This window comes from Umezakia ovalisporum Ak1311, from assembly GCF_029891685.1.
In the GTDB taxonomy this organism is placed as follows: domain Bacteria; phylum Cyanobacteriota; class Cyanobacteriia; order Cyanobacteriales; family Nostocaceae; genus Umezakia; species Umezakia ovalisporum.
Map to the genome: position 1 here is coordinate 1 of NZ_JANQDJ010000051.1, position 57671 is coordinate 57671.

The following is a 57671-nucleotide window of genomic DNA, read 5'->3' on the forward strand; positions in this document are numbered from 1 at the left end:
CTACCTTCAAGCTTGTATGTGTCAACAAATCAGTTATGTTCATTGGATGGAAGATATTATGAGATGTTGACATTTTCACCTTTGATAGGACTACTATATCTAACTATGTAAAGTTTTGTAACGACATTCAACATTTCTGGGCCATTGCGGATCAAGAGCCTTTGATTCTTGGCAGTGAGGCTGACCCTGGTGTAGCCCCCTTAGCCCAAACTGTTGTGTTTGTTTTTACTTGTACTGCTATTTGGGTAGGGCTAGCTAGTTCGTTGCAAGAAATTGTCAAAGAAAAAGATATTTATTTAAGAGAAAGATTGGTAAATTTAAGCTTTTTTGCCTATTTAAGCGCAAAGGTTTTGGTTCTTTCTGGAATAGCCTGTTTACAAACTACAATTATGGTCACTGCTATTCTCATGAGTTTTGCAGTGCCAAAGTCGTTGACAATTCCTTGGTTTTGGGGAGTATCCATTACCAGCTTTTTGACTTTACTTTCTTGTTTATGTCTTGGGCTAACGGTTTCTGCAAGCGTTAAAAATAGCACTCAGGCTAATAGTGCTTTAGTAATGTTGCTCTTACCACAAATCATTTTATCTGGAGTATTATTTCAAACTCAAGGAATCAGCAAATACCTGTCCTGGCTAACCATTAGTCGGTGGTCCGTAGGAGCCTACGGGTCTTTAGTTAATATCAATGCTTTAGTACCGGAGCCTACCCTACTGCCCAAAGGTACAACAATAGCACCACCATTTGTCATCACGGATGTCTATGACCCCAGTTGGTATAATCTTAGCCTCAATTGGGGATTACTACTTTTGCATAGCTTTGTTTATGTGATAGTGACGCTAATCATCCAAAAAAGGAAAGATATTATCTGAGAGAGTTGTATTATTTCTGGAGAATTTTGAAGAATTTATGAAGAATTGAACACCCTGTCGCGACAAAAAAAACTACTGTTTCAGTTTAGCGTCTGGTGGGAAAGTGTAAGTATCCACCAGATAACTAGTAGAAACCTAGGGTCAAGGTGCTGCAACAAGCAGAGTTACTGTGTAGGGATTGGGCGGTGTGACGGGGCGATGGCTAAAATGTTCCCAGAAAGTGGGAACTTCTTCAATCTCACGAATATTAAGAAAAATCTCGGTAATGGATAGCTTGTAAGGCGAGGGAACTAGATTTAATCAATTAAAGGGGGTAAAGATGTGATGAAGATTACGGCTGACAACTTATTAAACAACCTCTCAGAATTGGTAATGTGGAGTTAATTAGTCAAAATAGCGATCGCGCGGTAGTTGATGCTCAACTATGGTATGAAATGAAAAATGGCAAAGTTGCGGAAGATAATAAAGCCAGAATTTCTCTGATGTGGAGTGATGAGCCTAACAGTTTGTTATTCGTCCCTAAGTCATCCCCTAATTATCAAAACCATCTTTGAATCAATATTTACTCATCCAAGACCATGAATAAACTCACTTTGGGATTAACATTATTACTCACCTACGGCTGTAGTCAACCAATATTAAATTCTTCCTTATCTATCCCACCTGTGGACTCATCCCCCGGTTGTCCAGAGAAACCCATCATCAACCTAGACCAGCAAACCGTAGAAGAGATTAACCTAGATCAGTCATTAGTTAAATCTGGTCGTGTGACTAGTACTAAATCTGTAGGTTATAGATTTGATGCAAAATCCGGTCAAACACTCAGTTACAGCACTAATGATGATGTGTGTATTGTGATTTATACCCCAGATAATCAAATTATTGACAGTGGGGAATTAACCATCAGCGGAAAACATATTCTGGAAGTTTCCGCACCCCAGGGGATAAGAGCATTTAACCTATCAATGTCCTTAACCACTCCTCAACCCATAAGTAATGAACCTATTGCTGTCAATCCTCCCCCCACACCCACACCTACCCCTGTACAAACTGAACAACCAACACCCCAACCCCCCAGGGTTGCACCTCAGAGAGTGAGTCAACCAGTACATAATATTTCTCAAGAGGAAGCATTACCATCTGCAAATAACCAATCTGCTATAGAAGGAGTTGTTAACAGTTTTTATTCAGAATTAAATAGAGGTAATTACCAAAACTCCTGGAACAAATTATCATACAAATTACAAAATAATCAACAAGACCATCCAGATGGTTATAATTCCTATATACAATGGTGGACTAAGGTTTCCCGTGTAGAACCGAGAATAATTAAATCAGAATTTAATGATAATTATGGCACAGTAAATGTGAGATCCAAATTATATTTAAATTCCGGTAAAGTGATTAATGCGGTTGTACAATACAATTTAGTATGGAATCCTGACTATGAAAAATGGGAAATTAATAAAATTAGACTGATTAGCTGATTTTACTCCACATCAACACCAGGTTTTCATGTCAGAAACAACACTCAAAGATGTAGAACAGGTGCAAACGGCCTTGAGTCAAGCTGACTTAGATTACGATGTTGAATTAGAAAACGGAAAAATCTCCCTTGTGGGTCCATCAGATATTTTTTCTAGTGAAATTAGTAGCCGTTTAATTGGGTTTCTATTTGCTTGGGTGAATCCCCAGCCCTGGGGTAGGCTATTTGACTCTCCTGGGGGTTTCATTTTACCAGGTAGCAACCTCACAGCCCCTGATGTATCTTTTGTGCGCCCTGCACGTCCGGGTCAAAATCTCCCTTATTTTGGCGAAATTGTCCCCGATTTAGTATTAGAAATTAAATCCCAAGGTGATAGAGTCAAGGCCTTAGTGGATAAAATCTTCAATTTAATTAAATTAGAGGCGGTTGTTGGTATTTTAATTGACCCTGATACAGCCACAGTCACCGTTTACCATGGTAAAAATCAGCCGATGATTTTTACCACCGGTGACACCCTAACTATACCAGAACTGTTTCCCCGTTGGGAGTTACCCATTGCTGAATTATGTCCCCCGGTTTTTGATCAAGAGGATGAAAATTAATGACATCTCCCCAGTAGGGGCTAAAACCTAGGATTGGGTAAAACTAACCCCAATGCCATCGCGAAGCGCCGCTGCAAGCAGATCGCCTCACCAATAAGGTCTTGAAGGACTGCCCAGCTTTCCATTCAATTAATGTCCCCAGCGAGTGGGAACGGGCAAACCCATTCTAGAGGACAGCATCGTTGCTAATAATGCTGTTTCCATTCAATTAATGTCCCCAGCGAGTGGGAACGGGCCCACTACTGTAGAAGAAGCTAAATCTGTTATGGCAGTTTCCATTCAATTAATGTCCCCAGCGAGTGGGAACTGCATGGAAGAACGTGACGTTAAGATCGCACAATTAGAGTTTCCATTCAATTAATGTCCCCAGCGAGTGGGAACTAAAAAGCACTGTTGACTACTTAGTAAGCAGTATCAATAGTGTTTCCATTCAATTAATGTCCCCAGCGAGTGGGAACTTTACTTCCCAAATCTCATGAAGTTACTAAGCTTCAGATACCTGAGAGTTTCCATTCAATTAATGTCCCCAGCGAGTGGGAACTAAAGCCTTTAGGAGGCATTATGTACCACGAGATTGTGTTTCCATTCAATTAATGTCCCCAGCGAGTGGGAACTTCAGATATTAACGATCTCCTGGAAATGGGGGATTCGTTTCCATTCAATTAATGTCCCCAGCGAGTGGGAACACAGGAACTGATAACTTAGTAAAAATAATGGGGATGGTTTCCATTCAATTAATGTCCCCAGCGAGTGGGAACTTTATCCCACAATTGACACAGTAGAGAGTCTATGCATAAAGGTTTCCATTCAATTAATGTCCCCAGCGAGTGGGAACAGTACCCTCATAGGTACGAGTACTTGGTAAAAGTCATAGTTTCCATTCAATTAATGTCCCCAGCGAGTGGGAACCCCTCTCTGAGTGGGCAGTATGGGAAACCATTTTGTCCCCAGAGTTTCCATTCAATTAATGTCCCCAGCGAGTGGGAACGTGATAGAAGCTGAGAAGGGGTTCGTAGTCTCTTTTGTTTCCATTCAATTAATGTCCCCAGCGAGTGGGAACTTTAATGAAGAAAGATTCTCAAACAATCTTGAAGAACGTTTCCATTCAATTAATGTCCCCAGCGAGTGGGAACGTAGAGCTTCACAAGGAGGCTGAAAACCTCCGAAGTTTCCATTCAATTAATGTCCCCAGCGAGTGGGAACTAGGAAATAATAAGGAGTTCAATACTCTTTTCCGTTTCCATTCAATTAATGTCCCCAGCGAGTGGGAACTATCCATGAACTCCCCCGTGCTTTCTTCATCTAAGGACCTAGGGGTGTTTCCATTCAATTAATGTCCCCAGCGAGTGGGAACAAAAGATGATTAAGTATAAGCTGAGGGGAAGCCCAAGTTTCCATTCAATTAATGTCCCCAGCGAGTGGGAACGTGAAATACCCTAGGGCAGCGATCGCCCTAACCGGGGAGTTTCCATTCAATTAATGTCCCCAGCGAGTGGGAACATAGATTAACCGCCGCACAACCCACCACACAGCCTGTTTCCATTCAATTAATGTCCCCAGCGAGTGGGAACCGAGCATTGCACCAAGAAATATAAAGAGGATCCTGTGTTTCCATTCAATTAATGTCCCCAGCGAGTGGGAACTGTCAAAGACAATAACCAGCTCTATATTGAAAAAGGTTTCCATTCAATTAATGTCCCCAGCGAGTGGGAACTCCCCCATTTTAAACCCTTACCTGGCAATAAGTCTAGATAGACTTTCCGAAGTTCAGGAAAGTTAACCGCTGAAATAGACTTTACCATGGAAGTAAAACTCCTGAAACCCTTACCCAGCAAGCGACCGAAGTTCAAAACAGAAAAATAACTATTCCAGGTATTTTATTTGAACCTCGGAAATAATTCACTAATGCATCGTGGGAGCCACAGTACTAACACCTAGGTCATGGCCTAGATAATTAATGAACTTACCAAAAAATCTACCTACCATCCTTCTTGACAGTCTCCATATTTACAGACACCCTCCTGATTTTGTGTAAATCTCCACCGGGGGTTAGGGCTACTTTTTTTAAAATATTTCTAGCCTTGTTAGCATCTCTGTTTATGGACTTATCGACATTTTAGTTTCTAACAGATAAAACTTTGATTAAAGTTCATTCATCCAACTATTTATGTATTCTCAATATCGTCAAGCACAAACCCTGCTGTGGAAGCTAAATCCTTTGATTCAGAGGTCAAATTCTGCTCTAGTTTGTTCTGTTTTGTCTCTCACCCTTGGCTTAGGGGTTACAAGCATAACCTTAGTAAGCATCACCCCCACCAGAGTTGTGGCTCAAATACCATCCATAGGTAATGAGAGATTTTTAACAGAAAACACTAAGTCCGAAGTTAAATTTTTATTTGTTAACCCAAGTACCGGAAACAACACCTTGGGTGATGGTAGTCAAAGCGCTCCTTTGCAAACCATAACTCAAGCTTTGCGGCTAGCCTCTCCTAATACGGTGATTATCCTTTCCCCAGGTACTTATAGCGCTGAAACTGGGGAAATTTTCCCCCTACACCTCAAACCTGGTGTTGCTATTCAAGGAGATATTACCAACAAAGGACAGAGAATTAAAATTCAAGGGGGTGGTGAATTTCTTAGTCGCAGCTTTGGCGGTCAAAACGTCACCATCATCGGCGCAGATAAAGCTGAGTTAAGGGGAGTAACAGTGACAAATTCCCGTCCCCGTGGTTATGGTTTGTGGATTGAACGGGGGAATCCAGTGATTACCCACAATACATTTATTGGCAGTACTCAAGATGGAATTTCCCTAAATGGTAACAGTGCCCCCATGATTAGCCAAAATTATTTTCATCTCAACGGAGCAAACGGCATCACTATTGGCGGTAATTCCCAACCTCAAGTACGGGAAAATATTTTTAATCAAACAGGATTTGGAATCAATATCATCCAAAATGCTGCTCCTGTGGTGGTGGGTAATCAAATTCAAAATAATCGCTGCGGCATTGTGGTGCAAGCCAATGCTCGGCCAACTTTACGCAATAATTTAATTCAGGGTAACAAACAAGATGGTTTAGTAGTCATCGCCCAATCAATGCCCAATTTAGGTACTATTGCTGAACCAGGAGGTAATGAATTTCGCAATAATGGTCATCATGATATCAACGCCGGCGCTAGTGAGCAGATCATTCCTGCTGCCGGTAACAATCTCGCCCAAAATCGCATTATGGGCAAAGTAAATCTCCAGGCTCAAACAGCACCCATAGCTCAAAATCTTCAGCCCAAAAATGTAGCAAATCCCATATCCCCTCCCACACAACCACACCGGGGTAATGACTCACAGATCAATTATGTGAAAATTGATCCGAATGTTGTGGAATTTACCGCTCCTCAGCCACCACTTCCAAAGCCATTGGCCACTGGCTTTGCAGAACCTCCGTTTGCTGAATCACCCTTGTTACCAGTTCCCAATACCAATACTATCCCCAATCAAACCACTGCATATAATAGGGTGCAGTATACAGTGCAGTCAGGTGTACGTTACCGTGTAGTAGTCAATGCAGTAACAGATAAGCAACGAGAGTTAGTGCGAGATTTAGTACCAGGTGCATTTTATACTATCCACCAGGGTCGCAGAGTCATACAAGTGGGAGTTTTTAGCGATCGCAATAACGCCAATGAAATGTTCACATTACTTAACAATCGGGGTTTAAATACCAGAATTGAACAGTTAAATTAATTCTTAACCTTCTCATGTGCTGTGGTGTAAGGCTGACACTCCCCCGTTACAGTGCAAAGCAGTGTAGCGGGACATTTTTGCTTTTTGGAAACACGCTTTTTGGTATAAGTACCAACTAGTTTTACCGTTTCTCCATTCCCTAAAGTCTGACCACTGTAAGGGTAATCCCCTTGCTCCATTCAGATAGAATCTGATGGTTACTAAAAATTTAGTGAGAGCATTAGTGAGGGAAAATTAGCAAATCAACAGCTAGTTAATTTCCTCGTTACCGAACCAAAATCCCCACATATAAAAATGTTAGGTGGGGACTTGCAGCAATGTCGTTGTGGGGTTTCCCAGTGTAATGGAGTACACAAGAATTTATTCCCTCTTCCCTCTTCCCCCATTACCACATTTAAATTTATGAATATGAGTTACGAATACGAGTTATGAATATGAATATTGTAAAACGTTGAATTCTTCGGTATGAATGCATTATTCCTTGCCATCGGACATTGCCTTCAGTTTTGATGTAAATGAATCAGACTCATGGCTGATTGCTGGGCTAAACTGCCCGATGGGTGGATGATTGGCAGAGAATGGTAGTACTTTTGTCTTATGGTGGGATTTTGGTAATGGGGAATCTCTCTGCAAACAGTTTTGAGGGTCTAGCCTCAACTGAATACCAGAAGCCGTAGTCTTGAGAGTGGAAGACCCTAATATGCTTTCCACTTCCTTCCCTTCTTGTTCTGGATTTATGGCTTGTGGGGTTGCAAGTTGATTTTCTCCATAATTATTACCTACCTCAGCAGGTAAAGAATTGGGTGTAACTGGTTGTTCAATGGTTGACGGCTCCTCTGGAATTTTTGGTTTGATAGTAGGTAGAATTGGTGGCTCCAGTTCTGTTAAGCTTTGGGGAAATTTGCTACAAATCAAACGTTCAAACTCCATATTGAAATGATAAGTAGCTTGGCCTCGACGCTGCCAAAACGTGAGGATTTGCTGCACTGAAATTGCTTTGTAACGGCCTTGATAAAGAGCCTCAATCACTGCCAAGTGCAGCCAGCTTACAGGGTATTGAGTGTACCAACGGTTAACTAGCTCACTGGCGTTATAGCCACTCAGGTCAAAACTATAATGAGTTAACAAAGCAGTTGCTAATTCAGCAGGGGTTTGTGAGGCTGTGGTCAACATGGGGCTATCAGCTTCAGATGAATTGTATAAATTGTCTACCCATCCCTTATGGCCCATTGCGTTTTGAACTATAGGATTAGTTACCAAGAGTTTTCATTCTGATAAATAATGTCTTTCATTTTACTTGGTCAATTGCTCAATGTCTAAATAATATAGGTTGAATTAATTGTGGGTGTTCGTTGGATAGCAACCAATGCCTGATAAACCATTGCTGCTACTTCCCCACGTGTTGCTTCCCGCATCGGTACAAGTTGCTTGGGGTTTGGATAATTGACAATAATTTTTTTGTGTGTGGCAATTAAAACTGCTTGACGAGCATAATCGGGAATTGTATGACCATCAGTATAAGTGAGTAAAAAACTGTTATTAACTGTTGCCAATTTTAATCCATTTACTAAGGAGACAATTACTTGTAATCTTTGGACATTTTGATCCGGGCGGAAAGTGCCATCGCTAAACCCACTAATAAAACCACCTCTACTGGCGATTTGTAAAGCTGGATAAGCCCAAAAATCTGGAGATACATCTGTAAAATCTATTGCCGGGCGTTTAGGCGTGGGTTTAAACGCCAGCGCTACTAAGGCCGCATATTGGGCTCGAGTCATCAGTTGATTAGGCTGGTAGGTACCATCAGCAAAACCATTAATTAAATTCATACTAGCCAAGGCCCGAATAAAGGGTTCTGCCCAATGTCCGTTAATATCCGTAAACCCCGGTAGATTTACATCGGGGCTAACAATATAGGGGGAAATAATCGCTTTTTCCTCACCAATGGCTATCAATCCTTGATAAATTAATGCTGCCACTTCACCACGGGTAATATATGCTAAAGGTCTTAGTTGTTCTCTGTGGGGATAGTTAACCACTAACAATTCTTGGGTAGCAGTTGCTACAGCATTGGTAGCATAACTGGGAATTTGAGGGCGATCGCGGTACATATTTAACACTTGGGCATTGCCACCAGTTAGTTTTAAGCCATTAACCATAGATACTATGGCCTCTACTTTGGTCAAATTTTGTCCCGGTCTAAAAGTCCCATCGGGAAAACCACGAATAAAACCCATTTCAGTAGTTTGGAAAACTGCTGATGCAGCCCAAAAGCTGGGGTACACATCTGTAAATTTACTATCTAGATTTATTCTCGGTAATTGAAAAGTTTGAGCAATGATTGCCGCATACTGAGCCCGAGTTATAGGGGCATCCGGGGCAAAAGTGCCGTCGGGAAAACCAGTAATTGCACCTCTACCCACCAATGCTTCGACAAAATCCGCCGCCCAATGTCCAGCTAAGTCAGAAAAAATACTGCTGCTACCGGAAATACTACGAAGATTATCTTCTAGGACAGCTATAAAATCTACCCATCCCTTAACTTGGGTGGGATTCAACTGATTACCTGCGGAAATAATTGGCTGTGGTGTGGTGTTCTGTAAATCGAAGGAGCCATTATGATCGAAAGTGTTGCCAGCTATGTCTTGCTTATTACCCAAATCAGGGATGGCATTACCATTAACTAACATCCCGCCGTGGCTATTTTTGCTGATTACGTTATGACGCAGCACAGGTTTAGCATTGCGAGAAAGAGCGATGGCTGAACGGTTATCTGATATTATGTTATCTGCTATCAAAGGAGCAGCATCATCAGTAACAGCTATACCCAAATAATTTTTTTGAAATACATTTTGCAGCACTTCTCCTTTACTATGACGGGCCATCATCAAGCCACTGGCGGCATTTTCTCTAAACACATTATCTACAATGGCGGGTTTAGCAGTCCCAGTAACAAATATACCTTCTCGACCACAGTTGACAAAAGTATTATTAGCCACATTTGCTTCCGCCGATTCTATCCAAACACCAGTACCTTTAGGCACGGGATTAGTGACGGTCACACCTAAGAGATTGGCATTACCTTGTAAAACTAAAGTAATTTGTTGTAAACCAAAGCTAACACTTTGATAATTACCACTTCCGTAAATCACAATTTCAACACCTTTGTTATCTTCATTACCTACCACTGTCACCCCAGCAGCAATAACCAAGGGAAAAACCTCGCCACTGGCAACACTATATTTCCCTGATGTCAACTGAACAATTACGGGTGTTTTGGTAACCTTTAAAGCACGGGTGATACTTTGAAACGGATTTAACCGAGAACCATTATTCTCATCATTCCCCTGGAGAGGATTGACATAAAGTCTAGTAACGAAGGTAGAGTTGACCATTGATGATAAAGATGCAGTTTAAATTGTCACAGTCATGAATAATAACTTATACCAATTTTCTATCAACTTGCACCTACAGCACCTTGGAACAATCTCAAGTACAGATATGAATAATACAACCTTTGTGGAGTGGGTATTTTCCCAGCCCTTGTAACTAAGCACTCTTCTAATATATGCCCATATCCACTTAATCTCAACGAGTTTAGGTGGATTCTTGTATAGCTTTGGCTACATTATCAAGGAGCTTTTTATTTTTGCGACTGCGAGAACCATATAGCCTTGCAGAAAACACTGTGATTAACTCCATCATATCGGTTACCAACTCTTGCTCGAAGGTAATTTCATCAGTTGATTTATTGATAATGACTACCTCGGTTTCAAACTCCTCACACATGGCAAAAACAATTTCAGAACCCAATCTTAACAGTCTGTCTTTATGAGTTAAAACTAATCTTCCCACATCACCTTCCATGATGCGTTTTAGCAGTTTTTGAAGACCTTTTTTTTGGTAATTTAACCCAGAACCTAAATCAAATATGGTTTCAAATTGCCAACCGTTAGCACTGCTAAAAGCTTCTAGTAGCTGTACCTGTCTAGCTAAATCATCTTTTTGGTCGCTGTTAGACACACGTGCATAATTAATAGTTACCCGGTCTTCTAGATTATTAAAATCTCGTGGTGTTATGGGTTTTATCTCTGCAAGGTAAAACCTTCTGTGACCGCTAGGACTACGTTCATATCTGAGTTTCCCCGCGTCAGCCCACCTTCTTACCGTTTTAACTGATACACCCAGCTCCTTGGCTGCATCACCTATTGAAATAGTCATTCGAGAGCGTTCCACAATTTGATACCCATGAAAACTACTCTCAATATATAAACCTTGCGTTAATTTTGTCCAGTTATGGGTATAAATTACCCAAGGGTTAAAAGCCCCCGGATGTATCCGGGGGATTGTTCAGTTAAGAATTCAATTTTTTCTCCACCAACTCATTAGTTAGCTTGGGATCGGCTCGTTTGTCAGTTTTTTTCAAAACTTGTCCCACAAAAAAGCCTAAAAGCTTTGTATTACCATTACGATACTTTTCTAGTTCTTTAGGGTTAGCAGCCATGGCTTCATCAATGATGGGTTCTAGTAAACTAGGATCTGTAATTAACTCTTGACCTGCAAAAGCTTTTTCCGGAGACATACCATCAAGTAAATCTGGCAATTTTTGTTTAGCTTGAGCATTACTAATTGTGCCAGATTCAATGCGAGTAATTACTTCAGCTAAATTAGCAGGACTGAGAGCAATTTGAGTAATACTGAGCTTTTGCTTGTTGAGATATGCAGCTATGTCTTGAGTAATCCAGTTAGCAGCAGCTTTAGCATTGGCACCAGCTGCAATGGCATTTTCAAAAAAATCAGCTACGGCGGGGTCTTCTGTCAACACTCGTGTATCATAAACCGACAGCCCCAATTCACTTTCATAACGATGACGTTTTTGGGCGGGTAATTCAGGAAGTTCCCCTTTCCATTGCTCTAATTGCTTCTTAGACACCTCAATGGGTGCTAAATCTGGTTCTGGAAAGTAGCGGTAATCGCTAGAACCTTCTTTAGTCCGCATACTAATTGTACGTTGAGCACCCTCTTCCCATAAACGAGTTTCTTGGATAATGGGCTCCCCTGCTTCTATAGCCGCAATTTGTCGTTCAATTTCATAATCAATAGCCCGGTGAATAGCGCTAAAGGAGTTCATATTTTTAATTTCCACCTTAACGCCAAACTTTTCAGTTCCCACCGGACGCACAGAGATGTTTACATCACACCGTAGAGAACCTTCTTGCATATTGCCATCACTGACACCGAGATAGCGGACAATGCGACGCAATTCTTCCGCATATTCAGCAGCTTCTGCACCAGAACGCAAATCAGGTTCCGAGACAATTTCCACCAAGGGCACCCCTGCCCGATTATAGTCCACTAAAGAATAGCTAGAACCAGAGAGGCGATCGCTTCCTCCGTGTACAAGTTTCCCCGCATCTTCTTCCATGTGCAAACGAGTCACACCAATGGGTTTACGAATCAAGTTCCCCTGTGCATCTGCAAATTCGATTTCTAACCAACCATGTTCCGCAATAGGTAAGTCGTATTGAGAAATTTGGTAATTTTTGGGTAGATCAGGATAAAAATACTGTTTACGGTCAAATTTGCTATATTCAGCTATTTGGCAGTTCAAAGCCAAACCTGTTTTTACAGCATATTCCAGAACTTTTTCATTCAGCACTGGTAAAACCCCAGGTAATCCCATACACACAGGGTCGATATTAGTATTAGGATCAGCACCAAAAGCTGTGGAGCTACTAGAAAAAATCTTAGTGTTGGTACTCAGTTGACAATGGGTTTCTAAACCAATAATCGCTTCGTATTCAGTTTTTACATTCGCAACAGCAGTCATACTATAATATTACTAGTCATACCGTATATTATTAGTTTAGCTATAAATCTCTATTTTCCTCAACTTATGTCCTGGTAAGAAGAGCTTTTTTATTTAATATCTTACAGTTAATGATCATCCTAAAAAATCAGTTTATTTATTAAATAAACATCATGAGAAAATCATTAAAAGTTGTTGATATTTTAGCTGAAACATTTGAGCAAATATTTGCTGAATAATTAATCCCAATCCCAACTTTCTAGATACCATAAAACAAAGACGCAGAAAAAACTCTCTGCGTCCTACTATCTCCGGGTGAAACAACCTAAACCATTTTAGAAGTCTGCACTGTAGATTGAGGCTGGGGTTGAAACATAAACAAGGAGTAAACCACATCCCGGCGGATGTTCACCATCATATCCAAGAACAATTCATAACCCTCACTCTTATACTCAATCAAAGGATCCTTTTGTCCATAACCACGCAAACCCACAGATTCACGTAAAGCATCCATTTGTTGGAGGTGTTCCCGCCACAAAGTATCAATACGCTGCAAAATAAAGAACCTTTCAGCTTGTCGCATCAGTCCTGGTTGAACCTTGTCAATTTGCGCTTCTTTGAGGTCGTAGGCAATTCGTACTTGTTCGTGGAGAAAAACCTTAATTTCCGTAACAGTCATCTCCTCTAATTGACTTGGTTCCATATCTGCTAGGAGATAAACGAACTCCTTGACCTTGTTCACCAGTTTTTCTAACTCCCACTCTTCCGAAGGTAAATCTGGATTGATGTAAAAATCAACGATTTCATCCATGGTTTTTTCGGCGTACTTGATCACCTGTTCTTTCAAGTCCTGACCTTCTAACACCCGGCGACGTTCAGCGTAGATAGCGCGACGTTGATTATTCATTACTTCGTCATACTCAAACACCTGTTTACGGATGTCGTAGTAGTAGGTTTCGACCTTTTTCTGTGCCCCTTCCAAACTGCGAGTCAGCATTCCAGATTCAATAGGCATATCTTCCTCCACCTGAAAAGCATTCATTAACCCAGCGACGCGATCGCCTCCAAAAATTCGCAGCAAGTTATCCTCCAAACTAAGGAAGAACCTTGTGGAACCAGGGTCACCTTGTCGTCCTGCACGTCCCCGCAATTGGTTATCAATCCGCCGTGACTCGTGGCGTTCCGTACCAATTACGTGCAAACCCCCCAATTCAACCACTTCATTGTGTTCTCTTTCCGTGAAGTGTTCGTACTCCTGCTTAACTCGGTTGTAAGCTTCCCGTAACCTTTGAATGACAGCATCGTTAGTAGGAGCCTTTTCAGCTGCAATAGCCACTTTGTCTTCTGCCTCTAACTCCAGTAAGCTACGTTCACCATATTCCCGTACAGCCACTTCCACAGCATCTTTTAATAACTGTTCCGTTGCTTTTGTCAATTGGGTGGGGAAAATTTCTGGTGAAGCCCTCCAAGTTTTCACCTTTTTGCCAGGTACAAAACCTTGACCACCACCGTGTCCAGATGGCAAGCCAGCAGGTCTTTGCACCCCAAAGACATCTTCATCTTCTGGACTGACAATTCGAGGCATAAAGTATTCCCGCAACTTCAGACGTGCCATATATTCAGAGTTACCACCAAGGATAATATCTGTACCCCGTCCAGCCATGTTAGTTGCAATAGTCACAGCCCCTTTGCGTCCTGCCTGAGCAACGATTTCCGCCTCCCGTTCCACATTTTCTGGTCGCGCATTGAGCAGTTCGTGGGGAACCTCCATTTGCTTTAACAATTGGCTGAGATATTCAGATTTTTCTACACTAGTGGTTCCCACCAAGACTGGCCTGCCCAGTTGATGCATTTGGGCACATTCCCCCGCGATAGCCCGCCATTTACCAGCCTCTGTTTTAAACACCATATCTGCTAAATCTTGGCGTTTTCGAGTTTGATTAGTAGGAATTACCGCAACTTCTAATTTGTAGATTTTTTCAAATTCTGGCTCTTCAGTTTTTGCAGTTCCCGTCATCCCACCAAGTTTAGGATAAAGCAAAAACAAATTTTGATAGGTAATTGTGGCTAGAGTTTGAGTTTCCGGCTGAATATCTACGTGTTCTTTGGCTTCAATTGCTTGGTGTAGCCCATCACTCCAACGCCTTCCGGGTAAAACCCGTCCAGTAAATTCATCAACAATTACCACCTCCCCGTTACGGACGATGTAATTTACATCCTTGAGGAAAAGTTCTTTACCTTTAATGGCATTGAACATGAAATGAGCCCAGGGATCTTCCGGGTCAAATAAATCAGTAACTCCCAAAAGATTTTCTGCTTCCGCGAAGCCTTCATCAGTTAACAGCACGTTACGAGCTTTTTCATCCACCTCGTAATGCTCATCTTTTTGTAGTCTAGAAGCAATTTCAGCGGCTCGTAGATATTTTTCCGTAGGTCTTTCCACTTGCCCAGAAATAATCAACGGTGTTCGAGCTTCATCAATTAAAATCGAGTCTACCTCGTCGATCACACAATAGTTAAAAGGACGTTGTACCGCATCAGCCATTGATGTTGCCATATTGTCCCGTAGGTAGTCAAAGCCTACCTCACTATTGGTGACATAGGTAATATCGCACTCATAGTTTTTTTGGCGTTCACTAGGAATCATGCTGGACTGAATCAGCCCCACACTCAGCCCTAGAAAGCGATGCACCTGTCCCATCCATTCAGCATCGCGACGAGCTAAGTAATCGTTAACTGTAACTACGTGTACACCTTTACCACCCAAAGCATTTAAATAACTCGGTAAGGTAGCAACCAAAGTTTTACCTTCCCCGGTTTTCATTTCTGCTATTTGTCCCGAGTGCAGGATCACACCACCCAATAACTGAACATCAAAATGCCGTAACCCCAAGACTCTTCGTCCTGCTTCTCTGACCACGGCAAAGGCTTCTGGCAGAATATCATCCAGCGTTTCGCCCTTGGCGAGTCGCTGCTTAAATTCATCTGTTTTGCCTTTTAACTCCTCATCAGAAAGGGCTTTAATGTCTTCCTCTAAGAGGTTAATTTCACTAATGTAAGGTTGGTATTTTTTAAGCTTACGAGCGTTGGGATCGCCCAACAAGAGTTTTAGCATGGCAGATTATGGAACTAAATCGAGGGTTACGGAGAATAAAGTTTTTGTATTGATTATAAGAATTTAACCCAATGCAGCTATTTAGGCTGTAAATGGGTACAAGATCAGATTTAACTCAAAAACAGCAAAAATTTAGATCCAATCATTTAGTGAAAAGATTGGTTTTACTTCTCAGTTTAAACGTCAAACTAATATAATAGTATCATTTTGCCTTCAACTTAGTCAGAGAACCCCCACCATTCGAGGAACTGGCGAAATCAACTTTGGCTGTTGCAATTACCATTTTCCATTACACGCCAAGGGAAAATTTCCAACCAAAATTTCAAATTTTAATTCCTTCTTCTTTCTGAATCTACCTTACATCCCATTCGCCACTCAGACGGCGGAAATTGCCATCCTTCCCACTGGGGTGACAACTCACACAACTGCTCACCTTAACGGGGCGAGGTAAATCCACTTGGGGATGCAAAGCCTGAAAATAACGTGAAGAATTAACGCGATAGGGTGTAGCCTCGTCTTTTAGCTGTGTCCCTGAAAAATTAGAAAGATACCTCCAAACCAAGGTGCGGGGAGGATCAATTAAAGGTTTAATCTGTACACCATAGTGCTGTGAGTCTTCTAAGAGGTTTCTCCATGTTTGAGAAGGTAAAACTTGTGGCGGTAAAGCTATGTGACAGCTAGAGCAGTTTTCCAAATATAGTTGTTTACCTAACTGATATTGTACAGGTACCACATCAACGGTGCCAATTTCTGATGTAGGTGTGGTACTGTGGGCGCTAGTTGCCAAAGAAAGCAGCCAGCCCATAGCCAGACTCCAAGCCAAAATTACCACCATTAAGCCCAAGGGATGGCCTTTGAGTTGACGTTTTCCAAATTGATGCTTTACAAAATTTGACATTCCTGAGATTCCCGAATAAGTTTATAACGAAAATGCCGAAAACCCCTTGAGAAACAAGCCCATAGTACCCTAATTGCCAAGGGCGGCCAATGCCGAAGTAACCCTCTCCAAGGTCCTAACCTCTACTTTAGATTACAGAATCCCCGTGCCTTTAGGTCGGGGACTATCAATTCAAAAAATTCCCATTCAGTCGGGAAAACTTAGCATTCACTACTCAAAAAGTTTTCTAGCAATATTACAATCAATTTGAATTTGTGTTTTCAGGTGTTCTAGAGAAGCAAATTTTTGTTCCCCTCGCAAAAATGCAACTAGCTGCACAGCCAGTTTTCTGCCATATAAATCACTACACCAATCAAACAGATGTACTTCCACAGATAAGTTGCTACCATTTACTGTGGGGCGTTTACCTATATTCATCACACCCAAGTTTTGATGTGAACTAGTTGCACCTGATGTCTCACTCAAAATAGCAGCCCGGACAGCATAAACACCTTGGCGGGGGATAAATTTGTCCTTTGGTAATTGCAAGTTAGCAGTGGGAAAACCAATGGTTCGCCCCATTTTTTTACCTGGAACTACAGTACCAATGAGGGTATAAGGTCTTCCCAGTAAGAGGTTGGCATTTTTGATGTCGCCGCTTTCTAAATAGTGGCGGATGAGTGAAGTGCTAATGGGAGCCTCCTGGCTGGGAACATTCTCTGTATGAGTTTGTAAACAAACGATGGTAACGGGGATATGGTGCTTGGCTGCCAGTAATTGCAAATCTTTAGCAGTACCACGACGCTGTTTGCCAAAACAAAAATCTTGCCCAACACTAATTTTCCGACATTGGAGCTGTTGCACTAAAATCTTGTCTACAAAATCTTGGGGAGATAAAGCAGATAATTCTCTGTCAAAGGGTAGCAACACAAGTTGTTCCACTCCTAGCGATCGCAATTGTTGGACTTTTTCATCCAGTGGTGTTAGCAAAGGCCGTAGTTGACCAGTAAAAAATTCCAGTGGATGGGGAACAAAGGTGACAACTGTCGAGTATGTATGTTCTTGTAGTTGGGTTGGTGAAGTGGGAGAGTATGTTGGTGATTGCTCCCCGTCTTCTCTTCTGGCCTCATTCAATACTTGGGGCAAAATTGGTTGAATAACCCTGTGATGACCAAGATGTACACCATCAAATTTGCCAAGAGCCACAGCAGTGGGCTTGAGAGTTAATTCCGTCGAAGAAGCAACCCACATAGAACGTCCATTTTTAGACAAATTTAGCACGTGGATTCTGGGATTTTAGGTTTATTTAGCTATCAGCCAGAAGCTACCTTGGGTTCAGCCCCTTGAAAGACAAGGCCTCTCCCCCACCCTACTTTGGTTGGTGGACAGCCCCTAAAGGTGTTTTTGATTGGCTAAGAAACGACATAGCTCATCCTTGATTGTGGTATTGCGCGAAGCACAGTGCCCAAGGCAATGGGACTAATAGCTCTTGATCACCAATCTAATCTAAAATCTACAATTGCTTCGACTGCAACCCTTACCAAGATAACTTGTCAGTGGGAAAAGATTCTAATTAGCCAGTTGATGTGGGAACCTGGAGGACCATTCCTTCTCGTGCCATAATTGAACCAGCAAATTGCCGATATGCTTCTTCCCCGACACGATCCAAAAAATCATCGTTGTGTCTAGGGTCATGGTGGTAAATCACCAGATTTCTCACATTAGCAGCTTTGGCTATTTTCACAGCTTCTTGCCAGGTAGAATGTCCCCAACCAATTTTCGGTGATATTGGTGAGTAGTATTCCTCATCAGTATAAGTAGAATCATAAATTATGATATCCGCATTTTGGGACAGATGGAGAACATTCTCATCCAACCGATCAGGAAGATGTTCAGTATCACTTAAGTAAACAGCAGCACCACCACCCCAGTTAACTCGATATCCAACTGCCTGACCTGGATGGTTGAGCAGTGCTATATCTATGGTAATGTCATTAATATGTAATCTTTGCCCTGGGTTAACATCATGGAATGTCAAATCTGCCTGCATGATTTGCAAGGGCACAGGAAAATTAGGATGCAGCATCTGGTCATTGAGACGCTGTTTTATCGTAGAACCATCAGGAGCGATGGCCCCATAAATATCAAATTTATTCCCCTTGACAAACCCTGGCACAAAGAAGGGAAATCCTTGGATATGATCCCAGTGGGAGTGGCTGAAGAATATATGACCTTCTATTGGCATTTGGCACAATAAAGATTGCCCTAAAACGTGTAGTCCTGTACCACCATCAAAAATCAAGCGTTTACCTCCCACTAGCATCTCAACGCAAGGGGTATTACCACCATAACGAACAGTGTGTAAACCCGGACTGGGGATACTGCCGCGAACGCCCCAAAATTTTACGGTAAATTGGTTCTCTGTCCTAGACATGAGTGTTGCTTGCTGGATTAAGCGGGCGATCAATTAAAATTAGATAGTACTTGTTTTATTGAGTTTATAACGAAAACGCTGAAAACCTTGATAAACAGGCACATAACCCCCTATTTCCTACTTTCACCAGGGTATTCAACGCCCTTGGTGCAAACCTCAAGATGGTAGGCTGATTCATGGCGATGTTAATGCCAGGGTAAATATAGCGGGAAAAGTAGTCCCTGGGGCTTTTAGCTTAGGGACAGAAGGCATTGCAGTTTACCCATTCCGGGTAGCACTGGGGAAACTAACTTGAGGATATTTGCCCGTAAAATTACTAACTGTTAAATCAACAAATCAAGAAAGCTCAAATTCCCACTGAGACAATTTATCTAGTCCTGTAGCATAGGTGAGATTGTATTTTAATGGTGTAATGCTGATGTAATTGTTGCGGATAACATGCACATCAACAGGCACTTTCTCAGGTAGATTTAAACCTGAGGGTGGTTCCACATCTTCTAAAACTTCTCCGGTTAACCAGTAGTAAACTTTACCACGGGGATCCACGCGCTTGTCAAAAACATCAATGTAACGCCGTACTCCTTGACGAGTCAAAGTCACTCCAGCAATTTGTTCCCACTTCACAGCAGGAACGTTGACATTCAGCAACATCAACTCCGGTAGGGGATTTACTGCTAGTTTTTCCACAAGAGTTTGGGCAAACTTAGCAGCACCTTGAAAGTCTTTGCATGTATGGCTGGTGAGACTGAAGGCTATGCTGGGAATCCCCTCAATTACACCTTCCATAGCCGCTGAAACAGTTCCAGAATAGAGAATTTCAGTGCCCAAATTTGCGCCTTGATTAATGCCAGATAGCACCAGGTCAGGGGGAGATTCCAGCAAAGCCCACAATGCCAGTTTTACACAGTCTGAGGGAGTACCATCACAAGCCCAAGCATTAACAGCAGGATGAAAAACAGATTCGATCACTTCCGCGCGAATGGGTTGGTGTATGGTGAGTCCATGTCCAGTCGCTGACCGCTCCCGATCTGGGCAAACTACAGTTACATCATGGCCTGCTTCCGCCAAGTAGTCAGCCAGAGTACGAATCCCTAAGGCAGAAATGCCGTCATCATTACTAATGAGTAATTTCATAAATCAATAGCTAATTGTCATTGGTCATTTTGCTTATTAGTTATTTGTGATTTTTTATTCGTCATTTGTCAATATTTGCACATCCCCAGTATCGGCCAAAAAAACCCCCTCAAACAACCAATCACCTCTAAACTAGTAAAGGGAAGTTGAGTTTTCACCTTTCCCTGTGATTAAAGTGATTGGTTAGCAGTCCAAAGTCGTAGACTAATAACCAATGATTCATGACCAATGACTAATAACCAATGACTACCGATTTAGAGGCTCAACTTTTAGCACTGCGGCAGCAAGGAGAACAAGCGATCATCGCCGCTGATACCCTAGAACGTCTGGAAGAACTCAGAATTAGCTATCTGGGTAAAAAAGGGCAACTGGGAGCGTTATTGCGAAGTATGGGACAAATGAGTGCGGAGGAAAGACCGAAAATTGGGGCGATGGCCAACACAGTCAAGGAATCCCTACAAAATAGTTTAGACAAACAACGTGCTGCCCTGGAATCTGCAAAAATTCAGGCACAGCTAGAGGCGGAAACGCTGGATGTGACTATGCCGGGAATCTACCGACCTCAAGGCCGGATTCATCCACTCAACGGTATTATTGACCGGGCGTTGGATATTTTTGTTGGCATGGGCTACACCGTAGCCGAAGGGCCAGAGATGGAAACAGATTATTATAATTTTGAAGCCCTGAATACTCCACCAGATCACCCCGCCCGTGATATGCAGGATACTTTCTACCTCCCAGACGGAAATCTTCTCCGTACTCATACCTCATCAGTGCAAATTCGCTATATGGAAAAACAGGAACCACCTATCCGGATTGTTGCTCCTGGGCGAGTTTATCGGCGAGATAATGTAGATGCAACTCACTCGGCGGTTTTTCATCAAATAGAACTTTTAGCCATCGATGAAGGTCTAACGTTTAGTGACCTCAAAGGTACTATTAAGGTGTTTTTACAAGCAATATTTGGTGATTTACCAATTCGTTTCCGTGCTAGTTATTTCCCGTTTACAGAACCTTCGGCTGAAGTCGATTTACAGTGGAATGGTCGGTGGTTAGAGGTTATGGGGTGCGGCATGGTAGATCCAAATGTTATGAAATCTGTGGGTTATGACCCAGAAATTTATACTGGGTTTGCTGCTGGTTTTGGTGTAGAACGTTTTGCCATGGTGTTACATCAAATCGACGATATCCGCCGCTTGTACGCTAGTGATTTACGGTTTTTACAACAGTTTTAAAATTTCAAACTGTTAAAATCTCCTGATTTTTTATTTCTGGATGTTGACACTCCCCTATCTAAAGGCTAGGGGATTCTACATTCACTGTCAAAACTTGCTCAACCAGACTTGTGCCAAGGAAAGTAGAGGCTTCAACTGACTAATGAATATTCTGGCAATTATCACAATGACCACAACGCCAGTTACCAGGTTCTTGGTTAAAACCAAAGGCATTTAATAAAAACTGCCAACGACATTTTTTCGTAGTCAAATATTGATACATTTGTTTAGCACCTTGTGATTGTGTCTCTGGCTGATGTTTCACCTCTGACTCAATGGTGTAATGAAAAGGGTCAAGCCAATTTAATAGACCACTGCTGTGGAGTAAAGCTAAGGCCATAGAAGCATCGCTAAATTGACTTATCACTCCATTGACTTCTCCCTGTTTGGGTAGTTTTTTCAGCAGTTGCTGTGCTGTGCGTTGTTGTCGTCGCATCTGTTGATCAAAGAACTGCTGTCTTTGCTTATCTTCTGGGTCTAACCAACCTGTAGGTTCACTAATCAAAGTTAATGCTATGGCTGGTTTTCCATCCCGTCCAATCCGACCAATTTCTTGCACATATTCAGATATGAGATGTGGCGCGTGAAAATGAACTACCCAACGCACATCTGATTTATTTATCCCCAAACCAAAAGCACAGGTGCTAACAACAAAGGGAATTTCACCACTTAACCATTTAGCTTCTACAGCCCGGCGTTCTGCTCCACCCACTCCCCCATGATAACTAGCTGTGGTGTAACCTTTTTCTGCTAACCATGCAGCTATATTTTCGCTATCTTGTCTAGTGCGAACGTAAATTAATCCCGACTGTTGTGATCGACTTTGAATAAATTTTAATAATTGCTGTTTCCTACTCCTTGGTGTCCAAGCTATGCGGACAGTGGGATGTAAATTTGGGCGGTAGGGATTTAATCGAAAAATTTCTGGTTGCTCTAATTGTAAGATTGTTTGAATAGCTTTTTGGGCTGAAGGGTCAGCAGTAGCAGTAAAAGCAGCGATGCTGATTTTTGTTCCCGGTGGTTTTGATGTCAGTAGTCCAGGTCTGACTGCCCCTAATCTGCTATAAGCTGGACGAAATGTATCTCCCCAGTGCACTAAACAATGGGCTTCATCTACTACCAAACCATTGATTTGTAATTGGGGATGAGATAATTTTTCCCATACTGGGGCACTTAATAAAGTCTCTGGGGATAAATACAGTAATCTAATTTGTTGTCTTTCTAGGTCTCGTAGTGTGCTACGGCGTTGGTGTGAAGGTAATTCACTATGCAACAATGCCACTTTTTGTTGACGCTCAAGTAGTTCTTGGACTTGGTTTTCCATCAGTGCCACCAAGGGTGAAACTACTAAAGTTAATCCTGTTTGTAGTAGTGCCGGCAATTGAAAACAAATTGATTTGCCGCTACCCGTGGGCATGATGATGACAGCATCTTTTTTTGCTAATAAACTCCTGACTATTTCGCCTTGGGGGGGACGGAAATCATCGTGACCCCAAATTTGTTGAAAAGTAGCGCGCACAGCCTGCCAGGATGTGTTTACAGGTTCATTCATCAGTTTGATTCTGTTTATGATTTGACATGGATATTTATAACCATTTCAACGGTAAGCCCATTGATTTTGATAATTAATTGATGATTGAATTATAAGTTAACTAATTTAATGTTTAATTATTCTGAATCAGATTTTTTATTTACTCTATAAAGCTGTAATAAATACTCACCATTGAAATGAATAAGATGGGTAGCATCTTCAGCAACCCAGACATCTGTTTCCCAAGCTACTTCAGGTAAGTAATCAACCATAGCTTTACGGCTAAGAAATGTAGTTACCATCACAAGAGGAATTTTTGTGTTAGCAAAGAGAGTGTCAAGTTCTCTCTTGCGTTTAGGATTAATTGGCCCATGAGAAGTTACAGCTTCAATTAAAACTAGCCAATCATTTTTTAGATGATGGATAATTACATCAGGCATTTTACCGTGAGAATTGATGATAACACCTAAATTTTTTAATGCACTTTCATTAAAGTAAGCAAATTTTTCATCAGTGTCACCAACGTAGATCAGTTTCCCTCCCGCAGTAAATCGTTCTGCAAATTCCTTAATAATTTTTTCAATCAAAATATTCTGTCCACCTGGTGATAAAGTTATGACTTGTCCTTCTATTTCTATAGGTATACGTCTCAACTCTCTCTCCTGAGCATACTGTTTTTTCAAAGTTTCAATTGAAGAAAGGTAAGTACGAAGACTTTTTTCCCATTCCATACTGTTGTAAGTACGTAATAATTCAAGGGCACTTTCTTCAATTTGATATACTGTTTTTGGACTATTAACAGGCCGTTCAGGCTTGTCTGGATTTGTAACAATTAAGGCTGCATCTAAAAATTGATGAACTGTTTGACGACGAACAGTTTCACGAGTATTAGGCTTGTAGGTTTTTCTGTAATGCTGCGCCATGAATTCCATTATTGGGGTAATTCCCATTAATGGGGATGAAGCGGATTGCCAAGGATCATGAGGTTTTAAGCCAAGTAAAGAAAGAAGAGTCAAACCTGAACGTTCATTAAGTTGTGAGCGAGGAAATCCCAAAAGGCTTAATATTTGTAATGCTTCATCAATACGATTTTTAATGGCTATAACACTATTGTCTGGCTTACTACTCATACTTAGTAATTCTTCTATAAAATAATCAATTTCTCTTTGAGATGGAAAATTTTCTCCAATTCGTTCTCCTATAGATATAAGCTGTTCTAAATTAGGATATTTAAAATTTCTTAAATCAGTCGCATTAACTTGAGTATGCCCATTAAAGAACCGAAAAAATGTATCTATAATTGTAGAGTTAAGATAAGCAGCAAGACCCCGCGCTAGGTTCAGATTAAGCCCTTTCCCGTTATGATGGAAATAGTTTAAGTGGTTTTCAAAGCCTACCCAAGAATGGCAAATTTTTTCAGCATTATAAACAGCAGCTACTACTCTTTTTTTTTCTTCTTTTGAAGAGAAACGTTTAGTCAAAACATAATGTTCGTTCGGTACTAGTAGTGATGCTGTCTGTTCCGTATGTACTAAAGCTTGGTGTTTTTTAGTTATTGTCGGATATTCAATATATCCTTTAGATAAATTTACTGGGTAAATTAAGGGAACACAACTTTTATCTGGTAGTAAACGTAGAAATTCTTTTGCACGGAAATCTACAACCCGTCCGGTTGAAACCGTTAATCCGAGGTCTTCTAACGTACAAGTAAAATTTGCTATTTGTTGAATTATCTGCTGACTTAATGTATCTGGAATAATATAAATAAATTGTTGTGGATCATTTAGGTGAACCACTTCCGTATATTCTACAGAATTAGAGATAATAAAGTCATCATCAGCACTTGTACTTGTAGTAATCAGTACATTATCAAACTTCTGTTTTTGTTTTATGGCATGAATGATGATTGTTTCTTGCAAAACTTCATCGTTGAAAGCCTCTTGTCTGGATTCAAAAAGATGTATCTGGTCTAAAGCCATAATTTCCAGAAACCTTCTTCGGAAATCTTTAAAATATGGCCCATTACAAAAACTCCGAGGTGAAATAGATACAAGTTCTCCTCCTGATTGAAGAAGTAGAGATGTAGCAGCTATAAAACCTGTATAAAGATTGCTAGTTTCTAGTCCCAATGAACGTAACAATGTACGAACCTTGGAGTTAGCATTAATTTTTAAATATGGCGGATTAATAATAGCATGGGTAAATCTTGAATTTTGAGAATTATCAAATAAACTAGGCTGAAGGATGTTGACAGCATCCTCTATAAAATCTTTTTCTCTGATTTCATAACTTAAAGAGATACCTGATATCTGGCATCTTTCTGCACACAAATTTAAAGTATGTTGTAAATATTCAACTAGAAAAGGATCAATTTCATAAGCAACAATATCTAAATTTTGTGAACGGTACTGGCTATTGCAAAGTTTAGATACAAAAGCTGTCAGTAATGAGCCAGTTCCTGCACCTGCATCAAGCAGACGGATTTGAGGAAGATTAACTTTGTTAAACATCCCAGCCATTAATTCGGCTACAGGAGCAGGAGTTAAAAACTGACCTAATCTTGCTTTCCGCTTTTGCTCCTGCTTAAAGCTTGCAGCAATTCTTAAAAAATCAACTTCATCTACTAGGTCTATGGCAGATGATTTTACTAAACTTGCTAATTCCGGTAACTTTTTAATATTGTTTGTGAACTTTTTATGGCTTGATTGGGTCATTAGGGTTTATTTTATCGGACAGAAGTTAACTTGACCAGATTTTCCATTCTTGGTCAGCCACTTAAGTAAAACTTATCAATTCTACCAACCCTGTCAAAGCTAGCACTATCAATTACTGGGGTAAGGGTCGGTGGCAGATTGAAGGCTGGTTTAAAACGGCGAAAAATCCTTTCGGCCTACACCGTTTTGGCCAAGGAGTACTGTTAGGTGTTTATCGTTGGTTAGTTTTATCTTTGATTGCATACATTAGCAGTAAATATTCTCAATCTGGGAAAAAATAGGGGAGGGCATCCCCGTTCGCGTAGGGTGCTGTCAGGCATATTAACGCTACAGGAGTTGGAATCGATACTCTAGTTGGTGAAAACCTGCTAAAGCAAATTCTGAGGAAGAATGTGGAATCTCGGTGGCTTTAGCCCGGAGAGTGTCAAATCCCCACATAACATTGGTATGGGTGGGGACTTATGACGACTTTATTAAATTTTCTGTGCCGTTACTTCCTCTTCCTTCTCTTGGCTTTGCAAGGAGGCATAAAGCCGATTCAGTGCATTAATATAAGCTTGGGCGGAAGCAACGATGATATCCGTGTTTGCTGCATGACCAGAAAAAACTCTAGAGTCATGTCGGAGACGAATGGTTACTTCCCCTATAGCATCGATTCCCGCTGTGACCGACTGCACAGAGAACTCAATCAACTGGTTAGGTACATTGACTACACGGTTAATTGCTTTATAAACTGCGTCTACTGGCCCAGTACCAATGGCTGCATCACTCAATTCTTCACCTGCGGGGGTGCGAAGGGTGACTGTAGCGGTGGGACGAGCATTACTACCGCAGGTAACTTGCACTAACTCTACTCGGAACAAATCGGGAGCTTGTTGAATTTCATCGTTAACAATAGCTTCTAAATCCCAATCAGAAATTTCTTTCTTTTTGTCAGCTACTTCTTTAAACCTGACGAATGCTTTATTTAGCTCTGTTTCTGACAGTTCAAAGCCCAATTCGGTCAAACGGGTACGAAAAGCATTTCTGCCGGAATGTTTGCCCAAGACTATTTGATTGTCTGTTAAACCAATCAATTGAGCATCCATGATTTCGTAGGTGAGCTTGTTTTTTAACACTCCATCTTGGTGAATACCAGACTCATGAGCAAAAGCGTTTGCCCCTACTATGGCTTTGTTTGGTTGTACGATCATTCCCGTCAAATTGGAAACTAGACGGGAGGTTTTATAAATTTGACGAGTGTCAATATTGGTGAGTGGCTCCTCAGAATCCACTGGTCTTCCTAAAAAGGGATTGAAATATTGACGCCGAACATGCAATGCCATGACTAGTTCTTCTAATGATGCATTTCCGGCTCGTTCACCAATGCCGTTAATGGTACATTCTAGTTGCGTTGCACCATTTTTTACGGCTTCTAGGAAGTTAGCAACTGCCAAACCTAAATCGTTATGTCCGTGTACAGAAATAATTGCCTGGTCAATATTGGGGACATTATCTTTAATGCCCTTAATCATGGCTCCAAATTCACAGGGGGTCAAGTAACCTACAGTGTCAGGAATATTAATTGTAGTTGCCCCGGCGGCGATTGTTCGCTCCAACACCTGGTACAGAAATTCCGGGTCAGAACGTGCTGCGTCCATTGGCGAAAATTCCACATCTGCCATGAAGGACTTGCCATAGGCTACCATTTCTTCGGCGATCGCTAATACTTCCGCTCGTGACTTCCGCAGCTGATATTCTAAATGAATATCTGAAGTAGAAATAAATGTGTGAATCCTGCCGTGAACTGCTGGTTTTAATGCTTCGGCTGCGGCTTCAATGTCTGCTTTAATGGCTCTAGCTAAACTACAAATTACCGGGCCATCTTCTGTCCCTACTATTTCGGCAATTTTCTTCACCGCTTGAAAGTCTCCCGGACTGGCAAAGGCAAAACCTGCCTCAATCACATCTACGCCTAACCGGGATAGTTGCTTGGCGATGGCCAGCTTTTCGTCTATATTTAGAGTCGCTCCGGGACATTGTTCCCCATCTCTCAGGGTCGTATCAAAAATGATAATTCTCTCTGGTTTCCTGGTCATGTTTCCTCCTTGTTTAGTTGTTACTGTTTGCGTGAACTGTTCCAACTAAGCTGACGCTATAGTTGGAGCTTCCGTACTCACAGGCCAGTACCGCCAATGAGACTTTCGCCCCATCTTTGGTCTTACCTCCCCTCCTAGAGCAGAGACGGCTGAACCATCCGCCTTGAGCATCCTGATTCCCTCTGTTCTGATGTTTTGGGCTGCATTGCCCTCGCCATTACCTCCGGCACTGGGCTTTGTGCAATCATGGTAAGTACCACAGTGAGGGCAAGTCCACTCTCTAACATCTAGTGACGGGAACAGGGAACAGGACATAAGAGTTTCAGTGTGTACTGAGTCTTGTTCAAGAATCAAATAGCATAGCCATAGACGAAATTGAACGACTTTGCGTAACACTGAATATGACCTCCTTGATGGGAATATATTACTAAGAGGTAAGCTTTCTAGTACAGTATCCAGACCAAATATTTGGCAGTTACTCATTCATCCCACTCACCAACCAAAAAGCGGTTGATATTGTTGGCAGATAGAATCGTCATTGCCCGGATTATATCCCCACCTAACATTCCTATAGATGGGGACTTACGCCGATCTTGTTAAAATATCTTGAACCTTAGTTTTTTACTCTTAAGATTTGTAAATATTTGCTAAGATTACTAGCCTTCTACTTTTTCTATACTGTCTCTAATATCATTTAAATCAATATATCTATCCGTAGCATTACGTAATTCTCTGGCTATCATTCCTTCTGTTGATACTACTGTAATATGCGTATTTTTTGAGCGTAATAGTTCAATAGCTCTTTCAAAATCTCCATCACCACTGAATAAAACTACTCGGTCATACTGATCTACTGTATTAAACATATCTACGACAATTTCAATATCTAAATTAGCTTTTTGGGAATAGCGACCTGAAGAATCATCATAATATTCTTTGAGAATTTTAGTTCTGACTGTATATCCTAAGCTAATTAGAGCATCTCTGAAACCTCGTTGATCTTGGGGGTCTTTTAAGCCAGTGTACCAGAAAGCATTAATTAATGTTGTGTCTGATTGCTCGTGTTTAAAATAGTCCAACACTCGTCTTGGGTCAAAAAACCAGCCATTTTTTTGTTGAGCATAGAACATATTGTTTCCGTCTACAAAAATAGACAGACGATTCATTGGGGAACCCATAGAAAAATACACCTAACAAATAGAAAAGTAACTAGATTGGACAATAGATTATAGCAATTCTCAAATGATAAATTTGCTAAAATTTTGATAACATGGTTTTATGTATAGCTTTTATCTTACCTCTTATATTGCATAAAATTGGCTAAAATCTCGGACTTAAGATTTTGGGACTTAACCTTTTTCATCTTTAGCAGTTTAAGTGAGGCACTGTGATCAAAATCTATCAATAAAATTGACTGATTAACATGGTTAACAAGATTTCTGGCTATATAACTGCCAAGTTTACTTCTAAAGAGGTAAGGCATAGGTCTTGGGGTAGGATATGGGATGATAATCATCTATAAGTTTTTGATTCAATAAAATGCTGATTCTTGAACAAAATTTGTCAGTGACATAACAATAAATTCCTCTTAGAGAAATTCTAGGAGGCGTACACCTTCCGCTGAGAAAATCAAATCTTACCGTCACTAAGTGGTGAAGCCAGGTATTTCCGGCTCCAGTTTGTCGAACAATCACAGGTTTTATCTCACTTCAAGAATAAGTTGACCAAGATTTGGGCTAAAACTCTACCGAATCGAAATTTATTAACCCAAGCGTGGTCAAAAATAGAAAAGATATTACAAATGTATAAGTTTGTCATTTAAGTCTTATTTCAATGTGTTTGTAGTAAAACCAGCCCAAAATAAATAAATAAACTAGTAGAACGCAAATAAACTATTAACATGATATGCCAGAACAGCGCACATCTAACTTAACCAAAAAATATGTCTGTGCCGGGAATATAACCTCAAGTAAACCGACAAAAGCGACTTCAACAGCAGTATCACACCAGTCCCAGTTAATGGCGGGTTTAGGCCATTTGCTGAGTGGAATTTCCGCACTAAGTGCAGGATTGCTGACTGTCTAGGCTTGGCTACAATTGATGGAAAATCAATCCCTGTCCATATTTTTTCAACTGCGTCTATAAATAATACCTCCAGAAAATATCCTGATTTTGGCAACTGATGATCAATAGGATATCAATTCCCGAACAGTACTATAAAACAGATACGCAACAGTATGTTTACTTAGAACAACTGAACTCTTTCCCGTTTAAGCCCCCTGGATAAACTCAGATAATCAAAAAAACTGATTCTGGCTGGTGTTAGGGCTATTGCACTAAGCGTAGTTTTTGATCTGCCAAGTAGTTACGGAAGTACTGATAATGGTCAATTTCAGGCTGCATTACCAAAATATAGCAGTAAAGTGATCTCAGTAGGGATATATAAAATTTTGGCCACACACCCAGGAACCTTCATCCAGGAATTTCACACAGGTGCGGTGTCCATGAGAAAGGTTAATTTTCCTCTGGGAAGTGGGCCAGTACTCAATCCACAGGGTAACACTGTCTAACTGACAGCTTTTGATACAGCACAATGACTCAGATTAATAGCTGCGTTTAAATCCCTGTCACATTCAAATCCACAGCTATCAAACTTAAACACTCTTTCACCTAATGAGAAAATTTCTTTTTTTCCACCACAATTAGAGTAGGTTTTAGCAGTAAGAAACCATCTATTAATCATCACTAATTTTCAGCCATAAAACCTCAAGGAATTAGTAAATTTGCAAAACAGCAACTTCAGACCACAACACAACGGATATTTAAACACATCAGATATTCCCATTAAACCTGGGTAACAACACTGTTGAAATACAACTATTTAACCTAAAGACAAAAAGTTTTCTGCTATGGTTGGATGAATGCCTATTGTTTCATTCAGGTCTTGCCTAGTGATTCCTTGACGAATTGCCACTGCTAAAGTTTGAATAATTTCGGCTGCATTTTCACCCAGCATATGAGCCCCCAAAACTTGTTGAGAATGATCATCTACTACTAACTTCATCATAGCTGGAGTTTCTTGTTTTACCAGCTGATACAAAAGTGGTTGAAATTGCGTAGAATAACATTTCACCCTATCCCCAAATTTTTCCCGAGCCTTGGCTTCCGTCATTCCCACACCAGCACCTTCTGGACGAGAAAAAACGGCAGAAGGGACATAATCATAATTCACTGTTTGCGGGTTATTGCCAAACACTTTATTGGCAAAGGCAATACCTTCAGCTTTAGCAACTGGAGTTAATTGCAAACGGTTAATGCAGTCTCCCACAGCGAAAATGTTTTTCTGGCTAGTGCAGTAGTATTCGTTGACTTTGATTTCACCTTGTTCACCAACTTCAACTTTAGCCTTCTCTAAACCGATATTCTTGGTATTGGGACTAAAACCCGTAGCTACGAGGATAGTATCTGCGGCAATAGTTTGTACACGGTCACCAGTAGTGGTCAACAACCAACCTTCATCTAAGTGAGTAATTTCTTGAGCAGTGCTATTAGTCAAAATTCTAATTCCGCGATTCCTTAAACTTTCTTGTACACCAGAGCGAATATCATTATCAAACCCTGATAACATCATTTCATCTGTTTCGATCAGTGTGACTTTACAGCCAAAAGCCTGCATCATGCTGGAAAACTCCGCGCCAATATAGCCACCCCCAATAATTGCCAACCGTTTTGGTAAATAGGGTAAATGAAACATTTCACGTGATGTAATGGCGTATTCTATCCCGGAAATATTAGGCTTATTGGGTCTTGCACCCACAGCAATTAAAATTTTATCGGCTGTAACTTGATGGCCATTCAAATCTAAAGTATGGTTATCAACAAAAGTAGCGCGTTCTTTAATTATTTCAATTTGTGCTTTTCGCAATTCTTGACAAAAGGAGTAGTTAATATGTTCAATCTGTCGGTGTACAGATTTCATAAATAGTGTCCAGTCAAAGTACCGTTCACACTGACTCCATCCGTAACTCTGTGCTATTTGGTTTTCTTGAGCAAAATCAGCTGCGTAAACAATCAGCTTTTTAGGAATACAGCCCCGATTTACACAAGTACCACCAATGTTTTCTTGTTCAGCTATAGCGACACGAACACCATAGCTAGCGGCTTTTTTTGCTGCTGCTAATCCCCCGGGTCCAGTACCGATTACAAACAAGTCATAATCAAATGTCATAAAAATCTGTTTCCTTGTAAATGTTTGGAAAGCAGAGCTATTTCATCTTTTATATTTATTACCTTATGTTTGAGCTACTGCCTTTGGGTGGATCAAAAATGCGTAAATTTTACGATGTATAAGCTATTACTGATAGCTATTAGTTAAAGATGATATAAAATTTATAAAATTTATAAAAAATCATAACAAAAATGCCGAAAAACGTTCAAAAACAGGCGCAATGCGCCGTGTTTCCTAGTTTAGGGAAGAAATGAAGACTGTATCCCCACACCTTTAGGTCTGGGACTGTCAAGTTGTATATATTTTTATATATGTTTAATTAAATGGGGATGTCTTCCTGCTGATTAATCAATAAGCGCAAAACTGATAATGCCAAAATAATCAAAAATAATACTAATCCAATTGTGCAAGCATAGCTAACTTCTAAGTTACTAAAGGCCTCTTCGTACAAATAGTAAACAATGGTTTTGGAGCTATTGAGTGGACCGCCTTGGGTCATGATAAATACTTCTTCAAAGACTTTAGTAGCGGAAATTGCCGAAATCACGGCTACCAAAGCTAAATACGGCTTCATTAAGGGTACTGTAACATCCCAATGTTTGCGGATACCATCTGAACCATCAATAGCTGCAGCTTCATACACATCACCAGGAATTGACTGCAAACCCGCTAAATAAATTACCATGTAATAGCCGAGTCCCTTCCAGATGGTGACAACCATAACGCTGGCAAGAGAAATTGGTACTATGCCTAGGAATTTCTCTGGACTAGTTAGCCAAGGAATTCCTGCGGGAAAAATATTCAAGGTTGTGACCAACTGATTGAGTAAGCCGTTTTCTGCATATAGCCATTTCCAAGCTATACCAGCAACTACCATTGATATCACTACAGGCGTGTAGTAGGCCGCTCTAAACCAATTCATCCCTCGCAGTTTCTGATTGACCAAAATTGCCAAAACCAAGGGAGCCATGACTAAAATTGGTACGACACCCACAAGATATAGAAAAGTATTTTCTAAAGTTTTCCAAAAAACTGCATCTTGCCACAACCGGACAAAGTTGGCAAAACCTATCCATTGGGGTGGTTGGGAAAGGTCTTCGTAGCTGGTAAAGCTGAGGTAAAACGCTTGTATTGCTGGCCAAAAAACCGTTAAAACCAAAAGAACTAAAGCCGGTAGCAAAAATAAGTAAGGAGTTAGTCGCTGTTTGATTAATGTCCAGTTTTGAGACTTCAGTTGATTCATAGCAGCTTAGTGGATTAATTACCCACCAGCGACAAAGGATAAAAATGAACTGGGGGCAGCTTGTTTATTTTAACGGAGAGGGAGGGATTCGAACCCTCGTATACGTTTCCGCATAACAGACTTTCCAGGTCTGCGCCTTAAACCACTCGGCCACCTCTCCAGGGGCAACGATTTACCACTTTACTATAAAATTTTAGAAAATGCAAATATAGTAGAAATATCAAATTAAACCTGAAAATTCACATTGGAACTCCCCAAGCAAAATGTCCTCTACACATACAATTAAAGTCCGCCATCGCGCCTCTGGCCAAGAATACACACTAGAAGTTCCAGAAAACCGCTACATTCTCCACAGCATCGAACAACAAGGAAGGGATCTGCCGTTTTCTTGCCGTAATGGGGCTTGCACAACTTGTGCTGTGAGAATCATCTCTGGAGAAGTTTATCAACCAGAAGCTATTGGATTATCGCCAGCCTTGCGCCGACGAGGTTACGCTTTGTTATGCGTCAGTTACGCTCGTTCTGATTTAGACATAGAAACTCAAGATGAGGATGAGGTTTATCAGCTACAGTTTGGACGCTATTTTGCTAAAGGCAAAGTTAAGGCTGGTTTACCGTTAGATGAGGATTAGGACATTGTTAGCCCTTAAACCCAAGGAGCCAGGGTTTTTTTTTGATGTGTTAGTGGGGAAAATTATTCTGTTCGGTTGCTTGCTGTTGCTCGTGAGTTGTCAAGACAATTATCAGACTGCAAGCAATCAGGTTGAGGTGCAGGTGGTGCGGGTGGTGAGTGGGCAAAGTTTGGAAGTGTTGGGTATGACTGAACAACCAAATTTAATTTCTTCAGTCCGGTTACTTGGTATTGATGCACCGGATTTGCGCCAACGCCCTTGGGGAGATCAGTCCAGGGAAGTTTTAGCGGCCTTGATTGGTGAGCAGGAAAAATCTGTAATCCTGGAATTTGATGTCGAAGCTAAAGATAAATTTAATCGGATTTTGGCTTATGTGTGGAAAGATGACCAGTTATTGAATGAACAAGTTGTTAAACAAGGATATGCCCTGTTTGTGTCGCGATCTCCTAACCACAAATATGACCAGACCTTGGAACGAGCCCAGCAATGGGCTAGACTCATGGGAAAAGGTATTTGGAATCCAGAGAAACCTATGGGTGTCTCTCCTGCTGAGTTTCGCCGCCGAAATTGGTAAAAAGTGGTGTAGTTGTTTCACCCGTACCTCATGACCAATGACCCATGACCATCACTAAGAACCAATGATTAATTTACAAATTTTTCTCGATGTTGCTACGGAAGCGGCGTTGGCTGCGGGTGCCGTTTTGCAAGGGTATTTAGGTAAGTTAGAAGATGCTATTACCGAAAAGGGCCGCCCTGGTGATTTGGTTACTGCTGCGGATAAAGCCTCAGAAGCTGAGATTTTGTCAATTTTACGTCGCCACTTTCCCGAACATTCTATCCTGGCTGAAGAATCAGGCAAGTTAGGAAATCAAGATAATGAGTACCTCTGGGCAATTGACCCCTTAGATGGCACAACAAATTATGCTCATCAATATCCGTCCTTTGCTGTTTCCATTGGGTTATTAGTTAATGCTGTGCCGCAAGTTGGTGTAATTTATGACCCTTTCCATGAGGAGTTATTTCGGGCGGCTAGTGGCTTAGGAGCTACGTGTAACCGCCATTACATCAAGGTTTCGGAAATATCTCAACTGAGTAAAAGCTTGCTGGTAACGGGATTTGCCTATGATCGTCGGGAAACTTGTGATAACAACTACGCAGAATTTTGTCACCTGACTCATCTCACTCAAGGAGTTAGACGCAGTGGTTCCGCAGCTTTGGATTTGGCTTATGTTGCTTGTGGGCGTGTTGATGGTTATTGGGAAAGGGGAATCTCTCCTTGGGATGTTGTTGCAGGTGTAGCTTTATTGCGAGAAGCTGGGGGTGAAGTTACTGCCTATGATGGCACTGCTTTTCAAATTGAATCAGGGAGAATTCTGGCTACTAATGGTAAAATTCATGACAAATTGAGTCGTGAGTTGGTGGGAGTTCGACCTTTATCGAGCTGGAAGTGAGGAAGATGAGGAAAGCTCATACTTAGTGACTATTTGCGACTATAAAATTACTGAAGAAAAATTTCTTGGCTGTAAAACCCTTATATATGTTGAAAATTAGACCTTACCAACGAAATAGCGTTGACATGGAAACCTAAAATAGAAAAGGCTTTAGGGCAACAATCTAGTGGCTCGAAAGTAACTTCACTTCCTGACAATGGAACTAATCAACCAGATAAGTCTGGAGGTGGGGGTTTATTTGGTGGTTTGTTTGGTGGGAATAAAAAATAATGGTGTATCAACCAGCAGCGGGAGCAAGGGATTTATTACCTTTAGACGTGGCTCAAAAACGCTGGATTGAAGATAGGTTAGAGCAAGTGTTTCATCGTTGGGGATATCACAGGATTATTACGTCAACTTTGGAACGGATGGACACGTTGATGGCGGGAGAAGCAATTCAACGTCAGATGGTGATTCAACTCCAAAATGGCCAAGATGAAGAATTAGGATTGCGTCCAGAGTTGACAGCTTCTATTGCTCGTGCAGTTGCTACGCGCATGGCAGATGTCACCTATCCGCAACGGCTATACTACAATGCCAATGTCTTCCGCCGCACCTGGGAAAACAGGCACAATCGCCAGCAAGAGTTTTATCAAGCGGGGGTAGAATTGTTAGGCGTGGGGGGATTGTTGGCAAATGCAGAAGTGCTGCTGTTGGCGAGAAATTGTTTGACTGCACTGGGTTTGCAGGATTGGCACTTAATTTTGGGCGAAGCGGGAATTACACGATCGCTACTTGATGCCTTTCCAGTGAATATCCAAGCCAAAGTCCGCAGTGCCATCGCCCATCTCGACCGCATTGCCATAGATGGTTTGCCTTTGAGGGATGATCTACGCCATCGCGCTATCGTCATGATGGATCTACGGGGTGACAGTGCCGATGTCTTGCAAAAGGTCAGTAGCTTTGCTTTGACTCCAGAGCAACAAGAAAAAGTAAATAACCTCAAATCTGTGGTAGAGTTGCTAAAATCCGAAGGCGATTTTCCTTTAATTCTTGACTTGAGCTTAATCCAAACCATTGACTATTACACTGGTATAGTGTTTGAAATTGTCACTGATCATGGTTCACAAGCTAGAGTTTTAGGCCGTGGTGGTCGCTACGACAAGCTTTTAGGACTATATCATCCCCAAGGGGAAGACATTCCCGGTATTGGGTTTGTACTGGATATTGAAGATTTACACCAGATTCTCTTATCTACTGAGGAACTACCACCATCTACGCCCGCTAGCAACTGGTTAGTAGTAGCCCAAACAGCAAATGCCGAGGCTGCGGCCTTTGCCTATGCCCAAAAATTACGTGATTCTGCTGATTTGGTAAGGGTAGAAATGGATTTAGGGGGTAGAGATACAGAAGCTATTAGACAATACGCAAGTGATCGCGGTATTGCCCAAATTGCTTGGATTACATCAGACGGTTCAATTGTCAATGAACCATTGCGTTAATTAGTCCTTGGGGAATGGGGAGTAGAATCGAGCATCCCCCATTCCTATGCTGCTAGGCTAGATATAGCTGATCTTAAAGAAAGGAAATTGAGAAATGCCGCACACAATTGTTACAAATGTTTGTGAAGGTGTAGCTGAATGCGTAGATGCTTGTCCAGTGGCTTGTATCCATCCAGGCCCAGGTAAAAATATTAAGGGAACCGATTGGTATTGGATTGACTTTTCTACTTGCATTGATTGTGGTATATGTATCCAAGTTTGCCCGGTGCAAAATGCCATCGTTCCCCAAGAACGACCAGACTTGCAAAAAACACCGTAAAATTCTATGTCAACAGTTTATAAGTTATTTTTAACTTGACTGTTGATTCAATAATTTTTATTTAATAAACAAGAAGTAATGAATAATAACTATTTACTAGAAGTTAATAATGTCCACGCCGGATACGTTAAAGATGTAGATATCCTCCAAGGGGTAAACTTCTGGGTACTACCAGGTGAACTGGTAGCAGTAATTGGCCCTAATGGTGCGGGTAAATCCACCTTAGCCAAAACTATTTTTGGGCTTTTAACTCCCCACACAGGCACAATTACCTTTAGAAATGAAAATATTGCTGGGCTAAAGTCAAATCAAATTGTTAGGAAGGGAATGTGTTATGTACCACAAATCTCTAATGTTTTTCCTTCCCTAAGTGTTGAAGAAAACCTGGAAATGGGGGCTTTTGTGCGTAATGTACCTCTTAAACCCCTGAAAGAGCAAATTTTTTCTATGTTTCCCAGACTAAGCGATCGCCGTGGTCAACGTGCTGGGACTTTATCAGGAGGTGAACGTCAAATGCTGGCTATGGGTAAAGCTTTGATGCTAGAACCTAGTTTGTTGCTGTTGGATGAACCTTCTGCGGCTTTATCCCCCATTCTGGTAACCCAAGTGTTTGATCAAATTAAACAAATTAATCAAACAGGTACAGCAATCGTGTTAGTAGAACAAAATGCTCGTAAAGCTTTGGAAATGGCTCATCGTGGTTATGTACTGGAATCTGGACGGGATGCTATTTCTGGGACTGGTGAAGAATTATTGCATGATTCCAAAGTCGGTGAATTATATTTGGGTGTCGGTAAAGCGCGTTGAAATACTTTTGCTTACCCCTCGTAATCCTAGTTAGAATATTAGTCACAATTATTACTTACATTACACCTGAATATGATCCGTGGTTGTATATGCGGATAACAGTGTCTGGATGTAATCTGCACTAATTCGTAAAAAAAGCTTAATTAAGTGAATTTTATATTGCTCCTGGTTAAAGCTTCGATTATACTTCAGAGTATTTTAATACAAAAAATTGCTGAAGAGATTCAATACATCAGTTAGAGTGAGGTGCGCCAAAGAATCACCAAAATTGATAAATTCCCGTAGCAAAGAATAATAAATAGTCAATACATATAACTATTTATTATCCATTAGGCATCTAATTTTTTAGTTGCTGGACTTCTTGTACCAAATTTATGGAGACACCAAGGAATGACTACAACAGATTTGACGATTGATAATCTCACAGAGAATACAAAAAATATTGAAAGTTTAAGCCAATTATCTGTTTATGGAGCAGAGAAAGCAGAGAAAAGATTACTGACACTGAAGATAATTGAGAACTTGCTCATAGCATTTTTGCTATTAGTTAGTATTCTTGTTATTTCATTAAAAAACGAAAACTTGGTTTTTTATGGTGTGGTCACAATCTGTGCAACATTTTTCTTCCTGATAATTAACAGACAATTATTTCAAGACTCGAAAAAATCCGTTAGTTATTACCAGGCTAACAAAAAAGCAGAAATATACACTTATTTATTGAGTAATAAATCTTGGCAGATCAACAACTTTACTCCAGTCAAAACTCAAGCTTTACAATATTGCCAAGATTTGATTGACGATTATAAAAGAGTTCGGAACTTATCGAGAACGATTTACTATATTCTGCAAATTACAACTGTCATTTTTTCAGGAATTACACCTATTTTAGTCCTGGTAGACAAAATAGAAGCACGACAAACTTGGTTGAAGTGGTTACCAGTTATTTGTCCGGCTATTGCTTCCATACTTGCAAGTATAGTTACGTCCTTCCCATTTCAAAAGAATTGGGTGTCTGCCAATACAGTAGTTGAACTGTTAGAAGCTGAGGTAGAAAAATTTATTTTGGGAATAACACCCTATCGTTTCTATGACTCCTCTGACGAAATCGAACAGCAACGGCAAGCCAACGAAGCATTAGAGTATTTTATTAAACAGGTGAATAGCATTCATCTTCAGCAAGTACAGAAGACAGAAGAGAAGAAGTCAGAAAAGCAAGAATCTACCCAAAGTAACGAATCACAGTCACAGCAAACTGCTCAATTAAAGTAATTTTTCTCTATCACCCAGAGGCGCAGAGAGTTAATGTGTAATCTCTGCGTCACTCTCGCTAAAGAGTTTTAATACTCTGGAACTGAAGCATCAATTTCCTTACTCCAAGCGTTAATACCACCTTTAACATTAATTCCCTCAATTCCTGCTTGCTTGAGGATGGCCAAGGCTTTGGCAGAGCGCCCGCCTAGCTTACAATGAGCAATTAAGCGGTGACCATTCAGTATTTCTTTGACCTTGGCTACGCCGTGGCCGTTTTCGATCTCTGGTAAGGGGATCAATACAGAACCAGGAATTTTGGCAATTTCGTATTCATGAGGATTACGGACATCTACTAGCACAAAATCCTTTGCACCACTATCCAGTAATTCCTTCAATTCCTTAACGGTGATTTCTGGAATTTCCATCTGCTGTTTTGCCTCCTCTACCTTAGCTTGGGGAATTCCGCAGAATTGTTCGTAGTCTATCAGTTTTTCAATAACTGGACGAACGGGATTAGGACGGAGTTTTAATTCCCGGAATTTCATTTCTAAGGCGTTGTACAACAGCAATCGCCCACTTAAGGTAGCACCCTGTCCCGTAATAATTTTTACTGTTTCTGTGGCCTGAATAATTCCAATCATTCCCGGTAAAATACCTAGTACGCCACCTTCTGCACAGGAGGGAACCATTCCTGGTGGTGGTGGTTCTGGGTATAGGTCACGATAGTTGGGACCACCTTCGTAGTTAAATACCGTGGCTTGTCCTTCAAAGCGGAAAATGGAACCGTAGACGTTAGGCTTATTCAGCAATACGCAAGCGTCATTAACAAGATATCTGGTAGGGAAATTATCAGTACCATCTACTACGATATCGTAAGGTTTAATAATATCTAGGGCATTTTCAGAACTCAGGCGAATTTCGTACAAATCAACCTGACAATAGGGGTTAATTTCGTGAATTCGGTTTTTTGCCGATTCAATCTTGGGTTTACCTACCCAGGAAGTACCGTGAATTATTTGGCGTTGTAGGTTAGAAGTATCGACAACATCGAAGTCAACAATACCAATGCGTCCGATACCGGCTGCTGCAAGATATAAAAGTAATGGCGAACCTAGTCCACCAGTACCAATACACAAGACACTGGCAGCTTTTAAACGCTTCTGTCCTTCCAGTCCCACCTCTGGCAAAATCAGATGGCGGGAGTAGCGTTCGTAATCATCTTTGGTCAACTGGATTTCATCCAGATTGGGATTGAGCATAAGATTGAGGTAGATTAGCTAGGATTATTGATCCTATCGAAAAACGATATTCGAGAGTGGAATTAATTGGTTAAATTATGTTTTCAATCGACTCTGGTTGGAAATGGTGATAATCATCAAGAGTCCAACTTTTAACCGTACTAGCTTTGCCATTTTCAACGGATACTATTATATACGAGTATTCTGCCCAAGCATATAGGCGATCGCATTCTGATGGTGTAGCGCAATTATCGGGGTGTGAGTGATAAATACCGATAATATTCATGGCGCGATCGCGTGCTGCTTTTTGGGCTTGTAAGATTACTCGGGGCGCGATCGCATATCGTCTTCTGCTAGTATATACTCTGTTATCGCTGGATAAATCATTTCCTTGGGTATTCCAGGCGTTTGCTGTGGGTATTATTTCCATAGCAGTCTTGCCTTCCCTACCCAGATAACCAATAATTAGTCCACAGCATTCTTCTGGGTAGGTGCTTTCCCCATGAATGCAGATCATTTCCAAATGTTCGGCAAGGAGTTTGATCAAAAGTTGCGACTCTGCTTATCAATATAAGATGCTAGCAGTTCCTTCACTTCCACTACATCACTGATTAGGCGATCATAATTAGATGAGTCAACCATTTGTAACTCGTAGCAAAGTAGGAGATAGTATTCTACCTCAATTACCGCGTCTCTGGCGGTTTCCAGAAAATCTAGTTGAATTTCATAGTCATCGCGATCGCATGCCTGAGCTATTTTAATAGGTATAGAAGCACAAGCCAAACGAATTTGTTGCGTTAGCCCCTGTAATTCCTCTTCTGGAAAGGTTTTAGTAATTTCATAAACTGCAACTGTAAGTTCGTGCGCTTTTTCCCATTCTTGCAGTTCTCTAAAGTCTGTCATGTTTATGTTGGTATTCTTGAGGATTAATTAGGGTGACCCGTGGCTACCTATCATAATATGCCACTATTATTGAACCTACCCACATTAACTATAATCCAAAAGACCTAAAAGCCGGGGTTAGGTCAAACACCTTCATTGGCATATTCTTTAATTTATGGGAGATGATAATTTTCTCAAAAATTGCAGTATCACGGAAATTACTTGATGGGAGGACTCAATCAAAAACCCATGACCACCACGGTCAATCACCACCAGTTCTGCGTGGGGAATACCTTCAGCTAATTGTTGAGAAAACTTAACTGGAGTGATAATGTCTTGCCTGCCAACTAAAATCAGAGTGGGACAGTGAATATTATACAGGCGGTCTATGGTATTGCTGGCGAGGATGGCTCTACTGTGATAATAGAGTGTCTTTTGATCTGGTGCAAAGGGATAATTTACAGCCCACTCGATTAGTTCTTCCACCATATTTGGAATAGCATAAAACTCATCAGTAAACACCCAGGGTAATACAACTTTTTCATAAAGCCTCATGTCTATACTACTGGGGAGGTCGCCCCACGTTTCGATTACATGGTTGAATCGTCCATCACCTTGGGCGAGAGTAGAAAGTAAAATCAGACTTTTTACCTTTTCAGGGTTGGCTAAGACTAATTCCTGGGCGATTTGACCACCCATGGAATGACCTACCACATTTACCTGATCAATGCCGATGTGATCAAGTAATGCCGCTACATCTTTTGCCATATCCTGGAGACTATAAGGACTATTAGGGGCCGAACTTCGGCCCATTCCTCGATTATCTACGCGAATCACTTGATATTGGCTAACCAAGGATGGCATGATTAATGACCAATAGGAGTGATCGCATAAGAAACCAGAAATTAATAGTAAAGGCTCCCCCTGTCCTTTAATGTCGTAGAACAAATCTATTTCGTTAACCTTAAATTTTGGCATAATCTGAAAAAATCAACTTGATGATAGAACAACAAAAACCAATTGCTGTTGAATTCCGCGATGTCAGCTTTAGCCGCAACCATCGCCTTTTAGTATCTCATCTCAACTTCTCTATTAGTCAAGGAGAAGCCCTGGTATTACTCGGACGTAGTGGTAGCGGTAAAACCACTACAATCAAGTTAATCAATCGCCTGTTTACACCCACCCAAGGAGAAGTATTATTTGACGGTACTCCCACGACTCGATGGAATGAAATTGAATTGCGGCGTAATATTGGTTATGTCATTCAAGAAACTGGTTTATTTCCCCACTTTACTGTAGAAGACAACGTGGGTCTAGTGCCTAGTCTACTGGGTTGGCAATCTAAACAAATTAAAATGCGGACTTATGCACTATTGCATATGGTGGGCTTAGATCCTGAACAGTTTGCCCGGCGCTACCCTCATGAACTTTCGGGAGGACAAAAGCAAAGGGTAGGTGTAGCTAGAGCATTAGCGGCAGACCCACCAGTATTATTAATGGATGAACCCTTTGGTGCACTCGACCCCATTACCCGCTTAGAACTGCAACAAGAATTTCACCGATTACAACAGGAATTAGGAAAAACAGTAGTATTTGTCACCCATGATATTCAAGAAGCCTTTTTTTTAGCTTCACGAATTGGGTTAATGAGTGAAGGTAAGTTAGTACTATTGGCAACAAAGGATGAATTTAAGCAAGCCTCTCAACAAAGAGCTTCGGTAACGCCACATCCCGATAGTCTAGCTTTTCTTCAATGTCTGCGATCACTGCAAGAGAGTTTATGGTGAGTATTGCCATGGCAACTGCTACACTCATTGATATTCTTTTAGGTATTGCTGTAAGCTGAAAAACAGCAAGTAAACTAGATAAATGGCTATTAAAACCAAATCTAAGCAGGTTGTATTTACCATTTTCTCTCTTGGCATTGTCTTTTACAGCCAAGTTGCATTAGCCAGTATTACCTCACCCCTAGGCAGTAAAAAGGGAATGGTGGTTTCAGCTCATCCTCTAGCAAGTGACGCAGGAATTACCATGTTACGCAAAGGTGGTAATGCTGTTGATGCGGCTGTGGCTACGACTTTTGCTATTTCTGTAGTTGAGCCTTTTTCGGCAGGAATTGGCGGGGGGGGATTTTTGTTGATCCACTCTGGGAAGACTGGTGAGATCAAAGCCCTGGATTTTCGGGAACGCGCCCCCCTGAAAGCAACAAAAGATATGTACTTGGATGGAGAAGGTAAGGTGCGTCCTCATGGGAGTGTAACTGGCTATTTAGCAGTGGCGACACCAGGAACAGTGGCAGGTATGTATGAAGTGCATCGTCGTTATGGTAAGTTACCTTGGTCAGAAGTTCTAAAACCTGCCATCGCACTCGCTCAACATGGCTTTATTCTCAGAAGTGTATTATCCCCTAATTATTTCACCGACCACCAAACACGTCTGGAGACGATGCTGAATAATCCAGGGATGCGAAAAATTTTTACTCGTGACGGTGATTTTTATCAGCCAGGAGAAAGACTAGTACAACGTGACTTGGCCTGGACTTTAACAGAAATTGCTCGCTATCCCCAAAGTTTTTATACCGGAAATATTGCCCGGGCGATCGCTTCTGACATGGCGAAAAACGGTGGTTTAATCACTTTACAAGACCTCAAAGCCTACAAACCAATTTGGCGAACTCCGGTTTGTGGCCAGTTCCGCCAAGCTAAAATCTGCTCAATGCCCCCACCTTCATCGGGAGGTGTACATTTATTGCAGATGTTGAACATCATCGGTGACACTGATTTAAAATCTTTGGGGTGGCATCATCCTGATGGGTTGCATTTAATGGTGGAAGCAATGAAAATTGCCTATGCTGATCGCTCAGAATATTTAGGCGACCCTGATTTTATCAAAGTCCCCGTAGCTCAACTGATCAGCCCATCCTATGCAAAAAAACGCCGTCAACAAATTGATATGGAAAGAGCTAAACCTACAACAGAGGTGAAACCCGGTGATTTACGTTCTTTCCCTACTTCCCATTCTTTCCTCGGAAGTGAATCGACTGAAACAAGCCATCTCACTGTTGTTGATGAGCAACGTGATGCTGTGAGTCTGACTTTCACTATTAATCTAAACTTTGGCGCAGGTGTAGTCACACCAGGGACGGGAATTGTCCTCAACAACGAGATGGACGATTTTGCCATTGCTCCGGGAGTACCCAATGCTTTTGGTTTAGTGGGTAACGAAGCTAATGCCATCGCACCTCGGAAAACTCCCTTATCTAGCATGACTCCCACAATTATCACTGAGAATGGTCGTCTCCGCTTGGCGTTGGGAACCCCTGGTGGTAGCACCATCATTACTCAGGTACTACAAATTATCCTCAATGTGTTAGAGCACGATATGGATATCGGTGCAGCCCTTTCTGTCCCGCGCATACATCACCAGTGGTTACCCGACCAGTTACGCGTGGAACGTTGGGGTTTGGACACCCTCACCTTGCAAGAGTTGCGCCGTCGTGGACACAATATCAAGGAAAGTGACTCTTGGGGTAATGCTAATGCCATCGCTGTCACCGCAGATGGAGATTTAGAAGCAGCCGCCGACCCTCGTGGTGAAGGTTTCCCCAGAGGCCTGTAAGTTTCTAATCTGCCATTTGACATTTTGCATTCGTCCCTCAGTAAGCTTTCCCGCTCTAGGAAAACGCCATGAGTTAATCGCCGTGTTCATATCCCTAGCCATGGAATGTCCACAACTTCCACAGTGGTAGATTTTTTCATTTTCAGTGTAAAAACGATGTGTTGATCAAGTTTTTTTAGCAGGAAGTTTTCCTGATACATCAAATCTTTGCAATGTTTTGACTGACACAGGGATTTTTGCACCAAACTCATGAGGTGCGTCTATAGGTGTAGATGTTTGTCTATTTATCTGTCAATTAGGGATTACTCTAATTGATTCTGCATAGCTGCTGCTAAACTCATTTGCCCTTGCACTAGGTACTAAAGTCCAGCCTGCTTTGAGAAGTTTTTGATAAGTTGCCCAACCTTTAGAACCACCGGGAACTTGATAGTCGGGTACTGCAAATTGCGGAAAAGCTGTGTAGGGCCGCCAAGGTTGATTGGGCGCTGCTTGCAAATGCAAAATTTTCTCTCCATCGCCGCTAGACTTTGATAACCAGCACATTTGACGTTCCATGGCAAACTCCTTTAAGTTTGGCTTATTTGCATATTGGCAGAATTTTGTCAACATCCGCCTCGGTGGTGTGGGATAATTTTTTATCCCATCACTACTTGTGTAATTGGTAATTCCAATGTCACAAATGTTTGATTGATTCTGTGTTGTAATAAAAGACCAAAGTTATTTAGTTGGTAATGGGTAGTAATTAATGGTTTCCTTCGGGGAATGAGGTTAAAGCAAATATTTGTTTTTTACCTTTTTCTATCCTCAATGATTTTATTAGATTAGGTAATTGTTACTACTGTGTGAACAAGATTTTTCTCATGGTAACTGTGGTTTTTGTGAATGTATGTAACAATAACTACCATTTAGGCAAAAATTACAGCATCAGATTATTTGTTTTGACTCATGACAAATCAGACAAGGAATGAATTTACCCGGCTAATGGGCCCCTCCCCTCGGTGTTTGTTGCAATACCGGAGAATGGACACTTTTTAATTCTGGGTATTGTTCCTTGGTTCCAGTTAATGATTTACATTCAATCGAGTAGGTAGGAAGTGGTGTATATGTCTCTCACCTAGGGTTTTGGAAATGAGTCGGTTGGGTGATTGAGCAACTTAGTTTAATTGGTAAATATGATCTAGACAAGGAATATAAATATTCATAAATACTCACTAGGAAGGCATCATGGAAAAGCGAAGATTGGGGACATCAGATATCCAAATTACACCTATTATCATGGGGACTTGGCAAGCAGGCAAGGTAATGTGGACGGGAATTGAGGATAATGATTCGATTAAAACTATCCGAGCCGCCTTTGCATCTGGTATTACCACAATTGATACTGCGGAAATGTACGGGGAAGGACATTCTGAGCAAATCATAGCCGCAGCTTTATCTGATGTTCGCGATCGCGTAGAGTATGCTTCCAAAGTTTTTGCCAATCATCTCAAGTATGATTTAGTTATTGCAGCTTGCCATCGCTCATTAAAAAACCTCAAAACTGACTACATCGACCTTTACCAGATACATTGGCCTGCTGGGTCTTTCAATACTGAAATAGTCCCTATTGAAGAAACTATGGCGGCTTTGAATCAACTAAAACAACAAGGAAAAATTCGCTCCATTGGTGTTTCTAATTTTTCTTGTGATCAACTGGCGGAAGCTGCACAGTATGGACGTATTGATAGCTTACAGCCTCCTTATTCCTTATTTTGGCGACAGGTAGAAAAGGATGCCATGCCCTATTGTATTGAGAATAACATTTCTATCTTGGCGTATTCATCTTTAGCCCAAGGATTGTTAACAGGAAAATTTGCCCCTGGTCATAAATTTGACCCAGGAGATAACCGTGCTAAAAATAAGTTGTTTCAAGGGGAAAACTTTGCACGAGCTCACGAAGCTGTAGAAAAACTCCGTCCCATGGCGGCTCGTCATAATTGTACCTTGGCTCAGTTGGCATTGGCTTGGTTAATTGCCCAACCCCAAACAAGCGCCATCGCGGGAGCACGTTATCCCGAACAAGCACAAGACAACGCCCACGCTGTTGATGTTCAACTTTCTAGGGAAGAATTAGCAGAAATTGATACCATTGGATCCACTGTTACTCACCATCTCGATGAAAATCCTGTGATGTGGAATTGGTAGAGAGGGTAATTCTTGACACTCCCCTGCCTAAAGGCTAATAAATTCTACATTCACCGTCAAAACTTGGTCAACCAGGCTTAGGCTAGGGAAAGTAGAGGCTTCAACTCCTGTAGCGTTAATATGCCTGACGGCACGCTAGGGGAACGGGGATGCCCTCCCCTATTTTTTGCTGGATTGGGAACATTTACTGCTGGGTTTACATCTTTTTGTCACTCACAACCAAAAGTAGATCATCTCGGTGGTTTTGGCTCCCTCGATTTTCTTATAATTGACAGATAAATAGACAAGCATCCACGGAAGTTCTGGACACTCCATGGATAGGGATCTGAATGTAGCGATTAACTCAGGGGCTTTCACGCTCCCGCTAATTCCTTGTAACAAATAAATGTCTAGCTAAGGTTCACTTTCTTCTTCTGGGTCATTTGAATATCTTGGATAGTGCAAAATAAGGGGTATTTCGCTGTGCCTACATCCCCACCCACAACGGGATGGGGTTTTACGCAACATCAATAAAATCTCATCGAGTCCTGTTCAAATTTAGTATGATATTTGATCTACAAGCATTTACCTCATAAAAATTTAGTATGACCCAGAACTACCGCATTACCCTACTCCCCGGCGATGGCATTGGCCCTGAAATTATGGCTGTGGCGGTAGATGTGCTCAAAGTTGTAGGTAAACAATTTGATATTCAATTTGAATTTTCAGAAGCTCTGATTGGCGGCGCTGCAATTGATGCTACAGGAGAACCTCTACCATCTGTAACTCTAGATACTTGCCGCCACAGTGATGCCGTCTTACTGGCTGCTATTGGTGGTTATAAGTGGGATTCCTTACCATCCAATTCACGCCCAGAAGCAGGATTGTTAGGACTCCGTGCAGGACTGGGATTATTTGCCAATCTCCGCCCGGCGCAAATTTTGCCCCAATTAATTGATGCTTCTACTTTAAAACGGGAAGTAGTGGAAGGCGTAGATATTATGGTGGTGCGCGAACTTACTGGTGGTATTTATTTTGGTAAACCCAAGGGAATTTTTACCACTGATACCAAAGAGAAACGCGGTATCAATACAATGGTTTACACAGAATCAGAAATTGATCGCATTGGGCGAGTAGCCTTTGAAGCAGCCCGGAAACGAGGTGGAAAACTTTGTTCCGTTGATAAAGCCAACGTCTTGGAAGTATCTCAGTTGTGGCGCGATCGCATGACTCAACTAGCCCGAGAATATCCCGATGTGGAGTTATCTCACTTGTACGTGGATAACGCGGCTATGCAACTGGTACGAGCTCCTAAGCAGTTTGATACTATTGTCACTGGAAATTTATTTGGTGATATTCTCTCGGATGCAGCTGCCATGCTAACTGGTAGTATCGGTATGTTACCCTCTGCTAGTTTGGGTGCTTCTGGCCCTGGTGTATTTGAACCAGTCCACGGTTCCGCACCTGATATTGCCGGAGAGGATAAAGCTAATCCTCTAGCTCAGGTTTTGAGTGCGGCCATGATGTTACGCTACGGTTTAAATGAGCCAAAAGCCGCGGAAAAGATAGAACAGGCTGTCCTGCAAGTTTTGGCACAAGGCCATCGCACAGGTGATATTATGTCCCCTGGCATGAATCTTTTAGGTTGTCGTGCAATGGGTCAATCACTAATGACAGCCATGGAAAAGGCATAACATTCATCTAAAATTTGGCATTTTGGCAACATTTTCTGACTCTATCCGATAAACTAAATACAAGTCTAGTAATTATAGAACAGTCGATAGTGCAAGCATTACGACAAGAACAAGCCAAATTTACTGCCTCTAAAAACCAATCTCCTTTGATTGATCCAGCCTTAATCAGAGCAGCCGGGCAGATTTACTATATCCACTGTGAGGTACATCCTGAAATAGCTGGAAGGCCTTCAGGAGTAGCAATTAATCACATTACTTTACGGGGTAAAGTGATTTTTACTAACCAACCAGTACTTTTACCCCAAGAATGTTTCATAACATTAAGTCAAATTGAATCACATATGTATTAGTCATTAATCATTAATTAACTTTTGTCACAGATGTATACGCTCTGAAAATGTCTTGAGATTTCTGTGGAAAACCAGAAACAAAACTGCACAGTAGTATATAAAAATGACAAAAGATTACATCGATGTTTTGATGGTCGTCCCGGCGAGTATCATTGGTTTTTTGTTGTGATTTTTTGTTGTTGGGTGCATCTATTCACAGCTCGATTAATCTTGTAGCTTATCCGTTACAGGCGAGGTTATCTGCTTTATGGCTGCCTTCTCAATGTCCTCGTTGTTTAAACCAGCTCAAAGCTGAGGATCATTTCCCTGGGCTGGAATGATTATGGTTAAGAGGGCAATGCTGTGATTCTAAAACTCAGATTTGTATCCGTTATCCTGTGGTAGAGGGGATAACTGGTGTAATTTTTTATCATGTTTTAGAGATTGCACATTTCTATTTTCACAATAGGTGACTGGACTTTTTAGATCTGGCTATTGGCGTTATGTCAAGGTGATCAAGCATTTTAGCCTTAATCCTCAGTCTCTAATCCTGTGTTTGTAGCGGTCATTACCCCATGTCTGTTTTAGCTTTTGGTAAAATTAGCTTGTAACTGGTATCACGCTCTTAATAAAGAATAACCATTGGCAAGTATAAGTGTGTCTATATAGCCGCTCTAGCCTGAGTAAGACCCTTCTCCCCAGGGGAGAAGATTAATTCAAGCACAAGTGTAGACACCAAGTTTACAAACTAGTAACAGGAATGATTTATTGGGGCGAATGGTTCCCGTTGGGTTGAAGAAAATGCTTCTTATTTAGGGGTTGATGTTTCAATGACCTTGACTGGGGTAATCATTTTACACAATTCAGGTTAGCAAAAGACTTGTGTTGACATCAGCATTTTCGTTAAGCTGGCAAGCAATGATGCAAAATAAGGTCTAAACTGCTGACAAGCGTAATTTGAGATGTAGTCAAGAATCAAAAGTCAAAATGGGGTGTTATTTGCATTTGTACAAGAGCAAATATGGAGACTTTGAAAGCGTAGGTTACAAGAGTTATAACTCTTTGCTCTGGACTGAAAACTTTTTTACCTCGGCATCCCATAGTGACTAGATACGTTTTCAACCTCATATCCAATTAAAAAAAAGATAAAAATGGCAAACAACGAAGAATCACGTGGTTTAAAGTCTCTGTTAGATTGGTTTGCAAATCGACGGAAATCAGGATCTACTAATTTAGAACGCCAAGAACGGGAAATAGCTGATGGGCTCTGGCATAAGTGTCCGAAATGTGGCGTGTTATCCTATGCAAAAGACCTGAAAGCTAACCTGATGGTCTGCGTTGAATGTGGACATCATAATCGAGTGGATAGCGACGAGCGTATACGCCAGTTGATAGATACCAACACCTGGCAACCAATAGATGAGCATTTGCGCCCAACTGATCCCCTACAATTTCGGGATCGCAAACCCTATGGCGAACGCCTGCGGGAAATGGAGGCCAAACTTGGGTTAGTAGACGCAGTGAAAACGGGTTTGGGTCAAATCGACGGTTTGCCCATTGCCCTTGGTGTAATGGATTTCCGCTTTATGGGTGGTAGTATGGGTTCTGTGGTAGGAGAAAAACTTACCCGCTTGATTGAGCAAGCAACTCAGCGACGTTATCCTGTGGTGATTGTCTGTACCTCTGGTGGGGCGAGAATGCAAGAAGGAATGCTTTCCTTAATGCAAATGGCTAAAATTTCCGCCGCATTAGAACGTCATCGTCAAGCTAGACTACTATACATTCCCGTATTGGCAAATCCTACCACAGGAGGTGTCACTGCTAGTTTTGCCATGTTGGGAGATATTATTATTGCAGAACCGAAAGCAACCATTGGCTTTGCAGGTCGGCGAGTGATTGAGCAAACCCTGCGAGAAAAATTGCCAGAAGATTTTCAAACTGCAGAAGATTTGTTAAAACACGGTTTTGTAGATGACATTGTACCCCGCACGCAATTAAAGACAACTTTGGCCCAGCTAATTGCTCTGCACCAACCCATACCGACTACACATTCTATGGTGCTATGGGAAACCATGACTTTGAGTTCCACAGCAGCTGAATAGCTACAAAATAAGGAATTGGGAATTGGGAATTGGAACAATCCTTTTTCATTTCCCCAGTTCCCACTGCCAAGTTCGTCACTCCCGCAAAAATATGAGCGGTACAAGTGCTATTAGGCGGAACAAGCTAGATAAGGCAAATAATCCCAGTAAGCCGCCACAATTAGTAAATTGTGCCATCAAGCTGCCAATGGTTGTACCTAAAGCACCGCCAGCCCCAGCAATAGCACCTGCCATGGCAAAGTAAATCGACTGATTTTGAATTGGTGCAATTTCCAACTGCACATTATTATTACACAAATCCATGGCTGCTCCAGTGCATCCAAGTAAAATATGTAATATTGGTATCCATAGCCAAACATCAAGGAATTTGCTACCAATTCCTAACCACAAAAGTGGTGTGATGGCAACTAAAATCCCCACAAATATTAAAATAGGACGATTACCAATTCTGTCTGCCAATTTTCCCCACAAAATCAGCATCAATAAATTTGCCCCTGCTTGTAAACTGTTATATAGTGATACCCAACTGATATCTAAATCCAAGGTATCTAGCATATACAGAGTAAAAAAAGGGGCGCTGAGATTAACCGCAAACATCCAACAGCTGAAATAAACCAAAAATATCAAGAAGTTAGAGTTTTTCCAAATTTTGCTTGTTAGTTGGTTCTGTAGGGGAGTGTTTTTTGATGAGCAAATTAATTCACTATTAAATTCATTTTGGACAGGGTAATTGCAAACAGTATTCTGTAATTGTGGATTTACATCAACTTTAAAATATTGGCATCCCAATCCCACAATTCCAAAGACAATACCTATGAATAGTACTAAGCCATAACCTTGTAAAGTTCCGCCCCGCCAATGTGACACTGCTAAACCCGCTAAAGGCAAACAAAGCAAATTTGTCAAACTTGCCGCACTATTGCGTATCCCAAAATACCTACCTCGCAACTTTCGGGGAACTATCATTGCTAGCCAACTAAGCCAAGATGCACTTCCTAGTCCCGCTAAAAGATGGCTCAAAAAAAGGATTAATAGTGTCAATATCACTAGTTGATGCTGATTACAACCTCCCCAGGTCAACCCTGCAATACCTATAACTAAAATGACCCACAGTAACCTACCAATACCATGAGTTCCTAGAGAATACTGAAAGCGGCTGGTAGTACGTTCTGATAGGTAAGCGCCCAAGGGTTGAATGATATTTACTAGCATTGGAATTGAGCATAGTAACCCAAATACTACTGGACTGGCATCTAATTCTACTAGAAAATTACTCAACAAAATTCCGCTAGTAGTGAGGGAAAAAACTGCTGCAAACACCGCATCTAGAGTTGAGGCTTTTAAACTCGTACGAATCGCATTTTTGCTAGGGCGAGGAGTGGGAGCAAGCACTCTTGGCAATGCGGTAATTTGGGTAATTTCCAGATTTACTACGGTTGTTTTAAAATTAACAGAAGTCATAACTTATGTTTAGGGGTAGCACACCCCGCCATGAGTCCATCTATTGAGGAAATGCAATTTTGTAACTAATTCGTAACTAAATTTTGGTAATAATTATTTCTTTATTTGTCACTTGGTATTACATTTCTCAACAAAAATATAAATTATTTAAATATAAATTTACAGACCCAAAGGATATAACTGAGAGTAAAGATACTTTTATATGTTGTGGTCAAAAAAACCTGGGTGCAATTTTTTGGACTGCTAATGGCCATGGCCATCGCTGTGATCAGCTACCAAAATTTCCCATTGTCAAACCAGACAAATACCACCGTCACTATTAAACTAAGTGGTTGGGCTGGTAATCCCATAGAACAAAAATTATTAAAACAGTTACTACAAGACTTTGAGTTAGAGCATCCACATATCAAGGTCAAATATGAGGTGATTTCTGACCAATATATGGATGTGCTCACTACCCGCTTGATTGGGGAAGCTGCTCCTGATGTCTTCTATTTGGAATCTGTAGAAGCCCCTTTCTTGATGAGCCAGAACCTTCTAGAACCCTTAAATACTTATATTACTCCCGAATTTGACCTAGAGGACTTTGAGGAAGGTTTGCTGGATAATTTTAAGTACAAAGATAATATCTATGGTCTTCCCAAGGACTATTCTACTCTGGCTTTATTTTATAATCAAAAGGCTTTTGCAGCGGCAGGTTTAAGCAGTCCCCCCAGTAATTGGGATGAATTACGCACCTACTCAAAAGTTTTGACGGGGAAACTCAGTAAATACGGCTTTGGAGTAACACCACAGTTGAGTAATCAAGCTTACAAAATTACTGCTTTTGGGGGAAAAGTAGTTGATGAAAATGGTAATGCTGCTTTTGCTACTCCCGAAGCTTTGCAGGGATTGCAGTTGGTAATTGACCAGTATCAAAAAGACGGCACTTCTGCCCAAGCTACTGATGTCGGTACTAATTCAGGTACGGAAATGTTTGGTCAAAGCAGGGTAGCAATGGTAATTGACGGTAATTGGGCTATTCCTTACTTAGAAACGACTTTTCCGGATTTGGAGTTTGCTACCGCAGAAGTGCCTACTATTAATGACAAAAAAGGTACTATGGTGTTTACTGTTGCCTATGTAATGAATAAACAGTCACAACATAAAGCCACAGCCTGGGAGTTGATTTCTTATCTCACTGGCAAGGAAGGAATGGCAAAATGGACTGGTACAGGTTTTGCATTGCCTACGCGAACATCCGTAGCGGCACAATTAGGTTATGACCAAGACCCCCTGCGATCGCCACTCGTGGCTGGTATCGATTATGGGACAACATGGCAGATAGGTAAATATCCGGCAACCATCGCTAACAATTTTGATAATCAATTTATTAGTGCCTTACTTGGGCAACAACCTTTACAATCAGCTATGGTACGAGCCGAGAATGCCGCCAATCGCCAGATACGCACTAGGGATTGACAGTCTCCACAGTTAGAAGCCAGGGGATTCTTGTTTCAAAAGGATTCCAGTGAACTTACTGGCGGTAACACTCTGCTTTGCTAACACCAAGGATCTTCACCGTCTGTCCGACGGGCTTCGTCCTCTAATGAGAACTACTTGAGCGGCTGCAACATCCCCGTCAGTTGTATGGCCACAATTTTCACAACCATGAATAGGCTCTCCACAACTGTTTTTACCCATTTCCATTGTACATAGGGCAAATTTGAGAAGTCTTTCTACCATATACTTTCTGGAAATACACACCACTTTTGAAACAACACTGCTCCAGAATGTGAAATAATTGTACCTATGCAAGATCTAGACAGTGCTTTGCGAGTATTCCTCTAGACAAACCAACTAAACTCAAATTCTCTACAAAGATAGCTTGAGCAGTATCACAAAGTTGATGTGCTATTTTCTAATGAAATTCTTTTCTACCATTAGCAATATTTTCATGGAATTTTGGCTCTTTCTTAATACTTACGCAACCGACACAGGCGATAGGGTAGTTTTAGTGTGTACGTGGGTAGCTAACTTCATCAAAAACGAGGGTGAATCTCAATAAGTTGGTGACGGATACACTAAAACGTTATCTGAAAGGAGAATCGTTGGAAAATGCTTGGGCAATTGCGGATATACAGACAGAGGAACTAGGATAAATTATCATCTGTTACCGTTTATAATCAGAGGATGCAAAAGCTTACCATTACCCGACCCGACGATTGGCATCTGCATCTCCGGGACGGTGGAGCACTGAAAGCTGTTCTGCCCTACACGGTGCGTCAGTTTGCCCGTGCCATCATCATGCCTAACCTGAAGCCCCCTATCCGCTCGGTGGCAGATGCATTAGCCTATCGCGATCGCATCCTCGCCGCCATTCCAGAGGGGCAACAGTTTGAGCCATTGATGACGCTTTACCTCACCGACAACACCAACCCCGACGAGATTCTCCGGGGTAAAAAATCCCAGTTTATCAAAGCGGTCAAGTATTACCCAGCCGGTGCAACCACCAATTCTGACTCCGGTGTGACAGATATTCGGAAATGCGATGGTGTCTTTGAAGTGATGCAGCAGTTGGAAATGCCGTTATTATTGCACGGTGAAGTGACCGATAACGAGGTTGATACGTTTGATCGCGAGAAGGTGTTTATCGAGAGACATTTAATCCCCCTCAAGCAGCGATTTCCCAACCTGCGGGTGGTCCTTGAGCATATCACCACCTCCGATGCGGTGCAATATGTCCTATCTGCCAACACCATCGCCGCCACAATTACGCCACAACATTTGTTATTTAACCGTAATGCCCTGTTCAAAGGCGGCTTTCGCCCGCATTTTTATTGCCTGCCCATTTTGAAACGGGAGGAGCATCGTCAGGCTTTGTTGCAAGCGGCAACATCGGGGAATCCGAAGTTTTTTCTAGGTACCGATAGCGCTCCCCATACCCGCACCAGCAAAGAAAGTTCCTGTGGCTGCGCGGGATGCTTTTCTGCTCTCCATGCCCTTGAGTTGTATGCCGAAGCATTTGAAAGCGTGAAAGCTTTGGATAAACTGGAGGCCTTCGCTAGCTTCCATGGCCCAGATTTCTATCAACTGCCGCGTAATACAGAACTAATTACCTTGTCCAAAACGAGTTGGCGCGTTCCTGATGAAGTTCCATTTATGGAATCTGGGCTTGTACCTTTGGGTGCGGGGGAGAAAATGACATGGCAATTGGTATGACGTTCTTGTTCCGCCGCATCTGCATTAAGTTGCTGCTCTGGGACACTGGGTTTAACCAACTAGCTTTGGCTGTTTAGTGTCCCTTCGAGGGAAGGGGTCGCACTCATGTCTAAACCCAGGGGCTTTAGCTCGTTTTCCGGTAAACTACCCCAGGCAAATCACCCCAGGGGCGAGATTTAGATGGATTCCCCCTTAGTTTCAGCCCCTGATAGGGATTATCTGTAATCTTAACTGTCCAGAGCAGGAAGCATTAATGTATTTAATTTTAAGTTACAGATTTGCCTGCCGACAAATCCGTAGCTTTTCAGGCATAAGGTTGTCAAGAGTAGCATTGAAAAAATTATCTCAAAATTACATCTGGCAAAAGTGATGAAAAAAGCTTCAAAGCCAGGGTAGACAAGGTTTTGGAGACGAAAATTTTCGATTATTTTTTTTACAGCTACTGGTTCAGGTTAGCCCGCACCAAAAAAGACTTATTTCTCAACATAGCAAAATATATTTGAATAGCTCTGTTGGGTTTCACTACATAATATTTTTCCGGAAGGGAGCTACAACCCGACCTACAATTTCGTAATTGCATTGGATGATGTGGAGGCCGAATTGTAATGGAAATTTATAGACGGCGAATCAACCCGAGATGGAATATAAGCGAAACTCTGAGCGGGTATATCTTTATATTGCCCATGATATTAGTTTTGGGATGTTTCGTCATTCTACCGATAGTTTACGCGGTTTTTCTTTCCCTGCACAAAGTCCAACTTTTAGGCGGTATTGAGTACGATTTCATTGGCCTTGGCAATTTCACCCGTTTAGTTGAAGATGAACGAGTGGGTATTGCTTTGAGAAATACAGCAGAATATGTGGCAGTTGTTGTTCCCAGTCAAACTATTTTAGCTTTATTGCTGGCTGTAACCCTCAATTCTGGTGTGCGTGGCAAAAACTCATGGCGTATCTTGTTCTTTTTACCCACAGTGACATCTTCAGCCGTGCTAACTCTGATATTCATGTGGATTTATAACACCGATGGACTACTAAATAATCTTCTCGCTTTTGTGGGACTACCGACTTATAACTGGTTGGGCGACCCATCTGTAGCCCTCAAAGGTATTATGCTCATGAATATTTGGTCAACTGCACCATTTTATATGGTGATTTACTTGGCAGCTTTGCAAGATATCCCCCAAAAGCTCTACGAAGCAGCAGCATTGGACGGAGCAAACTGGTGGCAACAGTTTATCCATATCACCATTCCCATCCTTAAACCTGTCACTTTTTTTGTTGTGGCTATTGGCATAATCGGCACTTTTCAACTTTTTGACCAGTCATACATTTTTTCTGCCGGCACTGGCGGGCCAAACAACGCCACCTTGACTGTCGTACTACTAATTTACCAAGCTGTATTTCGCAATTTACAGATGGGATATGCTGCGGCCATCGCTTTTTTGCTGGCAGCAATCATTATCAGTGTAACTGTCATTCAGCAACGAATTTTTGGAGGCGAAGGAAATTAACTAGCTCTTGATTTGCTAATTTTCCCTCACAATAAAATCGCCGAAAGGCACCGAAAACACTTGGCTTGAGGCATTTGTTGATGCACCTTCGTTGAAAGAGAATCTCAACTTATGTATTTGTTAACTTTAGTTAGTGAAAAAGTACCGGAAGATGACTAATATTTCCCGCTTACCTTGGCTAAAAGTGCTTTTGTACCTTGTGTTAACTGTTTATGCAGTCGTCACCTTGGTTCCTTTCCTGTGGGCGCTTTCAGCGTCCTTTAAACCGTTATCGGAGATTATCAGTGGCGAATTAAATTTGTTACCCAAGAATTTTACTCTTGATAATTACAGACAGATATTTGTGCAAGAACCTCTATTTTGGCGTTGGTTCTTCAACAGTGTTGTCATTGCTGTGA

General features: G+C 41.4%; 46 protein-coding genes, 1 tRNA gene, 4 pseudogenes and 1 CRISPR repeat array (1 of these 52 running past the window's edge). Of the genes and pseudogenes, 27 read left to right on the forward strand and 24 right to left on the reverse strand.

Annotated elements, in window-relative coordinates:
* Positions 1 to 161 precede the first annotated feature (161 nt).
* From NWP25_RS09520 to NWP25_RS09540, 5 genes are all read left to right on the forward strand, one after another.
* Positions 162 to 869 (forward strand): ABC transporter permease, encoded by a 708-nt coding sequence (locus NWP25_RS09520; protein ID WP_280699270.1) that lies wholly within the window; start codon positions 162 to 164, stop codon positions 867 to 869.
* A 374-nt stretch (positions 870 to 1243) separates the two neighbouring features.
* Positions 1244 to 1423, forward strand: coding sequence for a hypothetical protein (locus NWP25_RS09525; RefSeq protein WP_280651960.1), 180 nt, complete (start codon positions 1244 to 1246; stop codon positions 1421 to 1423).
* A 24-nt stretch (positions 1424 to 1447) separates the two neighbouring features.
* On the forward strand, positions 1448 to 2356 hold the full coding sequence (locus tag NWP25_RS09530) for a hypothetical protein (RefSeq protein WP_280699272.1): 909 nt from the start codon (positions 1448 to 1450) through the stop codon (positions 2354 to 2356).
* Positions 2357 to 2384: 28 nt separating this feature from the next.
* Positions 2385 to 2957 carry a Uma2 family endonuclease gene (locus NWP25_RS09535; protein ID WP_280651962.1) on the forward strand — a complete coding sequence of 191 codons (573 nt, stop codon included), beginning with the start codon at positions 2385 to 2387 and terminating at the stop codon, positions 2955 to 2957.
* Between the two features lie 117 nt (positions 2958 to 3074).
* Positions 3075 to 4671: direct repeats of the CRISPR family, unit length 36 nt; unit sequence GTTTCCATTCAATTAATGTCCCCAGCGAGTGGGAAC.
* A gap of 453 nt (positions 4672 to 5124) precedes the next feature.
* A complete protein-coding gene (locus tag NWP25_RS09540; protein WP_280656346.1) occupies positions 5125 to 6696 on the forward strand; it encodes a DUF1565 domain-containing protein in 1572 nt (523 codons plus the stop codon).
* A 474-nt stretch (positions 6697 to 7170) separates the two neighbouring features.
* Here NWP25_RS09540 and NWP25_RS09545 read toward each other — a convergent pair whose 3' ends face one another.
* The 9 genes from NWP25_RS09545 to surE form a co-directional block, all read right to left on the reverse strand.
* Positions 7171 to 7869 (reverse strand): hypothetical protein, encoded by a 699-nt coding sequence (locus NWP25_RS09545; protein ID WP_280699290.1) that lies wholly within the window; start codon positions 7867 to 7869, stop codon positions 7171 to 7173.
* A 143-nt stretch (positions 7870 to 8012) separates the two neighbouring features.
* Complete coding sequence (locus NWP25_RS09550) at positions 8013 to 10091, reverse strand: S-layer homology domain-containing protein (protein ID WP_280699274.1); 2079 nt, start codon at positions 10089 to 10091, stop codon at positions 8013 to 8015.
* 202 nt (positions 10092 to 10293) lie between these two features.
* Complete coding sequence (locus NWP25_RS09555; RefSeq protein ID WP_280651966.1) at positions 10294 to 10917, reverse strand: IS607 family transposase; 624 nt, start codon at positions 10915 to 10917, stop codon at positions 10294 to 10296.
* 133 nt (positions 10918 to 11050) lie between these two features.
* Positions 11051 to 12526 (reverse strand): Asp-tRNA(Asn)/Glu-tRNA(Gln) amidotransferase subunit GatB, encoded by a 1476-nt coding sequence (gatB, locus tag NWP25_RS09560; RefSeq protein ID WP_280651967.1) that lies wholly within the window; start codon positions 12524 to 12526, stop codon positions 11051 to 11053.
* A gap of 304 nt (positions 12527 to 12830) precedes the next feature.
* Positions 12831 to 15620, reverse strand: coding sequence for a preprotein translocase subunit SecA (gene secA, locus NWP25_RS09565; RefSeq protein ID WP_280651968.1), 2790 nt, complete (start codon positions 15618 to 15620; stop codon positions 12831 to 12833).
* A 352-nt stretch (positions 15621 to 15972) separates the two neighbouring features.
* Positions 15973 to 16518 carry a cytochrome C gene (locus NWP25_RS09570; protein WP_280699276.1) on the reverse strand — a complete coding sequence of 182 codons (546 nt, stop codon included), beginning with the start codon at positions 16516 to 16518 and terminating at the stop codon, positions 15973 to 15975.
* Between the two features lie 210 nt (positions 16519 to 16728).
* Positions 16729 to 17778 (reverse strand): bifunctional riboflavin kinase/FAD synthetase, encoded by a 1050-nt coding sequence (locus tag NWP25_RS09575; protein WP_280651970.1) that lies wholly within the window; start codon positions 17776 to 17778, stop codon positions 16729 to 16731.
* Between the two features lie 292 nt (positions 17779 to 18070).
* Positions 18071 to 18931 carry an MBL fold metallo-hydrolase gene (locus NWP25_RS09580; protein ID WP_280651971.1) on the reverse strand — a complete coding sequence of 287 codons (861 nt, stop codon included), beginning with the start codon at positions 18929 to 18931 and terminating at the stop codon, positions 18071 to 18073.
* A gap of 336 nt (positions 18932 to 19267) precedes the next feature.
* Positions 19268 to 20065, reverse strand: a complete 798-nt coding sequence (gene surE, locus NWP25_RS09585; protein WP_280651972.1) for a 5'/3'-nucleotidase SurE — start codon at positions 20063 to 20065, stop codon at positions 19268 to 19270.
* Between the two features lie 242 nt (positions 20066 to 20307).
* Between surE and pheS the strand changes: the two genes are divergently transcribed.
* The gene (gene pheS, locus NWP25_RS09590; RefSeq protein ID WP_280651973.1) at positions 20308 to 21300 is read left to right on the forward strand and encodes a phenylalanine--tRNA ligase subunit alpha; all 993 of its coding nucleotides are present in this window, start codon (positions 20308 to 20310) and stop codon (positions 21298 to 21300) included.
* Between the two features lie 139 nt (positions 21301 to 21439).
* Here the strand turns inward: pheS and NWP25_RS09595 are convergent, their stop codons facing one another.
* Both NWP25_RS09595 and NWP25_RS09600 read right to left on the reverse strand, forming a co-directional pair.
* The gene (locus NWP25_RS09595; protein WP_280699278.1) at positions 21440 to 22891 is read right to left on the reverse strand and encodes a RecQ family ATP-dependent DNA helicase; all 1452 of its coding nucleotides are present in this window, start codon (positions 22889 to 22891) and stop codon (positions 21440 to 21442) included.
* A gap of 116 nt (positions 22892 to 23007) precedes the next feature.
* Positions 23008 to 25584, reverse strand: a complete 2577-nt coding sequence (locus NWP25_RS09600) for a BsuBI/PstI family type II restriction endonuclease (protein WP_280699280.1) — start codon at positions 25582 to 25584, stop codon at positions 23008 to 23010.
* Positions 25585 to 25649: 65 nt separating this feature from the next.
* Between NWP25_RS09600 and NWP25_RS09605 the strand changes: the two are divergent.
* Positions 25650 to 25847 (forward strand): annotated as a pseudogene (locus NWP25_RS09605) (IS701 family transposase); the annotation flags it as partial.
* Between the two features lie 210 nt (positions 25848 to 26057).
* On the opposite strand, the gene NWP25_RS09610 reads toward NWP25_RS09605, so the two are convergent.
* The 3 genes and pseudogenes from NWP25_RS09610 to NWP25_RS09620 form a co-directional block, all read right to left on the reverse strand.
* The gene (locus tag NWP25_RS09610; RefSeq protein ID WP_280651976.1) at positions 26058 to 27662 is read right to left on the reverse strand and encodes a 2-isopropylmalate synthase; all 1605 of its coding nucleotides are present in this window, start codon (positions 27660 to 27662) and stop codon (positions 26058 to 26060) included.
* Positions 27663 to 27707: 45 nt separating this feature from the next.
* Positions 27708 to 27953, reverse strand: a pseudogene (locus NWP25_RS09615) (hypothetical protein); the annotation flags it as partial.
* A gap of 365 nt (positions 27954 to 28318) precedes the next feature.
* Entirely contained in the window at positions 28319 to 28840 is a 522-nt protein-coding gene (locus NWP25_RS09620; RefSeq protein WP_006196798.1) for a LabA-like NYN domain-containing protein, read from the reverse strand.
* Between the two features lie 727 nt (positions 28841 to 29567).
* Here NWP25_RS09620 and NWP25_RS09625 point away from each other — a divergent pair.
* Entirely contained in the window at positions 29568 to 29747 is a 180-nt protein-coding gene (locus tag NWP25_RS09625; protein ID WP_280651977.1) for a hypothetical protein, read from the forward strand.
* Between the two features lie 481 nt (positions 29748 to 30228).
* Here the strand turns inward: NWP25_RS09625 and NWP25_RS09630 are convergent, their stop codons facing one another.
* The 4 genes from NWP25_RS09630 to NWP25_RS09645 form a co-directional block, all read right to left on the reverse strand.
* Complete coding sequence (locus NWP25_RS09630; protein ID WP_280651978.1) at positions 30229 to 30405, reverse strand: zinc ribbon domain-containing protein; 177 nt, start codon at positions 30403 to 30405, stop codon at positions 30229 to 30231.
* Between the two features lie 138 nt (positions 30406 to 30543).
* Positions 30544 to 31890, reverse strand: coding sequence for a glutathione-disulfide reductase (gene gorA / locus NWP25_RS09635; protein ID WP_280651979.1), 1347 nt, complete (start codon positions 31888 to 31890; stop codon positions 30544 to 30546).
* Positions 31891 to 32209: 319 nt separating this feature from the next.
* On the reverse strand, positions 32210 to 33133 hold the full coding sequence (locus tag NWP25_RS09640; RefSeq protein WP_280651980.1) for a carbohydrate ABC transporter permease: 924 nt from the start codon (positions 33131 to 33133) through the stop codon (positions 32210 to 32212).
* Between the two features lie 73 nt (positions 33134 to 33206).
* Positions 33207 to 33293, reverse strand: a tRNA-Ser gene (locus NWP25_RS09645).
* Between the two features lie 103 nt (positions 33294 to 33396).
* Here NWP25_RS09645 and NWP25_RS09650 point away from each other — a divergent pair.
* The 8 genes and pseudogenes from NWP25_RS09650 to NWP25_RS09685 all read left to right on the forward strand — a co-directional run bounded on the left by NWP25_RS09650 (position 33397) and on the right by NWP25_RS09685 (position 39092).
* On the forward strand, positions 33397 to 33765 hold the full coding sequence (locus NWP25_RS09650) for a 2Fe-2S iron-sulfur cluster-binding protein (protein WP_280651981.1): 369 nt from the start codon (positions 33397 to 33399) through the stop codon (positions 33763 to 33765).
* A 4-nt stretch (positions 33766 to 33769) separates the two neighbouring features.
* The gene (locus tag NWP25_RS09655) at positions 33770 to 34339 is read left to right on the forward strand and encodes a thermonuclease family protein (protein ID WP_374913650.1); all 570 of its coding nucleotides are present in this window, start codon (positions 33770 to 33772) and stop codon (positions 34337 to 34339) included.
* A 64-nt stretch (positions 34340 to 34403) separates the two neighbouring features.
* Entirely contained in the window at positions 34404 to 35216 is an 813-nt protein-coding gene (locus tag NWP25_RS09660) for an inositol monophosphatase family protein (RefSeq protein WP_280651983.1), read from the forward strand.
* Positions 35217 to 35309: 93 nt separating this feature from the next.
* A pseudogene (locus tag NWP25_RS09665) lies at positions 35310 to 35486 on the forward strand (molecular chaperone DnaJ); the annotation flags it as partial.
* Positions 35486 to 36697 (forward strand): ATP phosphoribosyltransferase regulatory subunit, encoded by a 1212-nt coding sequence (locus NWP25_RS09670; protein ID WP_280688230.1) that lies wholly within the window; start codon positions 35486 to 35488, stop codon positions 36695 to 36697. The pseudogene NWP25_RS09665 and the gene NWP25_RS09670, both read left to right, overlap by 1 nt.
* Before the next feature lie 94 nt (positions 36698 to 36791).
* Positions 36792 to 37016 carry an indolepyruvate ferredoxin oxidoreductase subunit alpha gene (locus NWP25_RS09675; RefSeq protein WP_280651985.1) on the forward strand — a complete coding sequence of 75 codons (225 nt, stop codon included), beginning with the start codon at positions 36792 to 36794 and terminating at the stop codon, positions 37014 to 37016.
* Between the two features lie 78 nt (positions 37017 to 37094).
* Positions 37095 to 37823 (forward strand): ABC transporter ATP-binding protein, encoded by a 729-nt coding sequence (locus NWP25_RS09680; RefSeq protein ID WP_280699281.1) that lies wholly within the window; start codon positions 37095 to 37097, stop codon positions 37821 to 37823.
* 390 nt (positions 37824 to 38213) lie between these two features.
* Entirely contained in the window at positions 38214 to 39092 is an 879-nt protein-coding gene (locus NWP25_RS09685; protein WP_280699283.1) for a DUF4231 domain-containing protein, read from the forward strand.
* 68 nt (positions 39093 to 39160) lie between these two features.
* Here the strand turns inward: NWP25_RS09685 and moeB are convergent, their stop codons facing one another.
* The 4 genes from moeB to NWP25_RS09705 form a co-directional block, all read right to left on the reverse strand.
* Positions 39161 to 40333, reverse strand: coding sequence for a molybdopterin-synthase adenylyltransferase MoeB (gene moeB, locus NWP25_RS09690; protein ID WP_280651988.1), 1173 nt, complete (start codon positions 40331 to 40333; stop codon positions 39161 to 39163).
* Positions 40334 to 40403: 70 nt separating this feature from the next.
* Positions 40404 to 40859 (reverse strand): M67 family metallopeptidase, encoded by a 456-nt coding sequence (locus NWP25_RS09695; protein WP_280651989.1) that lies wholly within the window; start codon positions 40857 to 40859, stop codon positions 40404 to 40406.
* Complete coding sequence (locus NWP25_RS09700; protein WP_280651990.1) at positions 40856 to 41215, reverse strand: four helix bundle protein; 360 nt, start codon at positions 41213 to 41215, stop codon at positions 40856 to 40858. The genes NWP25_RS09695 and NWP25_RS09700 overlap by 4 nt, the downstream gene beginning before the upstream one ends.
* A 147-nt stretch (positions 41216 to 41362) precedes the next feature.
* Complete coding sequence (locus NWP25_RS09705; protein ID WP_280651991.1) at positions 41363 to 42172, reverse strand: alpha/beta fold hydrolase; 810 nt, start codon at positions 42170 to 42172, stop codon at positions 41363 to 41365.
* Between the two features lie 20 nt (positions 42173 to 42192).
* On the opposite strand from NWP25_RS09705, the gene NWP25_RS09710 reads away from it, so the two are divergent.
* The gene (locus NWP25_RS09710; RefSeq protein WP_280651992.1) at positions 42193 to 42981 is read left to right on the forward strand and encodes an ATP-binding cassette domain-containing protein; all 789 of its coding nucleotides are present in this window, start codon (positions 42193 to 42195) and stop codon (positions 42979 to 42981) included.
* A gap of 82 nt (positions 42982 to 43063) precedes the next feature.
* Positions 43064 to 44812 (forward strand): gamma-glutamyltransferase, encoded by a 1749-nt coding sequence (gene ggt / locus NWP25_RS09715; protein WP_280651993.1) that lies wholly within the window; start codon positions 43064 to 43066, stop codon positions 44810 to 44812.
* A 291-nt stretch (positions 44813 to 45103) separates the two neighbouring features.
* Here the strand turns inward: ggt and NWP25_RS09720 are convergent, their stop codons facing one another.
* Positions 45104 to 45367 (reverse strand): hypothetical protein, encoded by a 264-nt coding sequence (locus tag NWP25_RS09720; RefSeq protein WP_280651994.1) that lies wholly within the window; start codon positions 45365 to 45367, stop codon positions 45104 to 45106.
* 669 nt (positions 45368 to 46036) lie between these two features.
* Here NWP25_RS09720 and NWP25_RS09725 point away from each other — a divergent pair.
* The 5 genes and pseudogenes from NWP25_RS09725 (at position 46037) to accD (ending at position 51100) form a co-directional block, all read left to right on the forward strand.
* Positions 46037 to 46996 (forward strand): aldo/keto reductase, encoded by a 960-nt coding sequence (locus NWP25_RS09725; protein ID WP_280651995.1) that lies wholly within the window; start codon positions 46037 to 46039, stop codon positions 46994 to 46996.
* 584 nt (positions 46997 to 47580) lie between these two features.
* A complete protein-coding gene (gene leuB, locus NWP25_RS09730; protein ID WP_280651996.1) occupies positions 47581 to 48669 on the forward strand; it encodes a 3-isopropylmalate dehydrogenase in 1089 nt (362 codons plus the stop codon).
* Positions 48670 to 48758: 89 nt separating this feature from the next.
* Positions 48759 to 49019, forward strand: coding sequence for a hypothetical protein (locus NWP25_RS09735; RefSeq protein ID WP_280652017.1), 261 nt, complete (start codon positions 48759 to 48761; stop codon positions 49017 to 49019).
* 179 nt (positions 49020 to 49198) lie between these two features.
* Positions 49199 to 49471 (forward strand): annotated as a pseudogene (locus NWP25_RS09740) (prepilin peptidase).
* A gap of 678 nt (positions 49472 to 50149) precedes the next feature.
* Positions 50150 to 51100: an acetyl-CoA carboxylase, carboxyltransferase subunit beta gene (accD, locus tag NWP25_RS09745; protein ID WP_280651997.1), complete on the forward strand. Its 951-nt coding sequence runs from the start codon at positions 50150 to 50152 to the stop codon at positions 51098 to 51100.
* A gap of 75 nt (positions 51101 to 51175) precedes the next feature.
* On the opposite strand, the gene NWP25_RS09750 is transcribed toward accD, so the two are convergent.
* Positions 51176 to 52561 (reverse strand): MFS transporter, encoded by a 1386-nt coding sequence (locus tag NWP25_RS09750; RefSeq protein ID WP_280651998.1) that lies wholly within the window; start codon positions 52559 to 52561, stop codon positions 51176 to 51178.
* A gap of 246 nt (positions 52562 to 52807) precedes the next feature.
* Between NWP25_RS09750 and NWP25_RS09755 the strand changes: the two genes are divergently transcribed.
* The 4 genes from NWP25_RS09755 to NWP25_RS09770 all read left to right on the forward strand — a co-directional run.
* Entirely contained in the window at positions 52808 to 54022 is a 1215-nt protein-coding gene (locus NWP25_RS09755; protein ID WP_280652018.1) for an ABC transporter substrate-binding protein, read from the forward strand.
* A 711-nt stretch (positions 54023 to 54733) separates the two neighbouring features.
* On the forward strand, positions 54734 to 55762 hold the full coding sequence (gene pyrC / locus NWP25_RS09760; protein ID WP_280651999.1) for a dihydroorotase: 1029 nt from the start codon (positions 54734 to 54736) through the stop codon (positions 55760 to 55762).
* 605 nt (positions 55763 to 56367) lie between these two features.
* Positions 56368 to 57273, forward strand: a complete 906-nt coding sequence (locus NWP25_RS09765) for a carbohydrate ABC transporter permease (protein WP_280699285.1) — start codon at positions 56368 to 56370, stop codon at positions 57271 to 57273.
* A gap of 151 nt (positions 57274 to 57424) precedes the next feature.
* Positions 57425 to 57671, forward strand: partial view of a carbohydrate ABC transporter permease gene (locus tag NWP25_RS09770; RefSeq protein WP_280652001.1) — the beginning only. The gene runs 590 nt beyond the window's last position; the window shows 247 of its 837 coding nt (coding positions 1-247); its start codon is at positions 57425 to 57427; its stop codon lies beyond the right edge, outside the window.

Coding starts and splice junctions, on each gene's coding strand:
- NWP25_RS09540 (WP_280656346.1), top strand. CDS start 5,125: ATGTATTCTCAATATCGTCAAGCACAAACCCTGCTGTGGAAGCTAAAT.
- pyrC (WP_280651999.1), top strand. CDS start 54,734: ATGCAAAAGCTTACCATTACCCGACCCGACGATTGGCATCTGCATCTC.
- NWP25_RS09670 (WP_280688230.1), top strand. CDS start 35,486: ATGGTGTATCAACCAGCAGCGGGAGCAAGGGATTTATTACCTTTAGAC.
- NWP25_RS09755 (WP_280652018.1), top strand. CDS start 52,808: ATGGCCATGGCCATCGCTGTGATCAGCTACCAAAATTTCCCATTGTCA.
- NWP25_RS09570 (WP_280699276.1), bottom strand. CDS start 16,518: ATGTCAAATTTTGTAAAGCATCAATTTGGAAAACGTCAACTCAAAGGC.
- NWP25_RS09685 (WP_280699283.1), top strand. CDS start 38,214: ATGACTACAACAGATTTGACGATTGATAATCTCACAGAGAATACAAAA.
- NWP25_RS09675 (WP_280651985.1), top strand. CDS start 36,792: ATGCCGCACACAATTGTTACAAATGTTTGTGAAGGTGTAGCTGAATGC.
- gatB (WP_280651967.1), bottom strand. CDS start 12,526: ATGACTGCTGTTGCGAATGTAAAAACTGAATACGAAGCGATTATTGGT.
- NWP25_RS09630 (WP_280651978.1), bottom strand. CDS start 30,405: ATGATTAATAGATGGTTTCTTACTGCTAAAACCTACTCTAATTGTGGT.
- moeB (WP_280651988.1), bottom strand. CDS start 40,333: ATGCTCAATCCCAATCTGGATGAAATCCAGTTGACCAAAGATGATTAC.
- NWP25_RS09550 (WP_280699274.1), bottom strand. CDS start 10,091: ATGGTCAACTCTACCTTCGTTACTAGACTTTATGTCAATCCTCTCCAG.
- NWP25_RS09530 (WP_280699272.1), top strand. CDS start 1,448: ATGAATAAACTCACTTTGGGATTAACATTATTACTCACCTACGGCTGT.
- NWP25_RS09535 (WP_280651962.1), top strand. CDS start 2,385: ATGTCAGAAACAACACTCAAAGATGTAGAACAGGTGCAAACGGCCTTG.
- NWP25_RS09555 (WP_280651966.1), bottom strand. CDS start 10,917: ATGACTATTTCAATAGGTGATGCAGCCAAGGAGCTGGGTGTATCAGTT.
- NWP25_RS09705 (WP_280651991.1), bottom strand. CDS start 42,172: ATGCCAAAATTTAAGGTTAACGAAATAGATTTGTTCTACGACATTAAA.
- NWP25_RS09580 (WP_280651971.1), bottom strand. CDS start 18,931: ATGTCTAGGACAGAGAACCAATTTACCGTAAAATTTTGGGGCGTTCGC.
- NWP25_RS09750 (WP_280651998.1), bottom strand. CDS start 52,561: ATGACTTCTGTTAATTTTAAAACAACCGTAGTAAATCTGGAAATTACC.
- pheS (WP_280651973.1), top strand. CDS start 20,308: ATGACTACCGATTTAGAGGCTCAACTTTTAGCACTGCGGCAGCAAGGA.
- leuB (WP_280651996.1), top strand. CDS start 47,581: ATGACCCAGAACTACCGCATTACCCTACTCCCCGGCGATGGCATTGGC.
- NWP25_RS09765 (WP_280699285.1), top strand. CDS start 56,368: ATGGAAATTTATAGACGGCGAATCAACCCGAGATGGAATATAAGCGAA.
- secA (WP_280651968.1), bottom strand. CDS start 15,620: ATGCTAAAACTCTTGTTGGGCGATCCCAACGCTCGTAAGCTTAAAAAA.
- NWP25_RS09595 (WP_280699278.1), bottom strand. CDS start 22,891: ATGAATGAACCTGTAAACACATCCTGGCAGGCTGTGCGCGCTACTTTT.
- NWP25_RS09650 (WP_280651981.1), top strand. CDS start 33,397: ATGTCCTCTACACATACAATTAAAGTCCGCCATCGCGCCTCTGGCCAA.
- ggt (WP_280651993.1), top strand. CDS start 43,064: ATGGCTATTAAAACCAAATCTAAGCAGGTTGTATTTACCATTTTCTCT.
- accD (WP_280651997.1), top strand. CDS start 50,150: ATGGCAAACAACGAAGAATCACGTGGTTTAAAGTCTCTGTTAGATTGG.
- NWP25_RS09720 (WP_280651994.1), bottom strand. CDS start 45,367: ATGGAACGTCAAATGTGCTGGTTATCAAAGTCTAGCGGCGATGGAGAG.
- NWP25_RS09660 (WP_280651983.1), top strand. CDS start 34,404: ATGATTAATTTACAAATTTTTCTCGATGTTGCTACGGAAGCGGCGTTG.
- surE (WP_280651972.1), bottom strand. CDS start 20,065: ATGAAATTACTCATTAGTAATGATGACGGCATTTCTGCCTTAGGGATT.
- NWP25_RS09545 (WP_280699290.1), bottom strand. CDS start 7,869: ATGTTGACCACAGCCTCACAAACCCCTGCTGAATTAGCAACTGCTTTG.
- NWP25_RS09710 (WP_280651992.1), top strand. CDS start 42,193: ATGATAGAACAACAAAAACCAATTGCTGTTGAATTCCGCGATGTCAGC.
- NWP25_RS09625 (WP_280651977.1), top strand. CDS start 29,568: ATGCCAGAACAGCGCACATCTAACTTAACCAAAAAATATGTCTGTGCC.
- NWP25_RS09700 (WP_280651990.1), bottom strand. CDS start 41,215: ATGACAGACTTTAGAGAACTGCAAGAATGGGAAAAAGCGCACGAACTT.
- gorA (WP_280651979.1), bottom strand. CDS start 31,890: ATGACATTTGATTATGACTTGTTTGTAATCGGTACTGGACCCGGGGGA.
- NWP25_RS09620 (WP_006196798.1), bottom strand. CDS start 28,840: ATGGGTTCCCCAATGAATCGTCTGTCTATTTTTGTAGACGGAAACAAT.
- NWP25_RS09600 (WP_280699280.1), bottom strand. CDS start 25,584: ATGACCCAATCAAGCCATAAAAAGTTCACAAACAATATTAAAAAGTTA.
- NWP25_RS09610 (WP_280651976.1), bottom strand. CDS start 27,662: ATGACCAGGAAACCAGAGAGAATTATCATTTTTGATACGACCCTGAGA.
- NWP25_RS09640 (WP_280651980.1), bottom strand. CDS start 33,133: ATGAATCAACTGAAGTCTCAAAACTGGACATTAATCAAACAGCGACTA.
- NWP25_RS09680 (WP_280699281.1), top strand. CDS start 37,095: ATGAATAATAACTATTTACTAGAAGTTAATAATGTCCACGCCGGATAC.
- NWP25_RS09725 (WP_280651995.1), top strand. CDS start 46,037: ATGGAAAAGCGAAGATTGGGGACATCAGATATCCAAATTACACCTATT.